This is a genomic window from Roseateles sp., from assembly GCF_019237615.1.
Lineage (GTDB): Bacteria > Pseudomonadota > Gammaproteobacteria > Burkholderiales > Burkholderiaceae_C > Pelomonas.
Genome location: NZ_JAFAGT010000014.1, coordinates 1 through 57289, shown reverse-complemented (window position 1 = coordinate 57289; position 57289 = coordinate 1). Strand labels below are relative to the sequence as shown.

General features: G+C 67.0%; 50 protein-coding genes (1 of these 50 cut by a window edge). 41 read left to right on the top strand and 9 right to left on the bottom strand.

What is annotated here, in order from left to right; translation table 11 throughout:
* The 5 genes from JOY88_RS03110 to soxA all read left to right on the top strand — a co-directional run.
* Positions 1-1289 carry the 3' portion of a xanthine dehydrogenase family protein molybdopterin-binding subunit gene (locus JOY88_RS03110; protein WP_293500309.1) on the top strand. The gene continues 865 nt to the left of window position 1, outside the view, so 1289 of the gene's 2154 nt are visible here — the last part of the coding sequence; the start codon falls outside the window, past its left edge; it ends in the stop codon at positions 1287-1289.
* Entirely contained in the window at positions 1289-1657 is a 369-nt protein-coding gene (gene soxX, locus JOY88_RS03105) for a sulfur oxidation c-type cytochrome SoxX (protein WP_293500307.1), read from the top strand. Before JOY88_RS03110 ends, soxX begins: the two co-directional genes overlap by 1 nt.
* On the top strand, positions 1654-2064 hold the full coding sequence (locus tag JOY88_RS03100) for a thiosulfate oxidation carrier protein SoxY (protein WP_293500305.1): 411 nt from the start codon (positions 1654-1656) through the stop codon (positions 2062-2064). Before soxX ends, JOY88_RS03100 begins: the two co-directional genes overlap by 4 nt.
* 148 nt (positions 2065-2212) lie before the next feature.
* Positions 2213-2536: a thiosulfate oxidation carrier complex protein SoxZ gene (locus tag JOY88_RS03095; protein WP_293500303.1), complete on the top strand. Its 324-nt coding sequence runs from the start codon at positions 2213-2215 to the stop codon at positions 2534-2536.
* Positions 2533-3264: a sulfur oxidation c-type cytochrome SoxA gene (gene soxA / locus JOY88_RS03090; protein WP_293500301.1), complete on the top strand. Its 732-nt coding sequence runs from the start codon at positions 2533-2535 to the stop codon at positions 3262-3264. The genes JOY88_RS03095 and soxA overlap by 4 nt, the downstream gene beginning before the upstream one ends.
* Here the strand turns inward: soxA and JOY88_RS03085 are convergent.
* Entirely contained in the window at positions 3261-3953 is a 693-nt protein-coding gene (locus JOY88_RS03085) for a glutathione S-transferase N-terminal domain-containing protein (RefSeq protein WP_293500299.1), read from the bottom strand. The two genes, soxA and JOY88_RS03085, sit on opposite strands and share 4 nt — an antisense overlap.
* A gap of 70 nt (positions 3954-4023) precedes the next feature.
* On the opposite strand from JOY88_RS03085, the gene JOY88_RS03080 reads away from it, so the two are divergent.
* From JOY88_RS03080 to JOY88_RS03070, 3 genes are all read left to right on the top strand, one after another.
* Complete coding sequence (locus JOY88_RS03080; RefSeq protein ID WP_293500298.1) at positions 4024-4731, top strand: hypothetical protein; 708 nt, start codon at positions 4024-4026, stop codon at positions 4729-4731.
* 226 nt (positions 4732-4957) lie between these two features.
* Positions 4958-5230 carry an antitoxin gene (locus tag JOY88_RS03075; RefSeq protein ID WP_293500297.1) on the top strand — a complete coding sequence of 91 codons (273 nt, stop codon included), beginning with the start codon at positions 4958-4960 and terminating at the stop codon, positions 5228-5230.
* Positions 5227-5625 (top strand): type II toxin-antitoxin system VapC family toxin, encoded by a 399-nt coding sequence (locus tag JOY88_RS03070; protein ID WP_293500295.1) that lies wholly within the window; start codon positions 5227-5229, stop codon positions 5623-5625. The genes JOY88_RS03075 and JOY88_RS03070 overlap by 4 nt, the downstream gene beginning before the upstream one ends.
* Positions 5626-6165: 540 nt before the next feature.
* On the opposite strand, the gene JOY88_RS03065 is transcribed toward JOY88_RS03070, so the two are convergent.
* Both JOY88_RS03065 and JOY88_RS03060 read right to left on the bottom strand, forming a co-directional pair.
* The gene (locus JOY88_RS03065) at positions 6166-7239 is read right to left on the bottom strand and encodes a phosphotransferase (protein ID WP_293500293.1); all 1074 of its coding nucleotides are present in this window, start codon (positions 7237-7239) and stop codon (positions 6166-6168) included.
* A 79-nt stretch (positions 7240-7318) separates the two neighbouring features.
* Positions 7319-8023, bottom strand: coding sequence for a Crp/Fnr family transcriptional regulator (locus JOY88_RS03060; RefSeq protein WP_293500291.1), 705 nt, complete (start codon positions 8021-8023; stop codon positions 7319-7321).
* A 177-nt stretch (positions 8024-8200) separates the two neighbouring features.
* Here JOY88_RS03060 and JOY88_RS03055 point away from each other — a divergent pair, with 177 nt between their 5' ends.
* The gene (locus tag JOY88_RS03055) at positions 8201-9835 is read left to right on the top strand and encodes a type IV pilus assembly protein FimV (RefSeq protein ID WP_293500289.1); all 1635 of its coding nucleotides are present in this window, start codon (positions 8201-8203) and stop codon (positions 9833-9835) included.
* Between the two features lie 60 nt (positions 9836-9895).
* On the opposite strand, the gene JOY88_RS03050 is transcribed toward JOY88_RS03055, so the two are convergent.
* Genes JOY88_RS03050 through lptF form a run of 4 tightly spaced genes read right to left on the bottom strand, consistent with a single transcriptional unit; the run spans position 9896 to position 13426 of the window.
* A complete protein-coding gene (locus JOY88_RS03050) occupies positions 9896-10840 on the bottom strand; it encodes a CysB family HTH-type transcriptional regulator (protein ID WP_293500287.1) in 945 nt (314 codons plus the stop codon).
* Positions 10837-11205, bottom strand: coding sequence for a sirohydrochlorin chelatase (locus JOY88_RS03045; RefSeq protein WP_293500285.1), 369 nt, complete (start codon positions 11203-11205; stop codon positions 10837-10839). The genes JOY88_RS03050 and JOY88_RS03045 overlap by 4 nt, the downstream gene beginning before the upstream one ends.
* On the bottom strand, positions 11205-12332 hold the full coding sequence (lptG, locus tag JOY88_RS03040; RefSeq protein WP_293500283.1) for an LPS export ABC transporter permease LptG: 1128 nt from the start codon (positions 12330-12332) through the stop codon (positions 11205-11207). Before lptG ends, JOY88_RS03045 begins: the two co-directional genes overlap by 1 nt.
* Positions 12329-13426, bottom strand: a complete 1098-nt coding sequence (gene lptF / locus JOY88_RS03035; protein WP_293500281.1) for an LPS export ABC transporter permease LptF — start codon at positions 13424-13426, stop codon at positions 12329-12331. The genes lptG and lptF overlap by 4 nt, the downstream gene beginning before the upstream one ends.
* Before the next feature lie 30 nt (positions 13427-13456).
* On the opposite strand from lptF, the gene JOY88_RS03030 reads away from it, so the two are divergent.
* The 10 genes from JOY88_RS03030 to JOY88_RS02985 all read left to right on the top strand — a co-directional run bounded on the left by JOY88_RS03030 (position 13457) and on the right by JOY88_RS02985 (position 28249).
* A complete protein-coding gene (locus JOY88_RS03030; protein WP_293500279.1) occupies positions 13457-14920 on the top strand; it encodes a leucyl aminopeptidase in 1464 nt (487 codons plus the stop codon).
* 3 nt (positions 14921-14923) lie between these two features.
* Positions 14924-15346, top strand: a complete 423-nt coding sequence (locus tag JOY88_RS03025; RefSeq protein ID WP_293500277.1) for a DNA polymerase III subunit chi — start codon at positions 14924-14926, stop codon at positions 15344-15346.
* A gap of 116 nt (positions 15347-15462) precedes the next feature.
* Complete coding sequence (locus JOY88_RS03020) at positions 15463-16605, top strand: branched-chain amino acid ABC transporter substrate-binding protein (RefSeq protein ID WP_293500275.1); 1143 nt, start codon at positions 15463-15465, stop codon at positions 16603-16605.
* A gap of 713 nt (positions 16606-17318) precedes the next feature.
* Positions 17319-18701 carry a TIGR03013 family XrtA/PEP-CTERM system glycosyltransferase gene (locus tag JOY88_RS03015; protein WP_293500273.1) on the top strand — a complete coding sequence of 461 codons (1383 nt, stop codon included), beginning with the start codon at positions 17319-17321 and terminating at the stop codon, positions 18699-18701.
* Between the two features lie 101 nt (positions 18702-18802).
* Positions 18803-20914 carry an XrtA/PEP-CTERM system histidine kinase PrsK gene (gene prsK, locus JOY88_RS03010; RefSeq protein ID WP_293500271.1) on the top strand — a complete coding sequence of 704 codons (2112 nt, stop codon included), beginning with the start codon at positions 18803-18805 and terminating at the stop codon, positions 20912-20914.
* Positions 20911-22272 carry a PEP-CTERM-box response regulator transcription factor gene (gene prsR / locus JOY88_RS03005; protein ID WP_293500269.1) on the top strand — a complete coding sequence of 454 codons (1362 nt, stop codon included), beginning with the start codon at positions 20911-20913 and terminating at the stop codon, positions 22270-22272. Before prsK ends, prsR begins: the two co-directional genes overlap by 4 nt.
* 248 nt (positions 22273-22520) lie before the next feature.
* Positions 22521-23315, top strand: coding sequence for a S1 family peptidase (locus tag JOY88_RS03000; protein WP_293500267.1), 795 nt, complete (start codon positions 22521-22523; stop codon positions 23313-23315).
* A gap of 62 nt (positions 23316-23377) precedes the next feature.
* Entirely contained in the window at positions 23378-24163 is a 786-nt protein-coding gene (locus JOY88_RS02995) for a PEP-CTERM/exosortase system-associated acyltransferase (protein ID WP_293500265.1), read from the top strand.
* A gap of 135 nt (positions 24164-24298) precedes the next feature.
* On the top strand, positions 24299-27037 hold the full coding sequence (gene prsT / locus JOY88_RS02990; protein ID WP_293500263.1) for an XrtA/PEP-CTERM system TPR-repeat protein PrsT: 2739 nt from the start codon (positions 24299-24301) through the stop codon (positions 27035-27037).
* Between the two features lie 156 nt (positions 27038-27193).
* Positions 27194-28249: a PEP-CTERM sorting domain-containing protein gene (locus JOY88_RS02985; RefSeq protein ID WP_293500261.1), complete on the top strand. Its 1056-nt coding sequence runs from the start codon at positions 27194-27196 to the stop codon at positions 28247-28249.
* An 88-nt stretch (positions 28250-28337) separates the two neighbouring features.
* Here the strand turns inward: JOY88_RS02985 and JOY88_RS02980 are convergent, their stop codons facing one another.
* Together JOY88_RS02980 and JOY88_RS02975 are read right to left on the bottom strand one after the other, a co-directional pair.
* Entirely contained in the window at positions 28338-29585 is a 1248-nt protein-coding gene (locus JOY88_RS02980) for a glycosyltransferase (RefSeq protein ID WP_293500259.1), read from the bottom strand.
* A complete protein-coding gene (locus JOY88_RS02975; protein ID WP_293500258.1) occupies positions 29569-30663 on the bottom strand; it encodes a nitroreductase family protein in 1095 nt (364 codons plus the stop codon). The genes JOY88_RS02980 and JOY88_RS02975 overlap by 17 nt, the downstream gene beginning before the upstream one ends.
* 121 nt (positions 30664-30784) lie before the next feature.
* On the opposite strand from JOY88_RS02975, the gene JOY88_RS02970 reads away from it, so the two are divergent.
* The 22 genes from JOY88_RS02970 to JOY88_RS02865 all read left to right on the top strand — a co-directional run.
* A complete protein-coding gene (locus JOY88_RS02970) occupies positions 30785-31666 on the top strand; it encodes a ThiF family adenylyltransferase (RefSeq protein WP_293500257.1) in 882 nt (293 codons plus the stop codon).
* 221 nt (positions 31667-31887) lie between these two features.
* The gene (locus tag JOY88_RS02965) at positions 31888-32538 is read left to right on the top strand and encodes an XrtA/PEP-CTERM system exopolysaccharide export protein (protein ID WP_524539181.1); all 651 of its coding nucleotides are present in this window, start codon (positions 31888-31890) and stop codon (positions 32536-32538) included.
* A gap of 67 nt (positions 32539-32605) precedes the next feature.
* Positions 32606-34195, top strand: a complete 1590-nt coding sequence (locus JOY88_RS02960) for an XrtA system polysaccharide chain length determinant (protein WP_293500256.1) — start codon at positions 32606-32608, stop codon at positions 34193-34195.
* Position 34196: 1 nt separating this feature from the next.
* Positions 34197-35165: an XrtA-associated tyrosine autokinase gene (locus JOY88_RS02955; RefSeq protein WP_293500255.1), complete on the top strand. Its 969-nt coding sequence runs from the start codon at positions 34197-34199 to the stop codon at positions 35163-35165.
* On the top strand, positions 35131-36690 hold the full coding sequence (locus JOY88_RS02950) for a TIGR03016 family PEP-CTERM system-associated outer membrane protein (protein WP_293500253.1): 1560 nt from the start codon (positions 35131-35133) through the stop codon (positions 36688-36690). Before JOY88_RS02955 ends, JOY88_RS02950 begins: the two co-directional genes overlap by 35 nt.
* An 83-nt stretch (positions 36691-36773) precedes the next feature.
* Positions 36774-37871, top strand: a complete 1098-nt coding sequence (locus JOY88_RS02945) for an XrtA/PEP-CTERM system-associated ATPase (RefSeq protein WP_293500252.1) — start codon at positions 36774-36776, stop codon at positions 37869-37871.
* Positions 37872-37955: 84 nt separating this feature from the next.
* Entirely contained in the window at positions 37956-38849 is an 894-nt protein-coding gene (locus JOY88_RS02940) for an XrtA system polysaccharide deacetylase (RefSeq protein ID WP_293500251.1), read from the top strand.
* Positions 38850-39899 (top strand): FemAB family XrtA/PEP-CTERM system-associated protein, encoded by a 1050-nt coding sequence (locus JOY88_RS02935; protein WP_293500250.1) that lies wholly within the window; start codon positions 38850-38852, stop codon positions 39897-39899.
* A 10-nt stretch (positions 39900-39909) separates the two neighbouring features.
* Positions 39910-41103, top strand: coding sequence for a TIGR03087 family PEP-CTERM/XrtA system glycosyltransferase (locus tag JOY88_RS02930; RefSeq protein ID WP_293500249.1), 1194 nt, complete (start codon positions 39910-39912; stop codon positions 41101-41103).
* Positions 41100-42656, top strand: a complete 1557-nt coding sequence (xrtA, locus tag JOY88_RS02925; protein WP_293500248.1) for an exosortase A — start codon at positions 41100-41102, stop codon at positions 42654-42656. The genes JOY88_RS02930 and xrtA overlap by 4 nt, the downstream gene beginning before the upstream one ends.
* A 43-nt stretch (positions 42657-42699) precedes the next feature.
* On the top strand, positions 42700-43980 hold the full coding sequence (locus JOY88_RS02920) for a nucleotide sugar dehydrogenase (RefSeq protein WP_293500247.1): 1281 nt from the start codon (positions 42700-42702) through the stop codon (positions 43978-43980).
* 8 nt (positions 43981-43988) lie between these two features.
* Positions 43989-45128, top strand: coding sequence for a TIGR03088 family PEP-CTERM/XrtA system glycosyltransferase (locus JOY88_RS02915; protein WP_293500246.1), 1140 nt, complete (start codon positions 43989-43991; stop codon positions 45126-45128).
* A gap of 188 nt (positions 45129-45316) precedes the next feature.
* Entirely contained in the window at positions 45317-47236 is a 1920-nt protein-coding gene (locus tag JOY88_RS02910; protein WP_293500245.1) for an XrtA/PEP-CTERM system amidotransferase, read from the top strand.
* An 18-nt stretch (positions 47237-47254) separates the two neighbouring features.
* Positions 47255-48571, top strand: a complete 1317-nt coding sequence (locus JOY88_RS02905; protein WP_293500244.1) for a nucleotide sugar dehydrogenase — start codon at positions 47255-47257, stop codon at positions 48569-48571.
* A complete protein-coding gene (locus tag JOY88_RS02900; RefSeq protein ID WP_293500243.1) occupies positions 48568-49770 on the top strand; it encodes a glycosyltransferase family 4 protein in 1203 nt (400 codons plus the stop codon). The genes JOY88_RS02905 and JOY88_RS02900 overlap by 4 nt, the downstream gene beginning before the upstream one ends.
* 5 nt (positions 49771-49775) lie before the next feature.
* Positions 49776-50975 carry a glycosyltransferase family 4 protein gene (locus JOY88_RS02895; RefSeq protein WP_293500339.1) on the top strand — a complete coding sequence of 400 codons (1200 nt, stop codon included), beginning with the start codon at positions 49776-49778 and terminating at the stop codon, positions 50973-50975.
* Positions 50968-52287: a putative O-glycosylation ligase, exosortase A system-associated gene (locus tag JOY88_RS02890; RefSeq protein WP_293500242.1), complete on the top strand. Its 1320-nt coding sequence runs from the start codon at positions 50968-50970 to the stop codon at positions 52285-52287. The genes JOY88_RS02895 and JOY88_RS02890 overlap by 8 nt, the downstream gene beginning before the upstream one ends.
* Entirely contained in the window at positions 52284-53279 is a 996-nt protein-coding gene (locus tag JOY88_RS02885; RefSeq protein WP_293500241.1) for a polysaccharide deacetylase family protein, read from the top strand. Before JOY88_RS02890 ends, JOY88_RS02885 begins: the two co-directional genes overlap by 4 nt.
* A gap of 14 nt (positions 53280-53293) precedes the next feature.
* On the top strand, positions 53294-54355 hold the full coding sequence (gene wecB, locus JOY88_RS02880; RefSeq protein ID WP_293500240.1) for a non-hydrolyzing UDP-N-acetylglucosamine 2-epimerase: 1062 nt from the start codon (positions 53294-53296) through the stop codon (positions 54353-54355).
* A complete protein-coding gene (locus tag JOY88_RS02875) occupies positions 54355-55620 on the top strand; it encodes a glycosyltransferase (protein ID WP_293500239.1) in 1266 nt (421 codons plus the stop codon). Before wecB ends, JOY88_RS02875 begins: the two co-directional genes overlap by 1 nt.
* Entirely contained in the window at positions 55617-57074 is a 1458-nt protein-coding gene (locus JOY88_RS02870; protein ID WP_293500237.1) for a lipopolysaccharide biosynthesis protein, read from the top strand. The genes JOY88_RS02875 and JOY88_RS02870 overlap by 4 nt, the downstream gene beginning before the upstream one ends.
* 41 nt (positions 57075-57115) lie before the next feature.
* A partial coding sequence (locus tag JOY88_RS02865; RefSeq protein ID WP_293500338.1) for a Gfo/Idh/MocA family oxidoreductase occupies positions 57116-57289 on the top strand: 174 nt, incomplete at its 3' end.

The following is a 57289-nucleotide window of genomic DNA, read 5'->3' as shown; positions in this document are numbered from 1 at the left end:
ACGTTGCCGCGATGCTGAAGGCCGGCCTCGATGCCCCCGAGGCCGCCGTCGGCAGCAGCCAGGGTGATGTCGCGGCCGCGCTGGCCGGCGCGGCGAGGAAGGTCGAGGCCGTCTACAGCACGCCGCACCAGAACCACGCGACGATGGAGGTCATGAACGCGACGGCCAAGTGGACGCCGGAGCGTTGCGAGGTCTGGACACCCACGCAGAACGGCGAGGCCGCACTGGCTGCGGCGGCCGAGGCTGCCGGCCTGCCGCCCTCGGCCTGCGAGGTCTACAAGCTGCATCTGGGGGGCGGCTTCGGCCGGCGCGGCGCCGTGCACGACTGGGTGCGCCAGGCCGTGGCCATCGCCAGGGAGCTGCCCGGCACGCCGGTCAAGCTGATCTGGAGCCGCGAGGAGGACATGACCCATGGTCGCTACCACCCGGTCACGCAGTGCAAGCTGACGGCGGGCCTGGACGCGGCCGGCAAGATGACGGCCCTGCACATGCGCATCTCGGGCCAGAGCATCGTCGCGGGCCTGTTCCCGCAGAACATCCGCGACGGCAAGGACCCGGCCGTGTTCCAGGGCCTGAACGCCGGCGGCGCGGAAGGCGCGCTGGGCTATGCGCTGCCCCATCTGCTCATCGACCACGCGATGCGCAACCCGCCGGTGCCGCCCGGTTTCTGGCGCGGCGTGAACCTGAACCAGAACGCGATCTACCTGGAGTGCTTCATCGACGAGGTGGCCCATGCCGCCAAGCGCGACCCGCTGGAGCTGCGCCGCGAGCTGCTGGCCAACTCGCCCAAGCACCTGGCCGTGCTGAACGCGGTGGCCGCCAAGGCCGGCTGGGGCAGGCCGCGCGCCCAGGGGCGTCACCTGGGGCTGGCGCAGATCATGGGCTTTGGCAGCTATGTGGCGGCCTGCGCCGAGGTGTCGGTGTCCAAGAAGGGCGAGCTGAAGATCCACCGCATCGTCGCCGCGACCGACCCCGGCCATGCCGTCAACCCTCAGCAGATCGCGGCCCAGGTTGAGGGCAGCTTCGTCTACGGCCTGTCGGCGGCGCTGTTCGGCGAGATCACGATCAAGGACGGCCGCGTGGAGCAGCGGAACTTCGACAGCTACCCCGTCGTCAGGATGGAGCACATGCCGGCCGTCGAGACCATCTGCATGCCCTCGGGCGGCTTCTGGGGCGGCGTGGGCGAGCCGACCATCGCCGTCGCCGCGCCGGCGGTGCTGAACGCGATCTTCATGGCCACCGGCAAGCGCATTCGCGACCTGCCGCTGAGCAAGCATTCGCTGGCGTGATGCGTGCGTGGCTGGCGCTCGTGCTGGCGGCCGGTGCTCAGGCCGGCGACATCGAGCGCGGCCGCGCGCTGGTGGCCGACCGCACGCAGAGCCTGTGCCTGCTGTGCCATGCGCTGACGGCAGCGGGCGATGCCAACCAGGGCAATCTCGCGCCGCCGCTGGCGGTGGCCGCGGCACGGCTGTCGTCCCGCGACTTGCGCGAGCGAATCGCCGACATGCGCCGCTTCAACCCCGCCACCGTCATGCCGCCCTTCCGCTCGACCGAGGGCCTGCGCGACGTGGCGCCGGCCTGGGCCGGCCGGGCGGCACTGACCGAGCAGCAGCTCGACGACCTCGTGGCCTACCTCGGCACGCTGGCGGCGCCATGAGGCGGCGCGAGTTCGTCATGGCGGCGTCCGCGCTCGCGTTGTTGCCCGAGGCGCGGGCGACGGACGAGGCCATGCGCGTCGCCATCCGCGCCTGGGCCGGCCGCGAGCCCGAGGCCGGCGCGCTGGATATCGCCATCGCCGAGCTGGTGGAGAACGGCAACGCGGTGCCGGTGCGCGTCGCCGCGAACGAGCCGGTCGCGGGCCTGGCCTTGTTCACGCCGCTCAATCCCGAGCCCGAGGTCGTGCACGTCGCCTTCGGCGCCGGCAGCGCCAGGCCCGAGTTCAGCACCCGCATGCGCCTGGCACGCAGCCAGCGCATCGTCGCTGTTGCCCGCGCAGCGGACGGGCGCTGCTGGCAGGCGGGCGTGGACGTCATCGTGACGCTCGCGGCCTGCGTCGAGCCCTGAAGATGACGTCCCCGCGCTCGCTTCACGCATTGCCTCGCAGGCCGTGCCAGGCCATTCGCCAGCCGCGCGGCGACCACTGTCCGCTGCGTGCGCGGGCTCGGCCCACCGCGGGGGCTCCAGCGCCGCTCGGGCGTCCTGGCAGGCGCTGATGGCCACCCGCGCCGTCATCACCCTGCCGGCCGGCGTCAAGGCCGGCGAAGCCTTCGAGGTGCGCGCCACCGTGGCCCATGCGATGGAGACCGGCTACCGCAGCAGCGATGCCGGCACCCGGCTGCAGCGCGACCTCGTGCGCCGCTTCGAGTGCCGGCTGGACGGCGAACTCGTCTTCGCCGCCGACCTGTTTGCCGCCGTCTCGGCCAACCCTTACCTGGCCTTCTGGCTGCGGGCCGCCGCCTCCGGCGAGCTGAGCTTTGCCTGGCGCGGCGACAACGGCTTCGAGCATCGCGAGACGCGTGCACTGAGCGTCGCATGAGGGCCTGGCCGCTGCTCCTGCTCGCGTTGGCCGCGAGCGCCGCCGAGCCCGATCCGCGCCGCTCCGGCCGCGACACCATGAGCCCGGCCCTGCGCACGCTGCAGGCCGACGATGCCCAGCATCCGGCCCAGCTCGCGCTGGCCCTGGGCCGCGAGCTGTGGGGCGCAGGCGCCAGGTCCTGCGCCGGCTGCCATGGCGAGCCCGAGGCGTTGCGCGGCGCGGCGACGCGCTACCCGGCCTGGGACCAGGGCCTGCTCGATCTGCCCGGTCGCATCCAGCGCTGCCGTGTGCGCCACCAGCAGCAGCCCGCCTGGGCTCCCGAGGCCGAGCCGCTGCTCGCGCTCGCGGCGCTGGTGGCGCAGCAGTCACGCGGACTGCCGCTGCAGCCGCCCCGTGGCGCCGCGCTGGACGAGGCCGCCGCCCGCGGCCGGCACCTCTACACGACGCGCATCGGCGCCCTCAACCTGTCCTGCGCGCAATGCCACGACGAGCGCGCGGGCCTGCGCCTGGGCGGCAGCCTCATCCCCCAGGGCCATGTGGACGACTACCCGGTCTACCGCCTCGAATGGCAGGACCTGGGCAGCCTGCAGCGCCGTCTGCGTGGCTGCCTGAGCGGCGTGCGAGCCGGCGTCCGGGACTGGGACAGCGCCGAGCTGCTGGCGTTGGAGGTGTATCTCTCTCGCCGCTCGGCCGGCATGGTTATGCAGCCGCCGGGCGTGCGCCCCTAGCGCTGTTCGAGCTGGCGCTGGCCGAACAGCACCTCGCGCGCCTTGTCGTCCGTCAGCGGCTTGCGCGCCCCGGCGAGCACCGCGACGCCGCGCTGCACCGCCGGACGCTTGGCGACCTCGTCGAACCAGCCCTTCAGGTGCGGATAGTCGGCCATCTCCACGCCCTGGTTCCTCCAGGAGCGCAGCCAGGGGAAGACGGCCATGTCGGCGATGGAGTAGTCGCGCCCGCCGATGTAGGTCGAGTGGGCCAGCCGCTTGTTGAGGACGCCGTAGAGCCGCCTGGCCTCGTTGGTGTAGCGCTCGACGGCATAGGGCAGGGTCTGCGGCGCGTAGATGCGGAAGTGGTGGGCCTGGCCCAGCATGGGCCCTATGCCGCCGGTCTGGAACATCAGCCACTGCAGCACCTCGTATTTGCCGCGCACGTCGGCCGGCAGGAACCGGCCCGTCTTGCCGGCCAGGTAGAGCAGGATGGCGCCGCTCTCGAACAGCGACAGGGCTTGTCCGTCCGGGCCGTCGGGATCGGTGATAGCGGGGATCTTGTTGTTGGGACTGATGGCGAGGAAGGCCGGCGCGAACTGCTCGCCGGCGCCGATGTCCACGGGATGGACCCGGTAGGCGAGGCCGCACTCCTCCAGCATGATGTGCACCTTGTGGCCGTTGGGCGTGGGCCATGAATACACTTCGATCATTCGTCGACTCCATCAGCAACCAGGCCAATTCTCACGACTCATGGTGGTAAAGCAAGTCAAGCATTGGCTCGTGACGCGCGCCAACGCCGCGCGCTGGCGTCCGATACAGGACTGGGCCGAGACGCGCAACGCCGAGTTCACTCAGGCCCGCGACGGCCTGGGCTTTCTCATCGAGGCCAGGCAGGTCGTCCCGGGCCCGCTGCGCATCGAATGGGGGCCGTCCCAGCGCAGCTACCTGCTCGGCACCGAGCTGCGCATGCGCTGCGAGGTGGGCCTGCACCCGGACCTGCAGTTCATGGTGCTGTGCCGCATGCTGATGGAGAACCTGGAGCGCGCCGTCTTCGAGGCCTACACTGACACGCTCAAGACCCGGGTCGATACCGACACGCCGGAGGAAATGCGCTGGCTGGTGATGTTCCCCAAGTTCAACAACGCCTCCTCGCAGATCCTGCGTCAGCGCTACGGCATCGTCGGCGTGACCAAGGAACTGACCAGCGCGTGGATCGAGGGCGAACTGGGCGAGGCCTTCGTACAGGCCAGCCAGGACTTGCTGCCCGAGGGCCATCCCTTCGTGCTGATGTGCATGCGGGGCAACCTCTATCTGCGCACCGAGATGAGCGAGGCCGATCTGCCCAAGCTGCAGGGTCTGGTGCGGCTGCTCGAAGTTGCGGCTCGCGCGGCGATGCGCCTGAACAGCCGGGTGGCCGACGCCGGCGCGTGGCCGACCACGACGTCCATCGCCTTCACGCCTTCGACGCGCCCGGGCGACGTCTACTAGGAAGTTCGGCCCCGCTTGATCCCGCGGGGACTGGCGGCCGTGTGTTCAGTCTGACCAAGGTCAACTTGAGCCGACGCTGGCGCGCCGCGAAGCGGTGGGCCGAAACAAGAACGGCGATTGATCTGGTCATGACGGCCGTCTGACTCGTGTTTGACCGGTGGCCAAACGCTGGCGCATTGGCACGGGCTTGGCATATACAATTCGGCATATGCCAGTGGAGGTTGCCATGCCCACCCCAACCGTCACCTCTCGTCCCCGCGAGGCCAAGCTGTTCCGAAACAACCGCAGTCAAGCGGTGCGCATTCCTGCAGAGTTCGAACTGCAGGGGGATCGCGTGCTGATTCACCGCGAAGGCGGCAGGCTCATCATTGAACCAATTGCCAAGCCCACCAACATCGTCGAATTGCTGGCCGAGTGGCGGAAGGAACCACCGCTCTCACCTGAAGACCTGTTCCCAGCCATCGACGATACGCCCGCCCAGCCGGAGGACATCTTTTGAGCGGCTACCTGCTGGACACCAACATCATCAGCGACTTGATCCGCAACCCGGATGGGGCCGCAGCGCGGCGCGTTGAGCGGGTCGGAGCCAAAGGGATTTTCACCAGCATCATCGTTGCAGGAGAACTGCGCTACGGTTGCGCGAAGAAAGGTTCTCCCAAGCTGCTCGCCAAGGTAGAAGGGGTACTGGCGACGATTCCCGTATTGCCGCTGGACGTACCGTCCGACGCTGAATATGGTGGCATTCGCGCGAAATTGGAGGCGGCCGGCCAGCCCATCGGTTCAAGCGACCTGCTGATCGCAGCGCAAGCCTGTGCGCTGGGCTTGACGCTTGTGACGGACAACACGCGGGAGTTCAGCCGCGTAAGTGGCTTGACAGTGGAAAACTGGCTTTGACGACGATGGGACTTGTTACGTCCCGCGTAGATTTCGACTCAGGACCCCAAGCTATTCGAGGGCGAACAGAGCTCGGTGTCCCATGACGAATCGGGAAGGCCGCGCGCCTTGGGGAGGCCAGGGGCGGGTGGCGCGGGCGCGAAGAACAATGCCGCCGGGGGTGAACTGGCGCTGTTTTCGTCGACGCGGCAGGTGCGTCAGAACGGTGGATCGTTGGTTGGAAGGTCGAAGTCCGACCCGATGAGGTGGTGCCGATCGAGCCCGTCGAAGTGGTGCCGGATCTGATCGTCATGGTGAGCTGACAGCCCCTCGCCCTGCCTCGCCCCGCTGAACTGGGTCAGTCCGGTCGGTTTTGCAGGCCGCGCCACGTCTTACGCCGCTGCCCTTTGACAGGCGCATGGTGCCCACTGGGCGCAATGCGCCCGACCCCAACGCCCGCGGGGACGGGGATGCCTGCCGGCTCGATCGGCAGGCACCTCGCCCAAGGCGGGCCGGCCTGGTAGCGGGCCGGCGCTCGGCCCGCAAGGCGGATGCGCCCGTTCAGGCCTTTTGCGCGAAGCGCCAGGCCAACTCGGCCAGCGGCCTGGCGCTGGCGGCCGTCTCCCGGGCCTGGGCGCTGGAGGCGGTGCCGTCCACCACGCGCTTGGCGATGCCCTGCACGATGGCCGCGATGCGGAACATGTTGTAGGCCATGTAGAAGTTCCAGTCGGCCATGACGGCGCCCGCGTCGGCGCGGCCGGTGCGCTCGCAGTAGCGCTGCACGTAGTCGCGTTCGCTCGGGATGCCCAGCTCTGCGAGGTTCTTGCCGCCCAGGCCGCGCGCGGCGCCCGAGGTCTGGATGTGCCAGCTCATGCAGTGGTAGCTGAAGTCCGCCAGCGGATGGCCCAGCGTGGACAGCTCCCAGTCCAGCACTGCGATGATGCGTGGCTCGGTGGGGTGGAAGACGACGTTGTCCATGCGGTAGTCGCCATGGACGATGCTGATCTCGCTCTCATCGCGGGCCGACGCCGGGATGTGGGCCGGCAGCCAGGCCAGCAGCGCGTCCATGGCCGGGTTGGGATCGGTGATGGAGGCCAGGTACTGCTTGCTCCATCGACCGATCTGGCGCTCGAAGTAGTTGCCCGGCTTGCCGTAGGACGCCAGGCCGCGGGCCTTGAAGTCCACCTGGTGCAGCGCCGCGATGACGCGGTTCATCTCGTCGTACAGGGCGGCGCGCTCGGCGTTGTCCATGCCGGGCAGGCTCTGGTCCCACAGCACGCGGCCGGGCATGAACTCCATGACGTAGAAGGCGCGGCCGATGACGCCCTCGTCCTCGCACAGCGCGAGCATGGCCGGCACGGGCACGTCGGTGCCGGCTAGGGCACCCATGACCTGGAACTCCCGCTCGATGGCATGGGCCGACGGCAGCAGCTTCGCCACAGGGGCGGGCTTGCTGCGCATCACATAGCGGGCGCCCGGCGTCGTCAGCAGATAGGTGGGGTTGGACTGGCCGCCCTTGAACTGCTCGAGGCTCAGCGGGCCGGCGAAGCCGTCGACATGGGCGGACAGCCAGGCCGCGAGGCGCTCGCTGTCCAGCGGTTGGGCGAGGGGACGGGTGCCGGTGAATGCTTCCATGGAGGTCGTCGTTTTGAGGGGCGCGAACTTTCCATTGTGGGAGGCGGGGGGCGGCGGGACTGTCTCCTGCGCGCCAGCCTCAGCGGGCGGCCGCCGCGAGCAGCTTGTCGCGGCTCAGCACGACCAGGCGCGTCGGCTCCACGCGCACGGCGCCCTCGCGCTCGAAGGCCTTGAGCTCCTGGTTGACGCGCTGCCGCGAAGCGCCCAGCAACTGAGCCAGGTCTTCCTGGGCGAGCTGCAGGCCGATGCGGATCTCGTCGCCCTCCAGAACCCCGTAGGAGCGCGCCAGCAGCAGCACCTGCTTGGCCAGGCGGGCCGCGAGGGGCCGGGTGTTGAGGTCCTCGATCATGTCGAACATCAGGCGCAGGCGGCGGCAGTTCAGGCGCAGCAGCGCGTCGTAGAGCTCGGAGTGGGCCTGCAGCAGCGCGCGGAAGTCGGACTTGCGCACGCACAGCAGCGTCGTGTCCCCGTGGGCGTAGGCATCATGGGTGCGGGGCAGGCCATCGAAGAGGGCGATGTCGCCGAACCAGGTGCCGGGCTCGACATAGGTCAGCGAGATCTGCTTGCCCGCCAGCGACACGGAGCTGACGCGTACCGCTCCCTTGGCGACCCCACACCATTCCTCGGCGGGCTCGCCGCGGTGGGAGAGCATGGTCTCGTCGGCCAGGCGGCGCACGAAGGCGCGCTGCAGGATGTCGTTGCGCAGCGGCTCGGACAACTTGGAGAACCAGGCGCCCTGGTCGATCTGCTGGCGTTCGGCGGGAGTGAGGCTGAGTGCGTTCATGGCTCGGGGCATTGTGCCGCCCGGGGCCCCCCTGCTAGCGGGGGCGGCGGCGTATGCCCACATGCTAGAGTGATCCGCGCTGTCTCCACCCCCTCGTTCAACCGCATCCCCAGCCGCCTGTAGTCAATGCCCACCACGGCCCCGCGCCCGACGTTGTTGGGTGCCCTCACACCCGCCTTGGCATTGCTGCTCGGCCTGCCTTCGCAGGAGGCCCCGGCCCTGGGGTTGGGTCGGCCGCAGGTCCATTCGCCGCTGGGCAAGCCGCTGGACGTCAGCGTCCCGCTGACGTTGGCGGATGGCGAGCGGCTCACCGACTCCTGCATGCGCGCGGAGGTCGTTGCAGGCGATGCGCGGGTGCCGGCGGGGCTGCTGCAACTGCGCCTGGAGGGCGAGCCGGGCCAGCAGTACCTGCGCCTGCAGAGCCAGGCCCGCATCGACGAGCCGACGCTGCGCATCACGCTGGCCCTGGGCTGCCCGCTGCGACTGACGCGCGAGTTCAACGTCTTCGTGGACCCGCCGACCCAACTCGCCGTCGCGCCGTCGCCGTCCCTGCCGCCGCCGCCGGTGCCCTTGTTCGTGCCCCCGACGGCCGTGGAAGCGGCGCCGCGTCCACAGGCCGACCTGCCTGTCGCGCCGCCCAGGCCGCGCCTGCCCGCCAGGCCGCGGCCGGCCGGCCCCCGCCTCACGCTGGACCGGCCCGAGGTGTTGGTCGCCGAAGTGCTCCGGCCTGCGAAGCCGGCCACCCGCGCGCCGGAGATGGAGCTGACGCCGGAGATCGAGGCCCAGATCAGCCAGCTCGAGCAGACCGTGGCCCAGTTGCGCACCGAGCTGCTGGCGCGTCAGCAGGCCGAGGCGCAGGCCGCCTCCGCGGCAAGCCAGGCGCAGCCCGCCGCGTCGGCTGTCGCGCCCGCGCCCGCGCCCGAGTCCGCCGCCGTCGTGCATGGCGCGCGGACCCCGCCCTACCGTGAGCCCATGACCTGGCTGCTGACGCTGGCGATGAGCCTGCTCGCGGGTTCGGCGGCCTTCTACCTGAGCCGCTGGCGCGACCAGCGCGCCCGCGGCGAACTCGCCTACTGGCGCGCACTGCATGCGGCCGAGGGGGCGGGGGGGGCTTCCACCACGCCTGTGCCCGGTGCGACGCCATCTGCCGTCGGCCTGGCCCCGGCCTTCGCGGACGAGAGCCAGCACCAGATCACGCAGCCCCAGCCACGGCCCATGCCCTGGCCGCCGGCAGCTGCCGCGCCGGACACGGGGGCCGCCCAGCCGTCGCCGATCCAGGCCGCCACCGCGCCGCTGTTGTCCAGCGAGCTGAGCATCGCCGACGAGTTGCTGGATCTGCAGCAGCAGGTCGATTTCCTGCATCTGCTGGGCCAGCACGAGGCTGCGGCCGACCTGCTTGCGGGGCGGCTGGCGCGCGGCCAGGGGGGCGCCATGCCCTATCTGCTGCTGCTGGAGCTTGGGCAGCAGCGCGGCGACGCCGAGGTGTTTGCCGAGCAGGCCAGGCAGTTCGAGCAGCGCTTCGGCAGGCCGGCGCCGCAATGGGCGCAGAGCCTGTCGCACGGCCGCAGCCTGGATGGCTGTCCGAGCGTCATCGCCCGTCTGCAGATGGCCTGGGCCGATCCCGCGGCCGCGATGAAGTTGTTGCAGGAGCTGCTGGCCCAGGGCGGCGGCCCCGGCGTGCCCCGCTTCGATCTGCCGGCCTACCGCGACCTGCTGATGCTCTACGGCGTGGCGCGCGACCTCTTCGAAGCCGGCTTGCGCAGTGACGAGGTAGACCTGATGCTGCCGATGGATGCCGCCCCCGGCGGCTGAGAGTTCACGCCCGCCGACCGCGTGTCGGCAGCATGCGCCGGGCCGGTTCCCGGCCCCAGCTCAGAGGCCGAAATCGGTCGAGTCGCCGTTCATGGCCTTCTCGATGAGCTTGCGGCTCAGCCGCTCGGACAGCAGCTCGGCGAAGCTGTACACGTAGTTGCGCAGATAGGCGCCGCGCTTGAAGGCGATGCGAGTCACGTTGCTGCCCAGCAGCGTGCCCAGCGGCCGCGCGACGAGGTCGCTGCCCGCGGGCTCCTCGCGCATTGCCATCTCGGCCACGATGCCCACGCCCATGCCCAGCCGCACATAGGTCTTGATGACGTCGGAGTCGATGGCCTCCAGCACGACGTTGGGCGTGAGGTGGCGCGCAGCGAAGGCCTTGTCGATGCGGGTGCGGCCCGTGAAGCTGGGGTGGTAGGAGACCAGCGGTTCGCCGGCCAGCTGCTCCAGGCTGATGCGTTCGGTCGTGGCCAGCGGGTGGTCGCGCGGCACCACCATCACATGCTGCCATTCGTAGCAGGGCAGGGTGACGAGCTCGGGGTATTGCGCCAGCGACTCGGTCGCGAGGCCGAGGTCGGCCGTCTCGTCCAGCAGCATCTTGACGACCTGGTCGGGGCTGCCCTGGTGCAGACTGATGCGCAACTGCGGCAGGTTCTTGCGCAGCTGCGCGACCGGTGCGGGCAGCACATAGCGCGCCTGCGTGTGGGTGGTCGCGATGGAGAAGGTGCCGCTGTCCTGGCGCGAATACTCCTCGCCGATGCGCTTCAGATTGCCGACCTCGCGCAGGATGATCTCGATGCAGGCCAGCACCTGCTGGCCCGGCTCGGTGATGCGGCGCAGCCGCTTGCCGTGGCGCGAGAAGATGTCCACGCCCAGCTCCTCCTCCAGCTCGAGGATGGCCTTGGACACGCCCGGCTGGGACGTGAACAGCGCCTTGGCCGTCTCGGTGAGGTTGAGGTTGCGGCGGGCGGCTTCCTGGACGAAGCGGAATTGGTGGAGGTTCATGTCAGTGTGAGCAGGCAGGCGTCGCACATGGCCTGGAGCACGGCCTCGTGCTCGCCAACGGGGGGGTGCAGCAGCCATTCGACGGCATCGCCATGGCGCTGGCGCAGGCTGTCGAGCAGGGGCGGCACGTCGCGGCGCACGTGGCCGCCGGTGCCGAGGAACAGCGGCAGCACATGCACGCGCGTGCAGCCGGTCGCGGCCAGCGCTTCGGCGGCCTCCTCGATGCCGGGCGACATGAACTCCAGATAGGCCAGCGCCAGCGGCGTCTGCGGCCGCGCGGTGCGCAAGCGTTCTGCGACCCGCTCGAAGGGCCCGGCCCATGCCGGGTCGCGCGCGCCGTGGGCGAAGAGCAGCAGGCCGTCCATCAGCGGTAGCGTACGAGCCAGGTGAAGGCCGCCATCGACAGGCCGAAATAGAGCAGGCTGGGCGCGGCCGCCACGATCCAGGGGGTCCAGTTCCTCAGCAGCCCGAGGTGGCCGGCCACGTTGTTCAGCAGCATGAAGCTGATGCCGAGCATGATGCCGCCGAAGACCTTGATGCTGATGCCGCCCGAGCGGCCGTGCAGGTAGGCGAAGGGCAGGGCCAGCGCCACCATGACGAAGCAGGCGAAGGGATAGAAGGCCTTGCGCCAGAACTGGATGTTGTGGGCCTGGGCCGACTGCTCCTGGGCCGACAGATGCTTGGTGTAGCGGTAGAGCTCCATTGTCGACATCGACATGGCGGGCAGCACGGCCGCGGCGATGACGCCGGCGTGCAGCGAGCTTTGCCAATCGAGTTTGTCGAGCTGCTGCTCGCTGACGACGACCTCGCCCACGGGGCTGGCGTCCGCGGCTGCGCCAGGGTTCCATACCGTGCGCTTGACCTTCTGCAGATGCCAGAGCCCGCGGGCATCGACGTCGGCGTTCTCGGCCTCGGTGCGCGACATCAGCCGGCCTTCGGCATCGAACTCGAAGATGCGCACGTCCTCCAGCGCGCCGCTGCCGCCGACGCGGCCGACCTTGACCGAGTAGCTGCGCTCCTGGCCATCCACCTTCAGGTGGTCCTTCAGCCAGGCGCCGCGCTTGTCGGGGTTGGCATCGTGGCTGAAGAGGGCGCGCATGTCGTCGCCCTTGCGCTCGAACTGCGGTGCCACGTAGTCGCCGATAACGAAGGTCAGCACCGCGAACAGCGTGGCCAGGCCGGCCAGCAGCGCCAGCGCCCGCGCAGGCCCCAGGCCGCCGGTGCGCAGGATGGTGAACTCGCTGCTCTGCGCCAGACGCGCCAGCGCGATGATGGCGCCGATCAGCACGGCGATGGGGAAGAGCTCGTAGAAATGGCCGGGCAGCTCCATCGCGGCGAGCAGCGCGGCCTTGGCCCCGCCGACGCCGATGCGGGCCATGCGGTCCAGTTCGTCGACGAAGTCGAAGAAGAAGAACAGCGCCATGAAGGCCAGCGCGACGAGCACGACCGAGCCGACGATGTCCTTGTAGAGCAGGTGCCGCACGGTCTTCATGCGGGGGCTCCCTTCAGGTGGCGACGCAGGCAGAAGCGGTTGGCGTTGTCGCGCAGCCAGATGACGGCCAGGGCCAGGAACAGCGCACTGCCATGCACGGCGATCAGCGCCCGCGGCATGGTCATGCGGCCGTTGCCGACCCAGGACTGCGACAGGTTGATGAGGTTGAAGTAGACGATGAAGGCCAGCAGCGCGAACAACAGGTTCCAGTTGCTGGCGCGGCGCGGGTTGCTGGCCGACAGGCCGATGCCCAGCAGGGTCATGTTGATGCCGCCCAGGATCATGCCCATGCGCCAGGTCAGCTCGCCCTGGTTCTTGGGCGTCGGCGCGCGCACCAGGTCCAGCGTGGGCATGGCCTTGGGCGGGAGCTGGCTGGCATTGGCCAGCACCTGGGTGTCGGTCATCACCTTGTACTGCTGGAAGCGGGCCAGGCTCTTCTCGCCGGTCTTCAGCTGGGTCTCGTTGCGCTGGCCATGGTCCAGCACGAGGAGGCGGTCGTCGCCCTCCATCTCGAGGCGGCCGCGCGCCGAGGTCGTCACCGATTCGCGCTCATGCTGGTTGGACAGGATGAAGACGTTGCGGCCGGTCGCCGCATCGTCGCCCTCGCGCTCGATGAAGAAGACGCGGCTGCCGTCGCGCGAGGTCTGGAACTGGCCGGGCGTGACGCGCGACAGGTTACCACGCTTCTGGTAGTGGTCGCGCAGCTCGGCGCTGTTCCGGTTGCTCCAGGGCCAGACGAGCAACTCCAGCACGATGACCGCCAGCAGCACGGGCCAGGCCATGCGCAGCACCGGTCGCATGAAGCGCGACAGAGGGATGCCGCTGGCGAACCAGATCGTCATCTCGGACTCGCGGTAGACGCGACCCAGCGTGATGACGATGGCGATGAACAGCGACAGGATGAGCATGGTCGCCAGATGCGCGATGGTGGCGTAGCCCATCAGCAGCACGACATCCTGCGGCGCGACGTTGCCGCCCGCGGCCTGGCCCAGTGTGCGGATCAGCGTCGTCGTGAGCACGATGGTCAGGATGACCACCAGCGTGACGCCGAAGCTCCTGGCCAGTTCGGATCGCGTTGATGAATCGAATAACATCAAAAACACTTCTATCTACTTCTAGTCATTATGGACTTCAAGATTCAAACCGCTGAGCTGGATTCGCTCGCGGGAGTCGGCGCCGACGCGCTGATCGTCGTGCTCGGTGGTGAGGCCTTGCCCAAGGGGCTGGATGCCGCCGTTGCCAAGCAGGTGCAGGCAGCGATCAAGCTCGGTGATTTCGCGCTCAAGGGCGGCCAGGCGCTGACGCTGACGCAGGCCGAGGGCATCAAGGCACCGCGCCTGGTGCTGGCGGCCAGCGGCAAGACCACGCTGGCGGCCGCTCGGGCGGCGCTGGCCGCCGGTTTGGCCCAGATCAAGTCGCGCGGCGCCGTCAGCGCGGCCGTGGCCTTCGCCGGCTTCGAGGCCGGTGCCGCCGAGTCGCTGGCCGAGCAGACCGCGCTGGCCGGCTCGGATGCCGTCTACCTCTACCGCCACACCAAGCCCAGCGCGCCGGCCGCGCCCAAGCTGGCCAAGCTGGCCCTGCTGGTGGGCAAGGCGGAGCTGAAGGCCGCAAAGGCGGGTCTCGCGCGCGGCGAGGCCATCGCCGCCGGCATCGAGCTGGCCCGCGAATGCGCCAACCGCCCCGCCAACCATGCGACGCCGACCCATCTGGGCCAGGTCGTCCAGGGTCTGGGCAAGACGCACGGCCTCAAGGTCGAAGTGCTGGACCGCAAGGCCGTCGAGAAGCTCGGCATGGGCAGCTTCCTGGCCGTGGCCCAGGGCTCGGACGAGCCGCTGCGCTTCATCGTCGCCCGCTACGAAGGCGCGGCCAGGACGGTGGCGCCGGTGGTGCTGGTCGGCAAGGGCATCACCTTCGACACCGGCGGCATCTCGCTGAAGCCGGGTGCCGAGATGGACGAGATGAAGTTCGACATGGGCGGCGCGGCCAGCGTCATCGGCACGCTGCGCGCGGTGGCTGAGCTCCGCCCCAAGCTCAACCTCGTCATGATCGTCGCCGCCTGCGAGAACATGCCCAGTGGCCGCGCGGTCAAGCCGGGCGACGTGGTCACGTCCATGTCGGGCCAGACCATCGAGATCCTGAACACCGACGCCGAGGGGCGCCTCATCCTGTGCGACGCGCTGACCTACGCCGAGCGCTTCAAGCCCGCCGTCGTCGTCGACGTGGCGACGCTGACCGGCGCCTGCGTCATCGCGCTGGGCGGCGTGCGCAGCGGCATGTATGCCAGCGACGACGAACTCGCCGCCTCGCTGACCGCGGCCGGCGATGCGGCGCTGGACCCCTGCTGGCGCATGCCGCTGGACGACGACTACGCCGAAGGCCTGAAGAGCAACTTCGCCGACGTCGCCAACATCGCCGGCCGCGCGGGCGGCTCCATCACGGCGGCCAAGTTCCTGCAGCGCTTTGCCAGCAAGTACCGCTGGGGCCACCTCGACATCGCCGGCACGGCCTGGAAGGGTGGCGCGGCGAAGGGCGCGACCGGCCGGCCTGTGGGCCTGCTGACGCATTTCGTGCTCAGCCACGCCAAGTAAGCCGTGGCCGTCCAGGTCAGCTTCTACAGCGACGCGGCGGACCCGCTGCATTACGCCTGCCGGCTGGTCCGTCGCGCCCTCGCGTCGGGCAAGCCGGTGGGGGTCTGCGTGCCCGCAGCGAGTGCGGCGCGCCTGGACGCATTGCTCTGGAGCTTCGAGGCGACCGAGTTCATCCCGCATCGGCGTTGGGACGGCGCGACGCCGCCCGTGCCGGGCGAGGTGCTGCTGGTCGACGACGCGGCGCGGCTGCCGCACCGCGGCCTGCTGTTGAACCTGTGTGACGAGATGCCCGGCGACGCGCTGGGCTTCGAGCGCGTACTGGAAGTCATCGGCCAGGAGCCCGAGCGCGTTCAAGCTGGGCGTGCGCGCTACCGCTTCTACCAGCAGTCAGGAGCCAGGCTGGACCATTTTTCAGCGGCAGGTTGAGAACGTTGCGTCCACGCTTTCCCGAATGAGTACACCCCGGATTTGGGGTATGTTTATTTGGTTGAAAACTCAACGTTCTCCGTGTGTTCCTCTCTTTTCCAGACTGGAGTTGATCCATGCAAATCAAGCTGAATATCGTGGTGGGTGCCGTGGCCGCACTGGTCAGCGGCGCCGCCATGTCGCAGGACCTGATCGTCAAGATCGGCCACGTCGCTCCGACCAGCGGCGCGATCGCGCACCTCGGCAAGGACAATGAGCTGGGCGCGCGCCTCGCCATCGAGGAACTGAACGCCAAGGGCGTCATGATCGGTGGCAAGAAGGCCAAGTTCGAGCTGCTGGCCGAAGACGATGCCGGCGACCCGAAGCAGGGCACGGCGGCGGCCCAGAAACTGGTCGACTCCAAGGTCAACGGCGTCGTGGGGCACCTGAACTCCGGCACGTCCATCCCGGCCGCCAAGGTCTACAGCGACGCCGGTATCCCGCAGATCTCGCCGTCGGCCACCAATCCCAAGTACACCCGCAGCGGCTACAAGACCACCTTCCGCGTCGTCGCTGACGACGTGCATCTGGGCGGTACGCTGGGCAAGTACTCCGTCCGGCAGCTGAAGGGCAAGTCCATTGCCGTGATCGACGACCGCACGGCCTACGGCCAGGGTGTCGCCGACGAGTTCGAGAAGGGCGTCAAGGGTGCGGGCGGCAAGGTCATCGGCCGCGAGTTCACGAACGACAAGGCCACGGACTTCACCGCCATCCTGACCTCCCTGAAGAGCAAGAAGCCCGACGTGGTGTTCTTCGGCGGCATGGACGCCGTGGCCGGCCCGATGCTGCGCCAGATGAAGCAGCTGGGCATCGACGCCAAGTTCATGGGCGGCGACGGCATCTGCACGGGTGAGCTGCCCAAGCTGGCTGCCGGCACCATGGGTGACGGGCAGGTTGTCTGCGCCGAGGCCGGTGGCGTCGAAGGCGAGGCCAAGAAGTCCATGGACGACTTCAAGGCCAAGTTCAAGGCCAAGTTCAACGTCGACGTGCAGATCTACGCGCCGTATGTGTATGACGCCGTCAATGTGATGGTCGACGCCATGAAGCGCGCCAACTCCGCCGATCCTGCCAAGTACCTGCCTGCACTGGCCAAGACGACCGGCTACAGGGGTGTGACCGGCATCATCTCCTTCGACGAGAAGGGTGACATCAAGAACGGTGCCCTGACCCTGTACACCTACAAGGGTGGCAATCGCGAGCAGATCGAGGTCGTGCGCTGATCTCGGCTCACCGATCCGGAGCGCCCGCTTAGGCGGGCGTTTTTTATAGACAAAGGCCTGCCACGTGCAGGCCTTTGTCTATGGCGCGCGGATGCAATCGGAGCTCGCCTCATATAGGCGGCAAACCCATGCGCCGAGCACCGGTGCCGGCGCTTGAATCGTGAATACTACCCAGCCGGCACGGGAGGCTTCAGTATCTGAGGCGCCGAATAACCCCGGCGCGCCGGGCGTGAGAAATCCTCCATAAACCCGGTTTTCTAGGGTTCCAAAGGAATGCTTGTGCGTTTCACACGCTTTGCGGGGCTCGCTGCCGGGCCGGCATGGCGCCGGCGTCCGCTTTCGGTTCTACTGCCGCACGTTGTGAAAAAGACCGTTCTTGCAGGGGCGCGCAAGCACTGCATCACGACGCGGATTCAAGGGGCAAGCACCCTCTAAACGGGGGGCTTTCAAGCCTGGGGGGCGGAGGCATGATGCCGACGCGATCAGGGGTTGGTCGGGCATGTCCGTCGCGACGTCAAGTCAGGGACTTCCATAGCCAACCGGGCGATCTCCAAGGTGCTCTGCGACCGCTGGCTGCCGCAAGGTGCGTGATGCGACGGGCGGCCTCCGTGCGAAGTGAAATGGAATATCGATACGAGCTCGAATTTCGCTAATCGGATGCTAATCGGATTGCAGATGCGGAGAACGCGGGCAGTAATGATCGGGGGACGTCAATGATTCGAATATTCAACCATTACCTGCACAAGCAGACCTTGCTCCAGGTCTTCTTTGATCTCGGCCTGATCGTGTTCGCCGTCATTGCCTTCGTCCTCAGCCAGGGTGAAGCTGCGCAGACGGTGCTGCCTTTTGCGGCCTCACACGGCCTGTCCCTGGCCGGCTGCATGTTCGTGATCAATTCGGCCACGGGCTTCTATCAGCATGTGCATAACCGCTCCATCACCGAGTCCTGCGCGCGTGCGCTGTTCGGCCTGCTGTTCGGCCTGCCGCTCGCCTATGTCATCTTCAGCCTGGTGCCGTCGAACACCAGCCATCGCGATCTGCTGACCCTGGTGGCCATGGCTGCGGTCGCCGCCGTGATGGTGCACCGCGTCTACGCCGCACATTCCGGCGGCCAGGCGCGCCTGCGCAGCCGCATCCTGATCTTCGGCACCGGCGTTGCCGCCCGGACGGTGGGCAACACGCTGCGGGCCTCCGACCCGCATGCGCTGATCGTCGGCTTCTACGCCGGACCGAACGAGGAGCAGCACGAGGTGCCGCGCGACGAGATCATCAACGACGGGGCCAATCTGACGGAGGCTGCGCTGAAGCACAACGTCGACGAGATCGTCGTTGCGCTGACCGAGCGCCGCGGCGGCAGCATGCCGCTGCGCCAGTTGCTGGACTGCAAGCTGTCCGGCGTGCGCGTCGTCGACATCGCCACGCACTTCGAGAAGACGCTGGCCCAGATCAACATCAAGCATGTGAACGCCGGCTGGCTGGTGTTCGGCGATGGCTTCAGCCAGGGCATGCTGCGCGCGGCCATCAAGCGTGTCTGCGACGTCATCTTCGCGACGCTGATCCTGGCGCTGACCTGGCCCATCATGCTGCTCACGGCTCTGGCCATCCGCTTCGAGTCGCGCGGCCCGGTGCTCTATCGCCAGGAACGGGTGGGCTTGAACGGCGTGCCCTTCAACGTCGTCAAGTTCCGCAGCATGCGCACCGATGCCGAGAAGGATGGCAAGCCGCGCTGGGCGACCAAGAACGACGACCGCGTGACCCGCATCGGCCGCTTCATCCGCAAGGTGCGCATCGACGAGCTGCCCCAGCTGTTCAACGTGCTGGTCGGCGAGATGAGCATGGTCGGTCCGCGCCCGGAGCGGCAGTTCTTCGTCGACGAACTGGTCAGCAAGATTCCCTACTACGCGGTGCGCCACAGCGTGAAGCCGGGCGTCACCGGCTGGGCCCAGGTGCGCTACGAGTACGGCTCGACGATCGAGGATTCGGTCGAGAAGCTGCAGTACGACCTCTACTACGTCAAGAACCACTCGCTCTTCCTTGATCTGCTGATCATGCTGGAGACGGTGGCCGTCGTGCTGACGGGCAAGGGCGCGCGCTGAGCCCTGGATGCTTCGGCGTCGGTGCCGGTGTCCAAGGCCGATGAGGCATGCTTGAATCCCGCATGTCTGCTGCTGCCCCATTGGACTCCACCTCGGACGCCATGATTGACGGGCTCACGCCGTTGCTCTCGCTGAGCAACCTCGGCGATCTGATCTGCGCGCTGGCCTATGGGCTGTTCGCGCTCCATTTCGCGCAGCAGCTGCGGCGCGGCGGCTTGCCGGTGTCCTCACTCGCCCTTGTTTTCCTTGCCGCCCTGGCCGCCAGCTCGATCTGGGCCGGTGTCGCCTTGGCGGATGGCCTGCGTCACTGGTCCGACCACTTGCCGACCTGGATCACCCCCACGCTGGACCTGCTTCGGTTCGGCCTCTGGTTTGCCTTCATGCTGCTGCTGCTGCCGCCGCGGCGTGGTGGTGGCCTGGGCTGGTTGCGTCCCCTGGCCGGCTTCACGGTCCTGGTCCAGCTGTGGCTGATCTGGTCGGCCGAGAACCAGCCTGCGGACACGCTTGTCCGCTCGCAGGCGCTTGCGGCGCTGGGCATCTCGGTGCTGGGCCTGGTGCTTGTCGAGCAGATGCTGCGCAATACGGCTGGCGATGCACGCTGGAACGCCAAGCCGGTCTGCCTGGGCCTGGGGGCCATCTTCCTGTTCGACCTCTTCATCAGCTCCCAGGCAGCGTTGTTCCAGCACTTCGACGACGCCGCCATCAGCGTGCGTTCTCTCGTGCATGCGGCGGCGGTTCCGCTGCTCTATGTGGCGTCGCGCCGGCAGGCGGACTGGCTGGACAAGCTGCATGTGTCGCGTGCGGCGGTCTTCCATTCGGCGACGCTGCTGCTCGTCGGTGGCTACCTGCTGATGGTGGCCGGCGTCGGCTACTACGTGCGTTACACCGGCGGGCATTGGGGCAGGGCTCTGTCCGTGGCGCTGGTCTTCGTCGCGTTGCTGGCGCTGGCCCTGCTGGTCGCATCGGGCTCGATGCGTTCCCGGCTGCGCGTCTACATCAGCAAGAACTTCTTCAGCTATCGCTACGACTACCGCGAAGAGTGGCTGCGCTTCACGCAGCTGTTGTCCGGCAGCGCCGAGCCACAACATACGGCGGAGACCGTCGTGCAAGCCCTGGCCAATCTGGTCGAGAGCCCGAGCGGCATGCTGTGGATGCAGCGCGCCGCGGGTGGCGATTTCCTGCAGGCCGCACGCTGGAATCTGCCGGCGCAGGCGGGCAGCGAAGCCCGCGATGGGGCGTTGGCCCGCTTCTGGCAGGAACGGGCCTGGATCGTCGATCTGGACGAGTGGCGCGCAAGGCGCGATGCCTACCCGGGACTCGAACTGCCCGCCTGGCTGATCGACGAGCCTCGGTGCTGGCTGCTGGTGCCGCTGCTTGTGCGCGATTCGCTGACCGGCTTCGTCGTGCTGGGCCGGCCGCGCGCCGTCGTCGAGCTGAACTGGGAGGTGCGCGACCTGTTGCGCACCGCGGCCAGCCAGGCCTCGGGCTATCTGGATCAGGTCCAGGCGACGGAGGCGCTGCTGGAGGCGCGCAAGTTCGATGCGTTCAACCGCATGTCGGCTTTCGTCGTGCACGACTTGAAGAACATAGTGACGCAGCTGTCGTTGATGATGAAGAACGCCAAGCGCCTGCGCGACAACCCCGAGTTCCAGCAGGACATGCTGGATACCGTCGAGAACTCGCTCGAGAAGATGCGCCAGCTGATGCTGCAGCTGCGGGAGGGGGAGAAGCCCCATGGCGTGACCAGCGGCGTCGACCTGGAGCAGATCGCCCGGCGGCTCGCGGCCGCGGCCGCCAGCAAGGGCAGGGTGCTGGAGCTGGAGCTGCAGGCCGGTGTCAGCACGCGAGGGCATGCCGAGCGTGTGGAGCGCGTGCTGGGCCATGTGGTGCAGAACGCGTTCGATGCGACGCCCGCCAACGGTCAGGTCCGGCTGACGCTGGATGCCGAAGGCAGCCAGGCCCGCGTTCGCGTGGAGGACAACGGCTGTGGCATGAGCGAGGATTTCATACAGAATCGACTCTTCAAGCCGTTCCAGACCACCAAGGCCAGCGGCATGGGCATTGGCGCCCACGAAAGCTACCAATACGTGCATGAACTGGGAGGCAAGATCAGCGTGCAGAGCGAATTGAACCGAGGGACCATCGTGACCCTGCTGCTGCCCCTGTTCCATGCACAGGCCGATGCACCGTTGGCCGCGCTCGACGTCCAATGAGCGCGCCTCGCCACGCGCCTTTGCTGATCGTCGAAGACGATCTCGCGCTGCAAAAACAGCTCAAGTGGTCGCTGGACCGCTTCGAATCGGTGACGGCCGACGACGTCGCCAGTGCCGTGCTGCAGTTCCGCCGCAGCAGCCCGGCCGTCGTCACGATGGACCTCGGCCTGCCGCCGGACCGGGATTCGGTCTCCGAGGGTTTCAAGTGCCTCGAGAAGCTGCTGGAGCTCGATCCCGCGGCCAAGATCATCGTGCTCACCGGTCAGAACGACCAGGAGAACGCGCTGCGGGCCATCCGCATGGGAGCCTACGACTTCCTCGCCAAGCCCGTTGACCCCGACGTGCTGGCCCTCACCGTCGAGCGCGCCTACAGGCTGTACGAGCTGCAGCAGGAGAACCGGCGGCTGCAGATGCAGCAGAGCAGCGACGTGTTCTCGGGCCTCGTCACGCGCGACCCCGGCATGCAGCGCGTGTGCCGCATGATCGAGAAGGTCGCGCCCAGCGACGCCACCGTGCTGCTGCTGGGCGAAAGCGGTACCGGCAAGGAAGTGCTGGCCCAGGGGCTGCACGATGCCTCCAAGCGCAAGGGCCGCTTCGTCGCCATCAACTGCGCGGCCATTCCCGAGACGCTGCTGGAGAGCGAGCTCTTCGGCTACGAGAAAGGCGCCTTCACGGGGGCGACCAAGTCCACCATCGGCAAGATCGAGACCGCCAACGGCGGCACCCTGATGCTGGACGAGATCGGCGACCTGCCCATGCCCTTGCAGGCCAAGCTGCTGCGCTTCCTGCAGGAGCGCGTCATCGAGCGCGTGGGCGGCCGCCAGGAGATTCCGATGGACGTGCGCGTCGTCGGCGCAACCCACCAGGACCTGAAGGCGCGCATTGCCGACGGGCGCTTCCGCGAAGACCTGTACTACCGCCTGGCCGAGATCGTCGTCGAGATCCCGCCACTGCGTGAGCGCGTGGGCGACCCCGTGCTGCTGTCGCACGCCTTCGCGCGCCGCTTCGCGACCGAGATGCACCGGCCCGTGCCGACGCTGACCGACGATGCCGTGCGCGCGCTGGAGGCGCACCCCTGGCCGGGCAATGTGCGGGAGTTGCAGAACATGCTCAAGCGCGCCGTCATCATGTGTGAGGATGACCGCATCGCCGCACCCGATCTGGGCTTGCGTGCGACGTCCGTGCCGGCCGAGGGCAACTCGATGCTGGATTTGCGCACCGTGCGCGAGAGCGCCGAGCGCCAGGCGGTCATCACGGCGCTGGCGCGCACCGACGGCAACATCGTCCGGGCCGCCGAGTTGCTCGGCGTCAGCCGCCCAACGCTCTACGACCTGATGAGCCGGTTGCAGATCAAATGAAGGCCGAGCGCTTGATGCCCGCGCGCCTGGTCGATGCCTTGCCAGGGGTTTTCGCCTCGGCGGCCTCGCCTTAGGGTAGGGTCCACGCAACAAGGCGTCAGCCCCATGCAGATTCAGCAATCAGGTCTTCGCGAGAGCGGGCGTCGGGGCATGCGCAGGGTGCAGCCCTGGCTCGGCTGCGTGCCGGTCGGCTGGAAGTGCACCCGAAGAAGCCCAACATGTGGCAAGGAAGCCGAGAGGGAATGCTCATGAGCCTTTGGAAGGCTGTAGTACAAGCGGCCGTGGTGGCTTTGGGCATCCTCGGCCTCCCGCCGGCCTGGGGTGACGCCAACCTGCCCGGCCTGATCGCCCGGGCGAAGCCGGCGGTCGTCCTGGTGGGCAGCTACGGGTTGCTGGACGCGCCGCGCTTCGGATTTCGCGGCACCGGCTTTGCGGTCGGTGATGGCATGCAGATCGTCACCAACGCCCATGTGCTGCCGCCGCTGGAGCAGGGACGCATCGATCGCAGCGTGGCGATACAGGCGTGGACGCCCGAAAGCGGCTGGCTGTTGCGCGGCGCGCGCATTGCGAAGGTGGATGCATCCCAGGACCTGGCATTGCTGCGCATAGACGACGGCAAGCCGCTCCCGACCTTGCCGCTGGCCGAGCAGGAGGCGGTCGAGGGCGAGATGATCGCGTTGATCGGTTTCCCGATTGGGGGGGCGCTGGGCTTTTCCCATGTGACGCATCGAGGCATCGTGTCGGCGCGTACCGCCATCGTGCCACCGGCATCCGGCCCGCAAGGCTTGAGCGAGCGGGCGGTGAGGCAGCTGCGCCAAGGCAGCTTCGAGGTGCTGCAGCTGGATGCGACCGCCTACCCCGGCAACAGCGGCGGGCCGGTCATCAACATTGCCACGGGCGCGGTGGTCGGCGTTGTCAGCATGGTGGCGGTCAAGGCGGCGCACGAGTCGGCCTTGACGGCGCCCAGCGGCATCAGCTATGCCATCCCGGTGGGCAGCGTGCGCAGCTTCCTGTCCGACGCGGCAGGCGGCGCGGGCCGATAACAGCGAGTCCCTAGGGGCTAAATCAACACCTTGATACGATCCATGCACTTCGAGGTAATTCTGTGAACCCATCGACTTCAAGCGGGAACCTGGGGCATCGATTCGAGGAACTGTTCGAGTTCTCGCTGGCCTTGGATGCTCCCAGTGTCGAGATGGTGTATCGGATCCGGCACGATGTGTATTGCCGTGAGCTTGGCTGGGAGGCGGTCCGCAAGGACGGCCTGGAGATGGACGACTATGACCGCCATTCGGTCCACTGCCTCCTCCGCAAACGTGACACCGGTGACCTGGTGGGTTGCTCGCGCCTCGTGCTGGCCCGGCCGGAGCAGCCCTCGTTCCCGCTGCCGTTCGAGCTCAGCTGCCGCGAGGTGATCCGGCGCGACCAACTGGATCCCGCGCGGCTGCCGCGGGATGACGTCGGCGAAGTCTCACGGTTGGCGGTCATGAGTGAGTTTCGCCAGCGCCAGGGTGAAGCCGACAAGCCTGTCTCCGTCGGCGAGCAAGACTTCGAAGCCAGGGGCGGCCAGCCGCGCTTCCCGTTCATTCCGATGAGCCTGTATCTCGGCGCTGCGGCGGCCGCGCGGCGGCTCAGCGTCGAGAACGTGTTCGTGCTGACGGAACCACGCCTGGCGAGTCATTTCCTGCGCCTGGGTTTTGACATCCATCCGATCGGCGGCGAGATCGAGCACCGCGGCATTCGCGTGCCTTCCGTGCTCAGCTCCAGCAAGGTCGTCGGCAATCTGCGTCCGCTGATCCAGCCGCTGTATGCAGTGATCGACCGGTTGGTGAACCTTTCATTCGAGGCTCACCCGGATGCGCTGGGAAGGCTCCGCCCCAACTCGCACTGAGATTGCCTCCACCTGGCCATTTCTCTGCGGCGCGAGCCATTCGGATGCCTGGCGAGATCGCCTCGCCATTGATGCTTATAGGGGACTATCTTGGGTGCAGTGATGCAGGCTAAACATCGTTCATTCTTCTTGCCCATGGTGCTTGCCGTGGCGGTCCTGGCCGCCTGCGGCCAGATGGGGGCCGATGAGTTGCTGGACTCGGCGAATTCCTACCTGCGCAAGGGGGATCCCAAGTCGGCCGTGATTCAGCTGAAGCAGGCGCTGAGCCAGGATCCGGGTCACGTGAAGGCCCGACTCCTGTTGGGCAAGGTCTTGCTTGAGACCGGCGACCCGGCCTCCGCGATCCTCGAGTTGAGAAAGATTCCGCAGCAGGGGCAGGCGATCGATGAGGTGCAGCCGCTGCTGGCGCGAGCATTGCTCGCCGTCAAGCAATACCAGACCATCGTTGATGAGTTGGGCACATCGGACCTGAAGGATGCTGCGGCCTTTGCTGACCTGAAGACCACGGTGGCCGTGGCCTATGCATCCTTGAACAAGGCTGCCGCTGCGCGTCGTGAAATTCAGGCGGCGCTGGCAAAGGTTCCCGACTTCCCCCCCGCGCTGCTGCTCGAAGCGCGCATGGCGGGCTTCGAGCACCGGGACGACGACGCCATGGCCATGGTGGACAAGGTGCTGGCCCTGACTCCCAAGGATCCGCAGGCCTGGTTTCAGAAGGGGGAGTTGCTGATCCTGCTCCGGAGGAACATACCGGACGCGATGCAGGCATTCCGCACGGCGCTGACGATCCAGCCATCCCATGCGGGCGCGCGCGCGGCCCTGATCGAAATCCTGATCGCACAGCAGGATTTCAAGGCGGCATCGGAGCAGCTCGCGGAGCTGCGCAAGGACTCGCGGAATAACCTGCTGGTCAAATATTTCGACGCCCAGCTGGCATTTGCCAACGGCGACATGACCAAGGCCGTAGCATCGATCGAGTTGGCACAGAAGGCCGCCCCCGACGAGGTCAAGGTCCTGCAGCTTGCAGGAACCATCCAGCTGGTCAATGGGGCGCTCCTGCAGGCTGAGCGCTCATTGAGCAAGGCGTTGTCCATCAGGCCGGACAATGTTGCTGTGCGCAGGCTGCTGGCTCAGACGCAGTTGCGCATGGGGCAGCCCGCCAAGGCCTTGATGACCTTGCAGCCGCTGATCGCGGGCGGTGAGACCAACGCGCAGACCTATTCGCTCGCGGGCGAGGCTCAATTGGCGATGGGTAACCTTGATCAATCGCGAGCCAGCTTCGAAACCGCGGTCAAGCTTGATCCATCGAACAGCGCGAATCTGGTCAAGCTGGCACTCGCAAAGCAGAACGCCTCCGGGTATCAGGCGACGGTCGCCTCACTTCAGAAGATCGCCGCGGCGGACAAGGGGACGAACGCCGACCTTGCGCTGATCAGCGTGTTGCTGCAGAACAAGGACCTGGATGGCGCGCTCAAGTCAGTTGATGCGGTTGAAGCCAAATTGCCCAAGAACCCCTTGCCGCATAACCTGCGCGCCAAGATCTATTTGATGCGCAATGATGCGCACGCGGCGCGCGCCAGCTTTGAAAAAGCCTTGGCGATCGATCCTGTATTCGTGCCGGCCGTCGCGGGACTGGCAGCTCTGGATCTGCTTGACAAAAATATCGATGCTGCGAAGAAGCGTTTTGAGGCGGTACTGAAAGTCGATTCAAGAAACTTGGATGCCCTGCTGTCGATGGTCAAGTTGCGAGCCGCGGAGGGCGCGCCCAAGTCCGAGATTGCCGAGATGCTGTCGCAGGCGATTCGCCTCAACCCAGCCGAGCCTGCGCCACGACTGCAGCTGATCGATTTGCAGCTGGCTGAAGGAAACTACAGGGCCGCTCAGGCGGCGGCACGAGACGCCAATAGTGCGCTGCCGGATCAAGCCGACTTGATCGATGCATTGGGCCGAGCCGAGATGGCGTCGGGTGAAACCGAGCTGGCCATTGCTGCATTCAACAAGCTGGCGACTCTGGAGTCGAAATCGACTCGCCCATTCATCCGGCTGGCGGCCGTGCAACTGCGGGCGGGCAAGTCGGTAGCTGCCGAGCAGAGCCTGCATCGCGCGCTTGCCCTTGTGCCCAACTATTTGCCGGCCCAGCAGGCGCTGGTCAAGATTGCGCTGGCTGGCAAACGGCCCGACGCTGCGATCGCTATCGCCCGGACCGTGCAGGCGCAGCGCCCGAATGAAACCACCGGGCAGGACATGGAAGCAGAAATTCAGCTGTCGCGCGGCAATGCCGAAGCTGCCGTGGAGGTCTACCGCCGGGCACTCAAGAATTATCCTGTGACCATCATGGCGGTGAAACTGCACACGGCCTTGCGTGGCGCCAGGAAAACTGCCGATGCGGAGAGCATGGCCGGCGAATGGATGGCTGCACATCCCAAGGACGCTGGTTTTCCTGCATACCTGGGTGACCTGGCCTTGGTGCAAGGGCAGTTCGACATGGCGGAAAAGCAGTTCCGCAGGGTTGTTGCCCTGCAGCCCAATAATGCGGGCGCACTGAACAACATTGCGTTTTCCATGCTCAAGCAGAACAAGCCGGGAGCGGCGGCCTATGCTGAACAGGCGCTGAAGCTCAGCCCCGATTCGCCGGGTGTGCTGGATACCCTGGCGTCAACGCTGGCGGCGGAAAGCCAACTGCCCAAGGCCTTGGAGTTGCAGCGACGGGCCCTGGCCTTGGATCCCGAGAATCTGGTGCTGCGCCTGAACCTTGCGAGGCTCTACATCCAGGCAGGCGACAAGCCCGCGGCCCAGGCGGAACTGAAGACCTTGGAGAAGGCCGGAGAACGCTTTCCGGCACAGGCAGAGGTGACGCGCCTGCTGAAGTCCTTGTAAGGCAGTGTCGGATTTCTTGCCACTCATCGCTTGGTCTGCCCTTCGTTTCCCAGGTTTTCTTTCTAAATCAATGTCTTGCGTGAGTTGGCACGCTGTGTGCTTTATTGATGATGTGCCTGGGGCGAGTCCGCCTCGGCTTAGCCAAGGATCACGACCATGACCAAGCTTTCCAAGTTCAAGGCGGTGGCCGCAGCCGCTGGCGCATGTGCTGCGCTGTTTGCCGCCGTGCCCGCCAACGCCTATGTGTATTCGGTGTCGCAGCTGCAGATCCAGGGCCTGGACATCAACGTCTTTGCGCACGGAACGACCAATGACGTGGGCGCTGCCTCGAACTATTCTTTCAACCTGAAGAATCTGGCCGACTACACCCCGACCGGTGGCGCGACGGTGAACAGCGCGGGTTCGGGCGCTTGCAACGGCAATGTCAATCCTGCTGCGGGGCCCGTCTACACCACTTGCGGCAACCCGGTGACCCTGAATGCCAACGTGGCCAATGCACCCGGTTTGCTGTCTGCGCGGGCTGACAACAATTTCGCCATCATCGGTGCCAACGCCACCCAGAGCTTCAGCAACGCGGATTCGCAAATCACCTCGGCGAAGCTCGTGCAGGGTGGTACCACCAACACGATTCAGATTGCTGAGTCGCTGCTGAATGTCAATGGTCAAGCCAGCGCCAATACCGAGGTCAAGTCGACCACGACGCTGCTGACTTCGTTCGTCACGGGGACGACCACTGACTTCGTCCTGAGCTTCCAAGCGCTGCTGAAGCTCAGCGGTGCGATCTCGGATGTGCTTGGTGGCCTGTATACCTCTTCGGCGGGCTCGAACGTCTCCATCAGCCTGTCCAAGAATGGCACGAACCAAAGCTGGACCTGGAGCCCGGACGGTACCGGCAGCGCCCAGCCTTGCCAGTTCACCGGTGGCGGCATCGCGGGCAGCGTCTGCTCGGTGACCAAGAACGAGGGAAACCTGAATGTCACCGACTCGCGGTCGGGCAATCCGGATTCCTACAACGACTCGTTCCTCGATTTCAAGAACTTCGGTTTGATGATTTCCGATCTGGCTGCGGGTACGTACTCCCTGTCGCTGCAGGCGACGACCACGACGAATGTCGACCGCCTCCACATCCCTGAGCCTGCTTCGCTGGCTCTGGTGGGTCTGGCCTTGGCTGGCCTGGGCGTCGCAGGCAAGCGTCGCAGCCGCAAGCAGTAATACTGCACTGCACTAGGAAAATGGGCCCCTCGGGGCCCATTTTTTATATTCGGCGCAATTGCTGCCAGCCGACAAGGTTTGCGTTCAATCAGTGGCTGTTTGATCGGCTGTCCTGCAGCAATTGCTTGGCGATGGCGTGGAAGGTCTCGCGGGTCCCGGCCTCTGGCTTCGGCAGCAACTGTCGAAGTTGCCGTGCAGCTGTCGTGGCGACGGCTGACTGCAGCAGCGTGATGGCGGCCTGGCGGATTCTTTCGGGGCTCAGCCGATCGGTCCGCAAGCAGATGCCGGCGTTGTGCCGCTCGATCGGCGCCATATTCAGGAACTGGTCCATGTTGCTGGCCAGGCCGAGTATGGGAATGCCTGCGGCAATGGCTTGCTGGGTGCTCAGGCTGCCACCGTTGCAGATCATCAGTTTCGCGCGCTCGGCAGCAGCGTCGCCGGGCAGATAGCTGGCCAGCCGTGCATTGGCCGGTACGCTTGAGGGGGCCTGGGCGCCGGCGGTGGAGGCGAACACCTTCACGGGGAGGTCGGCCAGCGCCTGCAGGACCAGCGCAAGTGTGGCTCCTGGGCCTGAGCTGCCAAGCGTGACGTAAACGATCGCCTGCTCGGTGGGGTCGGGCTCCTCCCACCAGGCGGGTGGTGGTGTGGAGGGGGCCCACATGAGCGGCCCGATGTAGCTGCTGCCGTGTGAGCCTGACGCCACCGGGTAGAGGTCGGGGATGTCGGGCATCAGTATGTGGTCCGCGTCCGTGTAGACGCGTCGCAAGTTGTTGCCAAGCGAGGGAAGGTTGTGCTGCCGGCGCAGGCGGTTCATCGGCTGGCAATGGGGAATGAAAGCCAGCGGCCTGAAGGTGTGGAACAGCGTTGCCGCGAGCGGGATGGGCAGTACTCTGCTCAACGGAATCACCGGCAGCGCGTAGCCGCCCAGATAGCCAGGTGACCAGTAGGCGTTGGCGATCGCCATGTAGGGCACGCGCGCCAGCCTTGCGCTGACGGAGAGTGACAGCCGGAAGTCGCCAATCACCAGGTCGGGCTTGAACGACTCGATCAATTTCAGATCGTCGTTCACATAGCTGCTCAAGGTCTCATGGCTGTAGACCGGTTTGCCCTTGGCCAGGGCCTCGTTGAACTCGGCGCTGGGGATGCTGCGCAATGGCTGGGACTGCCAGGGGCCATCGGCGGCAAAGCTGGAATACCGCGGATCACAGGCCAGCAGCAGTTGGTGTCCTGCCGGGGCGATGGCGCGCGCAAGCGCGATAGGCCTGGCGACATGAGCCAGCGTCACGGCCTCGGCAAAGAGGGCAATCCGCAGTGGGCGCTCAAGCCTTGTCATCATGCTGCTCCGTGATCAGCAGGCTCTCCAGCGGCCGCCGCAGCGAGCGCGAGACCGGCTGCTGGCCGCGGCCGACGCGCCCCATGAAAACTGCATGGGCCGCCGCATGCTCGCCGACCGTGCCGACGAAACGTTCGCCGAGCCGTCGTGCCATCTCTTGCGCGCCGGGCTTGCTTGAGAAGTCGATGCCTTCGCGGGCATAGCGGGTGAAGACCAGCGGCGTGACCTCGGGCTGCAGCAGCAGGCCTTGCTGCGCGGCTGTCAGCCAGAAGCGCTGCGTCGCGCGGCCGGCCGCGACGTAGTCATCAATCGTGCGTGCAGGGGCCTTGGCAAGCAGCAGGAAATGGGCCGCGCAGGCCAGACCGGGCACGAAGTCCAGCTGGATGCGTGGCGCCCAGGTGCCTGCGAAGAAGCGATTGAACATCTCCACCCGGCCCCAGTTCTGCATCACGAAGCGCATCAGTCGGGTCGTCATCGGGTCGGTGCCGAGTGCTTGATCCGGCACGCGCTCTTCGCTGAACCGTGCCTGCCATTCGATGATGTCCTTGTGGACGCGGTAGGCCTCGGGCGTGACCAGCCGGATCTTGGCCGAATGGAACAGCATCTTGGCGACCTTCAGCCGCTCGCCGCCGCTCTCCAGCCATAGTGCCGTGTAGTCGGGGCCGATGGCGGCTGCAAAGGCCTGCTTCTGCTGGGTGGTCAGCGGCTGCGTCTTCAGCGGCCGGCGCTGCACGCTGCGGACCTTGACGCTGGCCAGAAGAGGGTCGGCGATGACGCTGGGGTCGGCAACGAATTCGAGATCGAACACCGGGCGGGTTTCCGGCGAGGCCACCCGCCGCCTTGCCACGGTGCGAAGCTGGTGGTGGCTGGCGGCGATGGCGGCGGTTTCAATCAAGGCGCCGATGGAAATCTGGCTCGGGTGGCCGTCCAGGTCATAGACGCAATGCTCGCGCGTGTCGAACCCATGGACGGCCACATGGTTGGGGCCGATGATCTCGAATCGCCAGGGCTGGGTGTTGTCCCCGCTGGGGGCCCATCGTGCAAAATCGAGGATCTGCAGGACGGTGGCTTGCGAATCCATGGTTTGCGACCTTTCTTGTATTGAAGATTGCCGCGCGGCGGCAACCTGATGGCAGGTGCTGGGTGTCTCGGGCTTCGGCTTGCCCTTGACGACGACTCCGCCCGGCCGCAAAGGGGTGAACTTGAACCAGGCTTCGACTTTTGACTATGGGCGGGCATTTTCCAGGAACATCGGCTGGGTGACCGAGGCTGAGCAGGAAAAACTTCGCTCGGCACGCGTGGCGATCGCCGGGCTCGGCGGTGTCGGCGGGGCCCACCTGCTGACGCTGGGGCGGCTGGGGATGAGCCGTTTCAATATCGCCGACTTCGATGAATTCGGTGTGCACAACATGAATCGGCAGGTCGGCGCCTTCATGTCGACGCTTGATCGCCCGAAGGCGCAGGTGCTGGCCGAAATGGTGCGCGACATCAATCCGGAGGCCGATGTCCGGATATTCCCCGAAGGGGTCACCGAGGCGAATGTCGATGAGTTCCTGCGCGACGTCGACGTGTATGTCGATGGGATCGATTTCTTTGCGTTGCCGGCGCGGCGCATGCTGTTCCGGGCTTGTTATGAGAAGGGCATTCCGGCGCTGACGGCGGCGCCGCTCGGCATGGGCGTTTCTTTCATGTATTTCAAGCCCGGCGCCATGAGTTTCGAGGAGTATTTCCGGGTGGAGGGGCGCAGCGAGAACGAGCAATATGCCCGCTTCATCGCGGGCTTGTCTCCCGCAATGCTGCAGCGCGACTACCTCGTGGCGCCGCATGCGGTGAACTTCCAGGAGAGGCGCGGCCCGTCGACCATGATGTCCTGCGACCTGTGTGCCGGCGTCATGGGTGTTTCGGTGCTGAAGGTGTTGCTGGGGCGCGGCGATCTGCGAGCGGCGCCCTGGGCCATGCAGTTCGATGCCTACCACCAGAAAATCAAGTTCACCTGGCGTCCGTTCGGCAACGCCAATCCGATTCAGCAACTGATGTTGATGTTGATCCGGCCATTGCTGGAAGGGCGTGCCAAGCCGCGCTGAGTGCGCTTGTCGGCAAATGGGCGGCGGGTGTGAAATTGCACGCCATTGGCGGTGCCTACCCCCCGATTTGGCTACCAGGGCGCGGGTGCGCCTATGGCATCATGCAACGCTCCCTATCGGGCGTGCTTCCAGCCCGCGCCTCGGTCTCTTTTTACGACCAGACCCACAGAGGATTTGCCTTGGACACCATTCATGCTTCGAATCGCAGCGATGTGCAACTGATGTCGGCCGGTGATGTCCAGGTGCGGCGAGGTTTGCGGGCCTGGGCTTCGGGGGCGCTGGCCTTGTTGGCAGCATCGACGTTGGCCGGGTTGACGGGTTGCGCGTCGGTCCAGCATCCGGCCGCCCCGGCCCAGGTGACGAGCGACGACTACAGCTACATCATCGGTGCCGGTGACAACCTGAACATCCAGGTCTGGCGCAACCCGGAGCTGTCCATGTCCGTGCCCGTGCGGCCGGACGGCAAGATCGCCGCGCCGCTGGTGGATGAGATGGTGGTCCAGGGCAAGACCTCGGTGCAGGTGGCGCGCGATGTCGAGCAGCAGCTGGGCAAGTACGTTAGGGATCCGGTCGTGACGGTGATCGTGACGAACTTCGTCGGCCCCTACAGCGAACAGATCCGCGTCGTTGGCGAAGCGGCCAAGCCGCAGTTCCTGCCCTACAAGCAGAAGATGACGCTGCTGGACGTGATGATCGCCGTGGGTGGGTTGACCGACTTCGCCTCCGGCAACAGTGCCACCATCCTTCGCACGGCCGAGGGCAACAAGCAGTATTCGGTGCGCTTGAAGGATCTGATCAAGCGCGGTGACGTGTCGGCCAACGTGGAGATGCGCCCCGGCGACATCCTGATCATTCCGCAGAGCCTGTTCTGAAATGTCGGCGGGAGCGCGTTTCGAACGCTCGCCCGCCACTCGATTGCTCTAACCGAGACTGTTTCCGATGGAATTGCTGATGGGTCAGCTGCTGATCGTCGTTCGGCGGATGTGGAAGTACCGCTGGATCGGCCTGGTCGTGGCTTGGGTGACCGGCGTGGTGGGCTCTGTCGTGGTCTTCGCGCTGCCGGATCGTTATGAGGCCAGCGCCCGCATCTACGTGGACACGCAGTCCATCCTGAAACCGCTGATGTCGGGTCTGGCCGTCCAGCCCAACGTCGAGCAGCAGGTGACGATGCTCAGCCGCACGCTGATCAGCCGGCCCAATGTCGAGAAGCTCGTCCGCATGGCCGACCTGGACCTGAAGAACCAGTCCAAGGCCCAGCAGGAAGCCACCATCGAGACGGTGACGAGCAACCTGTCCATCCAGAGTAGCGGTCGCGACAACCTCTACATCCTCGGCTATCGCGACAGCGATCCGGAGACCGCCAAGCGCGTGGTGCAGGCGCTGGTGTCGATCTTCGTCGAGTCCAGCCTGGGCCAGACGCGGCAGGGCACGTCGACGGCGACGACCTTCATCAACGAGCAGATCAAGGCCTACGAGGCCAAGCTGGAAGAGGCCGAGGCGCGACTGAAGGAATTCCGCCTGAAGAACCTGTCCAACGCGGCGAACGACGGCAAGGATTCCGCGGCACGTCTCGCTGAGCTCGGCACCCAGTTGGAGCGGGCGCGGCTGGAGTATCGCGAGGCCGTCAACGCCCGTGATGCGGCCAAGGCCCAGCTGGAGGCCGAAAGGACGCGGGGCGGTGCGCAGACCACGACCCAGAGTCTGATGCAGGAGTCCAACGCCAATGTCAGCACGCCCGAGCTGGATGCGCGACTGGCCGAATATCGCCGCAACCTCGACGCGCTGCTGCAGCGCTACACCGACCAGCATCCCGACATCATTGCCACGCGCAAGCTCATCAAGGATCTGGAGGAGCAGAGGAAGAAGGAGCTCGCCGAATTGCGCAAGGCCGCAATGAACGTGCCGACGGCCTCCGTGGGCCAGGCCGGCGGCAGCATCGCGATGCAGGAGATGGTGCGCATCCTTGCGACGACCGAGGTTCAGGTGGCGTCGCTGCGTGCGCGGGTCGATGAATACTCCGGCCGCTATTCGCAGGCGCTCGCGGCCATGAAGACGGCCCCGCAGGTCGAGGCCGAGGCAGCCCAGCTGAATCGGGACTATGCGATCCACAAGCGGAACTACGAAGACCTCGTTCAGCGTCGCGAGCAGGCCTCGATCTCCGGCGAGCTCGACGTGGCTTCGGGCGTGGCGGACTTCCGCGTCATCGATCCGCCCCGCGCCAACCCCAAGCCCGTGGCTCCCAACCGGCTGCTGCTGCTGGCCGGCGCGATGGCGGCGGCCCTGGGCGTCGGCCTGTTCACGACCTTTGCGGCCAGCCAGCTGCGCCCGGTCTTCCACGACGCGAACGACTTGCGTGCGCGGGTGGAACTGCCCATCCTGGGTGTCGTGACCCGGTTGGTGACGGACGCGGACCGCGCGCGTCAGCGCGTCGAGCTGATCCGGTTTTCTGCAGGAGCCGGCGGGCTGCTGGTGATGTTCGCCGTCGCCTTGACGGTCTTGGCTGTGCAACTGAGCCGGCAGGTGGTTTGACATGACGAGCCTGATTGAACAAGCCGCCCAGCGGCTCGAGCAACTGCGCCAGGCCGGCGTCGTGCTGCCTGGAGACGAGCAGGTGCAGCCCGTGGTCGAGCCGGCTGTGGCCACGCCCGCCGCGGCCGCGCCGGTCGCCGACACGCGGCGCGGTTCCGTGGGCATTTCGGTCCAGGATGACGGGCTCCACGTCTCGTCCAAGCGCGTCGAGCTGGACGTCGTCGCCTTGGCGGCCCAGGGCTTCCTGATGCCGCACACGCCGCGCTCGCAGACCGGCGACCAGTACCGCGTCATCAAGCGCCCGCTGATCAAGAACGCGATGGGCAAGGGGGCGGCGACGATCAACCACGCCAATCTGCTGATGGTGACCAGCGCCCTGGCCGGCGAGGGCAAGAGCTTCACGTCCATCAACCTGGCGCTGAGCATCGCGGCCGAACTAGACAACACCGTCATGCTGGTCGATGCCGACGTGGCACGGCCTTCCGTGCTGCGCATGCTGGGGCTGCCCCAGGGGCCCGGCCTGCTCGACGTGCTGGAGGATCGCGTCGAGATGTCAGATGTGCTGCTGCGCACCAACGTCGAGAAGCTGACCATCCTGCCCAGCGGCACGCCGCATCCGCGCGCCACCGAGTTGCTGGCCAGCGATGCGATGAGCCACCTGCTCGACACCATGGCCAAGCGCTATCCGGACCGCATCATCATCTTCGACTCGCCGCCGCTGCTGCTGACGACGGAGTCCCGCGTGCTGGCTTCGCACATGGGGCAGATCATCGTCGTCGTCCATGCCGAGAAGACGGCGCAGAGCGCCGTCCAGCAAGCCCTCGCCGCGATCGAGACCTGCCCGGTCAAGATGATGCTGCTCAACCAGGCCAGCCCCAGTGCCGCCGGTGGCTATGGCTACGGGTATGGCTACGGGTATGGCTACGGATACGGGTATGGCTATAGCAGCAATGACTCGGCGCCGACCTGAGTCGCGGCGCCGCCTGCCCCTGGCACTCGCCGTCTTCGCGATGGCGGCCCAGGCTCAGCAGGGCGAGGGCGCGGCTCCGAGCGGCGGCTCCATCCGGCCACGCATCGCCATCTCGCAGGGCTGGACCGACAACCTTCGCCTCAGCGAGACCAACAGGGATGCGGCACTGATCACGACGGTGTCGCCGGGTATCAGCATCGTGCGCAACACCGGCGCGTTGCGTGGCAGCCTGGACTACTCGCTCAACGGCATCGCCTACCTGAAGACGAACTACGGCTCGCAGCTGCAGAACTCGCTGACCGCGAACGGTCAGGCCGAGATCATTCCTCGCACCTTCTTCGTCGAAGCCCAGGCCAGCATCGGACAGCAGAACGCCTCGGCCTTCGGCTTGCAGGCGGCGCCCACGCTGGGTTCGCAGGGGTCGGTGGCCGCGCTGGACAACCCGAACCGGCGCGAGACCGGCACGCTGACGGTGTCGCCGCTGCTGCACGGCCAACTGGGCGGCCTGGCGAGCATGGACCTGCGCGGCAATTTCTCGATCACGGAAGTGCGCGGCAGCAGCCTGGGGGACAGCAGGGGGCGCGGCGGCTCACTTCGCATTGCCCAGCTCAATGCCGGTGTGCTGGGTTGGTATCTCCTGGCGAGCACGCAGCAGGTGAGCTCCGTGGGTGCGGCCTCCAACCGCAACAGCTCCGCGGTGGCGGGCCTGAACTACCGACCCAATCTCGACTGGGTGTTCAGCGCCAATGGGGGCCAGGAGCGCAACGACTACCTCAGCGGCGGCGGCAGCGCGCAAAGCGGCTTCACGGGCGGCGTGACGGCCGAGTGGACGCCCACGCCGCGCACGCGGGTGAACGGCAACTGGCAAAGCCACAACTATGGCAACAGCTACGGCCTGAGTTTCGAGCACCGCATGCGGAATTCGGTCTGGCGGGTCTCGGACTCGCGCAGCGTCATGCTGGGCAATACCGGTGCGACCGGCGGCGTGCGGACCAACTACGACCTGTTTTTCCAGCTGTACGCGTCGCTGGAGCCGGACCCGGTCAAGCGCGACGCCCTGGTGCGCGCCGACCTGCAGGCGCTGGGCCTGTCGCCGGACGCACCGGCCGCGACGGGCTTCCTGTCCACGGGGCCGAGCCAGCTGCGCACCCAGATGCTCAGCTTCACGCTGCAGGGCGTGCGCAGCAACGTGACGGCCACCGTCAGCCGCTCCATCACGAGCCGCCTCGGCGACAACCTGAACCAGGGCGACCTGGCCAACAACGCCAGCATCGAGCAGCGCTCCTATGCGCTGACGGGCAGCTACCAGCTCACGCCCGTGACCGGGCTGTCGCTGACGGCCTCGCGCCAGGAGAGCGTGGGCGACGCCAGTCGACGCGCGCAGCTCACCAGCTTGATCTGCAGCTTGAACAGCCGCCTCGGTTCGCGCCTCAGCCTGCTGCTCGGCGCCCGCCACAGCCGCTTCGTAGGCGTCACGCCGTATTCCGAGAATGCGGCCTATGCCACCCTGACCCAACAGTTCTGACATGAAACGACCGCCTTGCCCACGCAGCACGTGCGCCGCCGAGGCGCCGCGGGCGTGGCATGGGGCGGACGGGCGCCACTGATATGTACGAAGCCTTCTACGGCCTGAGCAGCAAGCCCTTCCAGCTCAGCCCGGACCCGAACTTCTACTACGGCAGCAAGCAGCACCGCCGGGCCAAGGCCTATCTGGACTACGGCGTGCTGCGCAACGACGGCTTCATCGTCATCACCGGCGAGATCGGTGCGGGCAAGACCACGCTGCTGCGCGGCCTGCTGGACAGCCTGAACCGCAGCAACGTCATCATCGGCAACGTCGTCACGACCCAGCTAGACGCCGAGGACACGCTGCGCATGGTTGGAGCCGCCTTCGGCGTGCGCGTGAAGGACGCGCCCAAGTCCGAGCTGCTGATGACGCTGGAGGCCTTCTTCGTCAACCAGGTCACCCAGGGCAAGCGCTGCCTGCTCATCGTCGACGAGGCGCAGAACCTCACCGCCCGCGCGGTCGAGGAGTTGCGCATGCTGTCCAACTTCCAGTTCAGCAACCAGTCGCTGCTGCAGACCTTCCTGGTCGGCCAGCCCGAGTTCCGCGGCATCCTGCAGAAGCCCGAGATGGAGCAGTTCCGCCAGCGTGTCGCGGCGACCTGCCACATCGGCCCGCTGGACGAGGACGAGACCCAGCGTTACATGGAGCACCGCCTGAAATGCGCGGGCTCCACCGGCAAGCCCACCTTCGACCACGACGCCTTCCCCGCCATCCACAAGGCCAGCAACGGCATCCCGCGCCGCATCAACCGCCTGTGCGACCGCCTGCTGCTGCTGGGCTTCATGCAGGGCCGCACGCACCTGACGCTGGCCGACGTGAAGGAGGTGCTGCGCGACATCGCCCAGGAGAGCGAGTCGCCGCGGCATGGCGACGCCAGCTCGCTGGACAGCATGCCCGCCAGGCTGCCCGACAGCCGCCCCGGCGCGCTGGACAGCGTGCCAGGCGCCCTGGACGTGACCAAGCTCAAGATGAGCGTCGCCGAGGTCGAGGGGCTGTCCTCCGAGATCGCGGCGCTGAATGCCGATCACCACACCGATCGACTGCAGCGCCTGGAGCGCAGCATGATGCGCCTGGAGCGCATCAACCTGCAGACGCTGGCGCTGCTGCAGAAGCTGGTGGACGCCGTCAAGCAGCACTAAGGTACGGATGATGCCCCCACGCGCACTTCGTTCACTGTCCCCCGAGGGGGCTGCAGCGCCTTCGGGCGGCCGGGCGGCGCGGCCATGCTGATGCCGACCAAGACCCCGGCCCTGCGCAATGCGATGAGCATTGACGTGGAAGACTACTTCCAGGTCTCCGCCTTCGCGCCCTACATCCGCCGCGAGGACTGGAACGGGATGGAATGCCGCGTCGAGCGCAACATGGCGCGCATCCTTGCGCTGCTGGCCGAGAGGCAGGTCAAGGCCACCTTCTTCACGCTGGGGTGGATCGCCGAGCGCTATCCGCAGGTCGTCAAGGCCATCGTGGCCGGCGGCCATGAGCTGGCCAGCCACGGCTATGGCCATGAACGCGCCAGCGACCTCAGCCCTGCGGCCTTCCTGGACGACGTCACGCGCGCCAAGGCCTTGCTGGAGGATCTGGGCGGCGTGCCCGTCGTCGGCTATCGCGCCCCCAGCTTCTCCATCGGCAAGGACAACCTCTGGGCCTTCGACGTGCTGCGCGACGCCGGCTACCGCTACTCCAGCAGCGTCTACCCCATCGCCCATGACCACTACGGCATGCCCGATTCGCCACGCTTCGCCTACCCGGTGCGCGAGGGCTTGCTGGAGGTCCCGGTGACCACCGTGCGCATGGGGGCGCGCAACCTGCCCAGCAGCGGCGGGGGCTACTTCCGCCTGCTGCCCTATGCGCTGTCGCGCTGGCTGATCCGCCGCGTCAACGAGACCGACGGCGAGCCCGCGGTCTTCTACTTCCACCCCTGGGAGATCGATGCCGAGCAGCCCCGCGTGCCGGGCATCGACGCGAAGACGCGCTTCCGCCACTACGTCAACATCCCCCGCACCCACGGCCGTATCGGGCGGCTGCTGGAAGACTTCCGCTGGGGGCGAATGGACGAGATCTTCCTCGGCCGCGAGGCCAGCCCGCGCGCTCCGGCGCCCACGCTGAGCCCCGCCTGAATGACATCCCCCCTCCGCATTGCGCGCCTGGCCGCGCAAGACAAGCCCTTGTCCGCGCGCTGGGACGAGTTCGTCCTTGCGCACCCGCAGGCCACCTTCTTCCATCGCAGCGGCTGGCTGCGCGTCATCGAGTCGGTGTTCGGCCACCAGTGCTTCTTCCTCTATGCCGAGCGTGACGGCGCCATCGAGGGGGTGCTGCCGCTGGCCGAGGTCAAGAGCCGCCTTTTCGGCCATGCGGTCGCCAGCCTGCCGTTCGCCGTCTACGGCGGTGTCGCGGCGCTGAACGACGAGGCCGCGGCGGCGCTGGAGGCCGAGGCCGAGAGGATCGCGCGCGCGCAGGGCGCCGAGCACCTGGAGTACCGCTACCTGGGCCCCACCCGCCACGCCGACTGGCCGCGGCAAGACCTCTACGTGACCTTTCGCAAGGCCATCCTCCCCGACGAGGAGGCCAACATGCTGGCCATCCCGCGCAAGCAGAGGGCCATGGTGCGCAAGGGCATCAAGAACGAGCTGCGCGCCGAGATCGACGCCAACGTCGACCGCTTCTTCGACCTCTACGCCGACAACGTGCACCGCCACGGCACGCCGGCCATGCCCAGGGCTTACTTCCAGGCGCTGCTGGACGAATTCGGCGCGGATGCCGAGGTGCTGACCGTCACCGCGCCGGACGGCAAGCCGCTGTCCAGCGTGCTGAGCTTCTACTTCCGCGACGAGGTGCTGCCCTACTACGCGGGCGACGACGAGGCGGCGCGCGACCTCGCCGCCAACGACTTCAAGTACTGGGAGCTGATGCGCCGCGCCTGCGCCCGCGGCCTCAAGCTCTTCGACTACGGCCGCAGCAAGCAGGGCACCGGCCCCTACGCCTTCAAGAAGAACTGGGGTTTCGAGCCGCAGCCGCTGTCCTACGAGTACCGGCTGTTCAAGCGCGACGCCATCCCCCAGAACAACCCGAACAACCCCAAGTACCAGCTGATGATCAAGGCCTGGCGCAAGCTGCCCATCGGCGTGGCGAATTGGCTGGGGCCGTTCATCGTGAAGAACCTGGGTTGAGGCTGATCGCGTGAAGGTCCTCTACCTCGTCCACCGCCTGCCTTACCCGCCCAACAAGGGCGACAAGGTGCGCTCCTACCATCTGCTCAAGCATCTGGCGGCACGGCACGAAGTCCACCTCGGCAGCTTCCTCGACGACCCGGACGACGAGCAGCACCTGCCGCGCGTGCGCGCGCTGTGCAAGAGCCTGCATGTCGCGCGGCTGAACCCGCGCGCGGCCAAGCTGCTGAGCCTGCGCGGCCTGCTGAGCGGCGAGGCGCTGAGCCTGCCCTACTACCGCGACGCCGGCCTGCAGGCTTGGGTGGACGAGACGGCCGCCCGCGAGGGCTTCGACGCGGTCGTCGTCTTCAGCGGCGTGATGGCCCAGTACACCCGAGGCCTGAAGGGCGTGAAGACGCTGGTGGACTTCGTCGACGTCGACTCCGCCAAGTGGCGCGACTACGCGCCCGAGCATGCCTGGCCCATGTCCTGGCTGTATCGGCGCGAGTTCGCCAAGCTGCTGGGCTTCGAGCAGCGCGTGGCCGCCGAGGCCGCCTGCAGCTTCTTCGTCACCGACAACGAGGTCGCGCTGTTCCGAGAGCTGAGCCCCGGTCGCGAGCTGCGCCTGGCGGCCCTGGGCAACGGCGTCGACGCCGACTTCTTCACGCCGGACGCGTCTCGCACAAGCCCCTTCGCGGCGGACGAGCTGCCGTTGGTGTTCACGGGTGCCATGGACTACTGGCCCAACGTCGACGCGGTGACCTGGTTCGCGGGCAGCATCCTGCCCGCACTGCGCGAGCGCTTCCCGGCGCTGCGCTTTCACATCGTCGGCCGCAGCCCGGCGCCGGCCGTGCAGGCGCTGGCGGGCGATGCCGTCAACGTGACGGGCACGGTGCCTGACGTGCGTCCCTTCCTGCAGCACGCGGCGGCCGTCGTCGCGCCGCTGCGGCTGGCGCGCGGCATCCAGAACAAGGTGCTGGAGGCCATGGCCATGGCGCGGCCCGTCGTCGCGGCTGCCAGCTGTGTGCGCGCGATCACGGGCGCTGCGCAGCCGGGCTTGCAGCCCGCCGATACCGAGAGCGACTACGTCGAGCGCGTGAGTGCCTTGCTGGCCGACCCGGAAGCCGCCCGGGGCGCCGGCCGCGGCGCGCGCGACTTCGTGCTGGGCGCCTATAGCTGGGAGGCTCACCTGGCCGACCTGGATCGACATCTGGAGGCTGCATGATCCATCTGCCCAAGCCCTGGCGGCTGCCCCTGCTCGGCCTGGCCCTGGCCTGGGGCCTGCTGGCGGCCCTCTATTTCGCGACCGGCGCGGCCATGGTCGAGATCTGGAACCGCTCCGAGACCTTCGCCCATGCCTGGGTGGTGCCGCCCATCTCGGCCTGGCTGGTCTGGCGCATGCGGGCGGACCTCGCCTCGATGACGCCGCGGCCCGCGCCGTGGTGGCTGCTGACCCTGCTGCCGCTGGGTATGCTGTGGCTGGCCGGCGACTTGGCGGCCGCCAATTCCGCGACCCAGTTCGCGCTGATGGGCATGGGTGTCGCGCTGGTGCCGGCGCTGCTGGGCACGGCCGTTGCCAGCCGCATGGCCTTCCCGCTGGGCTTCCTGTTCTTCGCTGTGCCCTTCGGCGACTTCCTGACGCCCTGGCTGATGGATCGCACGGCCGACTTCACCGTCGTCGCGCTGCGCGCCACTGGCATCCCGGTGTTCCGCGAGGCCTTGCAGTTCGTCATCCCGTCGGGCTCCTGGTCCGTCGTGCAGGCCTGCAGCGGCATCCGCTACCTGATGGCCTCGGTCATGGTGGGCACGCTGTTCGCCTACCTGAACTACCGCAGCAATCGCAAGCGCTGGGCCTTCGTCGGCGTGGCCATCGTCACGCCGCTGGTTGCCAACTGGCTGCGGGCCTACATGATCGTCATGCTGGGCCATCTGTCCGGCAACAAGCTGGCCGTCGGCGTCGACCACATCATCTACGGCTGGGTCTTCTTCGGCCTCATCATGCTGGCGATGTTCATGATCGGCGCGCGCTGGGCTGACCCGGATCCCGAGCCTGTGCCGGCGGCGGACGGTGAGGGCAGGGGGGTGACGCCCGGGCACCTGGCAACGACGCTGGCCCTGGCCTGGCTGCTCCTGGCGCTGCCCATCGCCATGCGCGCCCAGGCCGAGCGCGCCGGCGCCCATGGCGAGCCACAGCTCGCGGCCCCCGCGCTGCCGGGCTGGACCTGGGCGGCCGAGCCCCTGAGCACCTGGCAGCCCCATTTCATGCATCCGGCCGCGTCCCTGCACGGCCGCATGGAGCCCGCAGCGGGCGGTGCGCCGGTGGGCGTCTATATCGGCTACTACCGTGACCAGCGCTATGGCCGCCAGTTGGTCACGTCCGTGAACGCCCTCGTCAGTGATGAGGATGCCAAGGAATGGTCGCGCTCGGCCTCGGGCCTTGACTCGGTGGGCGCGCAAGCCTGGCGTACCGCCGAATTGCGCGGCCAGGCCTTGCACCAGATCGTCGGCGCGGGCGAACAAGCCCCGCGGCTGCGCGCATGGCAGATCTACTGGATCAACGGCCGTCCCTTCATCAGCGACTGGCAGGCCAAGCTCTATGGTGCCTGGCAGAGCCTGCTGGGCCATGGCGACGACGCGGCCGTGGTCGTCGTCTACGCGGACAAGTCCGCCGCGGGACCCGACGATGCGCTGTTGCGTGAATTCCTGCACCAGCATTGGGCCCGGCTGGACACTGCTTTGCGGGACGTCCGCGACCGCGATCTGGCGCGCCAGCGGTGACAATCTGCGCTCTCCGAGAATTCACAGTCACGAGAAACGATCCATGAACACGCTCGCAGTCATCGGCCTGGGTTATGTGGGCCTCCCCTTGGTCGTGGAGTTCGGCAAGCAGATCCGCACCATCGGCTTCGACATTGCCAAGAACAAGGTCGAGGCGTGCCAGCGCGGCACCGACCCGAGCCGCGAGCTGACGGACGAGGAGGTCCAAGCGGCCAAGCATGCCGTCTATACCGACGACCCCCGGATGCTGGCTGAAGCCGACGTCATCATCGTGGCCGTGCCGACTCCCGTGGACGAGGCCCATATCCCCGACTTCCGCCCGCTGATCGGTTCCAGCACCAGCGTCGGCCGGCACATGAAGAAGGGCGCCATCGTCGTCTACGAGAGCACCGTCTACCCCGGTGCCACCGAGGAGGTCTGCATTCCCGTGCTGGAGCGTGAATCCGGCCTGAAGTGGAAGCAGGACTTCTTCGTCGGCTACAGCCCCGAGCGCATCAACCCGGGCGACAAGGAACACACGCTGACCAAGATCCTGAAGATCGTCTCCGGCGACACGCCCGAGACGCTGGAGAAGGTCGCTCAGGTCTACGAGAAGATCATCGTCCCCGGCGTGCACCGCGCGTCGAGCATCAAGACGGCCGAGGCCGCCAAGGTCATCGAGAACACGCAGCGCGACCTCAACATCGCGCTGATGAACGAGCTGTCCATCATCTTCGACAAGCTGAGCATCGACACCTCCGAGGTGCTGGAGGCCGCCGGCACGAAGTGGAACTTCCTGAAGTTCAAGCCGGGCCTGGTGGGCGGCCACTGCATCGGAGTTGACCCCTACTACCTGACGCACAAGGCCGACATGCTGGGCTACCACCCGCAGGTCATCCTGGCCGGCCGCCGCATCAACGACGGCATGGGCAAGTTCATCGCCGAGCAGACCATCAAGCAGATGATCGCCTGCGGCAGCCACATCAAGGGCGCGCGCGTGAACGTGCTGGGCCTGACCTTCAAGGAGAACTGCGGCGACCTGCGCAACTCCAAGGTCATCGACATCATCAATGAGCTCAAGACCTACGGCGTCGAGATCTTCGTGACGGACGCGCAGGCCGAGGCCGAAGAGGCCATGCACGAGTACGGCGTGCGCCTGATGCCCTTCGGCGACCTGCCGCAGGCGGACGCCATCGTCGCCGCCGTCTCGCACCGCGAGTACGCCGGCCTCAGCCCCGCAGACATCGGCAAGAAGCTTGTCAAGGGTGGCGCCTTCATCGACGTGAAGGCGGCCTTCGACGCCAAGGCGCTGGAAGGCGCGGGCTTCCGACTCTGGCGCCTGTGATTCCTGCGGTGAGTGCCGGTGCGCGGCCGCTGGTCGTGCATCTGGTGCATCGCTTCGATACCGGCGGGCTGGAGAATGGCGTCGTCAGCCTCATCAACCACCTGCCGGACTTCCGCCATGCGGTGGTTGCGGTGACCGAGATCACCGCCTTCAAGGAACGGGTGACGGCGCCCGGCACCCAGTTCATCGCGCTGAACAAACCGCCGGGACAGGGGTTCTGGCTCTACCCGCGCGTCTACCGCCTGCTGCGCGAACTGCGCCCGGCCGTTGTGCACACGCGCAATCTCGGTGCGATGGAGTTCCAGCTGCCGGCCTGGGCTGCGCGCGTGCCGCTGCGCGTGCACAGCGAGCATGGCTGGGATGTCAACGATCTCGGGGGCGTCAGCCGCACCAACCAGCGCCTGCGTCGGATCTACGGCGTCGGAACGCATCGCTTCGTGGCCTTGTCCATGGCCATCGAGAGCTATCTGACCGGCCCGGTCGGATTCTCTCGGGATCGTGTGCTGCGCATCTGCAATGGCGTGGATACGCAGCGCTTCGCGCCGGACACCCAGGTCCCCGAAGTCTGGCCCTACCGCCGCACCGAGCATCTCGTCATCGGTGCGGTGGGGCGCATGCAGGCGGTGAAGGATCCGCTCAGTCTCGTTGATGCCTTCCTGCGCTTGCGCGAGCTTTGCCCGGCCGACTGGCCGAGATTGCGCCTGGCCATGCTGGGCGGCGGTCCGTTGCTGGCCGCTGCGCGGGAGCGACTTCACTACGCCGGTGCGGCGGGTCAGGCCTGGCTGCCTGGTGATCGCAGCGACGTCGCGGCGCTGCTGCCGCATTTCGACCTCTTTGCGTTGCCCTCCCAGGCCGAGGGCATCAGCAACACGCTGCTGGAAGCCATGGCCTGCGGCTGCGCCCCGGTGGCGACCAACGTGGGCGGCAACCCCGAGCTGGTGGAGAACGATACGAACGGCTTGCTCGTGCCGGCCCAGGATAGCGCCGCGCTGGCTGCCGCGCTGGCCCGACTCGTCAACGAGCCGGCGCTGCGCCGGCGCTTTGCCATGGCTTCCCTGGCTCGGGCTCGAGCCCAGTTCAGCCTAGACGGCATGGTCGCTGCCTATGGCGCCCTGTATGCGTCGGCGCCACGAGGGCAGGGCCGTTAGGCGCGAGCAGGCTGCTGTTTGTGGGCCGGGCATCCCTCGGACAGGGGGTAACCCGTGGCCGACATCACGCCCGGCGAGGCGAATGGCGATCGGCGTCGCCAAGCTCGGTAAGAATCCGTCTTTCCCCGTGTCATTCGGCTTCGGCAGGCGCGGTAGTCCCCAATGATTGGCTGAACCAGGTCCAACCCATGTGCGGCATCACCGGTCTGTTCGACACCCGCGGCCAGCGCCTTCCCGAGCGCGAGCGCCTGCACCGCATGAACGAGTCCCAGCATCATCGCGGGCCGGACGAGGGTGACCTGCACATCGAGCCCGGTGTCGGTTTCGGCCACCGCCGCCTGTCGGTCATCGACATCGCGACCGGCCAGCAGCCCATCTTCAATGACGACAAGTCGGTGGCCCTGGTCTTCAACGGCGAGGTCTACAACTACCTGGAGCTGATGGACGAGCTGCGCGGCCACGGCTATGTGTTCCGCACCAAGAGCGATTCAGAGGCCATCGTGCGGGCCTGGGAGCATTGGGGCGAGGACTGCGTGCACCACCTGCGCGGCATGTTCGCCTTCATGATCCACGACCGCCGCCGCGACTGCCTCTTCATGGCGCGCGACCGCCTGGGCGTGAAACCGCTGCACTACGCGCTGACCGAGGACGGCTGGCTGCTGTTCGGCTCCGAGCTGAAGAGCCTGATGGCCCATGGCGGCCTGCGCCAGCAGATCGACCCGCGCGCCGTCGAGGCTTATTTCGCGCTGGGCTATGTGCCCGACCCCTGGACCATCTACCGCCACGCGCAGAAGCTGGCGCCCGGCCACCGCCTGCTCGTCAAGCGTGGCCAGCCTCTGGGCGAGCCGCAGCGTTACTGGGATGTTCGCTTCACACTGGACGCGAAGATCGGCGAGCAAGAGGCCGCCGAGGAATTGCGCCGCCGCCTGTCCGAGTCCGTCAAGCTGCGCTTGAAGGCGGAGGTGCCGCTGGGCGCCTTCCTGTCGGGTGGCGTGGACTCCAGCGCCGTTGTCGCAGCGATGGCGCAACTGGACGACCAGCCCGTCAACACCTGCTCCATCGGCTTCGACGACCCCAAGTTCAACGAGACAGAGTTCGCACAGATGGTGGCGGACCGGTACCGCACCAACCATCGCGTCGAGACCGTCAACAGCGACGACTTCGGCCTCGTGGACCTGCTGGCCCACCTCTACGACGAGCCCTATGCCGACTCGTCCGCCATCCCCACGTATCGCGTCTGCGAGCTGGCCCGCAAGCATGTGACCGTGGCGCTGTCCGGCGACGGCGGCGACGAGAGCCTGGGTGGCTACCGCCGCTACAAGATGCACATGATGGAGGAGCGCATGCGCAGCGCCTTCCCGCTGGCCCTGCGCCGAGGCGTCTTCGGCCCGCTGGCCCGGCTCTACCCGAAGGCCGACTGGGCGCCGCGCGTCTTCCGCGCCAAGACCACCTTCCAGGCCATCGCCCGCACCTCGGTCGACGCCTACTTCAACACCATGGGCCTGGTGCGCGATCCGCTGCGCCAGCAGCTGTTCAGCGATGGCTTCAAGCGCGAGCTGCAGGGCTGGCATGCCAGTGAGGTCTTCCATCACCACGCTCGCCGTGCCGAGACGGACGACCCGCTGGCGCTGGTCCAGTATCTCGACATCCACACCTATCTGCCGGGCGACATCAACACCAAGGTCGACCGTGCCAGCATGGCCCACAGCCTCGAAGTGCGCGAGCCGCTGATGGATCACCCGCTGGTGGAGTGGATCGCCACCTTGCCCTCGCATCTGAAGCTGCGCGGCCAGGAGGGCAAGTACCTCTTCAAGAAGGCGCTGGAACCCATGCTGCCGCACGACGTGCTGTACCGGCCAAAGATGGGCTTCGCCGTGCCGCTGGCGCGCTGGCTGCGCGGTCCGCTGCGCGAGCAGACGCGCCGGGCCTTGCAGCAAGGCGCGCTGGCGCAGACGGGCTGGTTCAATCCGGCGACCATTGCCCGGCTGCTTGACCAGCATGAGCGCGGCGTGCTGGACCATGCCCAGCCCCTGTGGGCGCTGCTGATGTTTGATGCCTTCCTGCGCAACGCGGGCCTGGGCACCGCCACGGCACGCGCCGCGGCCTGATTGCAAAGGACTACAAGGATGAAGGTTTCCGTTTTCGGTCTTGGCTATGTCGGCGCGGTGTCCTGTGCCTGCCTGCCCGAGCTTGGCCACGACGTGGTGGGCGTGGACATCAACCCGCTCAAGGTCGAGCTAATCGCCTCCGGCCAGTCGCCCGTGGTCGAGGAGGGCATCGAGGAATTGATCTCCGCCGCCGTCAAGGCCGGCAAGCTCACCGCCACGCGTGACGTCGGTGCCGCGGTGCGGGACACCGAGGTGTCGCTGATCTCGGTGGCCACGCCCTCACTGCCCAACTACATGCCCGACCTGACCGCGCTGGACGCGGTCGTGGGCCAGATCGGTGCCGAGATTGCGAAGAAGGACGGCCCCCACACGCTGGTCATCCGCAGCACCGTGGCGCCCGGCACCACGCGCGCGCGCATTGCGCCGCTGCTGGAAAAGGCTGCCGGCCGCAAGATCGGCGACCGGCTGTCGCTGGTCTTCAATCCCGAGTTTCTGCGCGAAGGCTCCTCGGTGGCGGACTTCCACAACCCGCCACAAACCATCGTCGGCAGCCTGGACGAGTCCGGCGTCGACGTCATGCGTCGCCTCTACAGCGGTGTGCCGGGCAGCTTCGTCGCCGCCGACGTGGGTGTGGCCGAGTCGGTCAAGTACCTGTGCAACGTCTTCCACGCGTTGAAGATCGTCTTCGCCAACGAGGCCGGCGCCGTGCTGAAGGAGTCCGGCCTGGACTCGCGCGACGTGCTGGCGCTGTTCTGCGAGGACAAGCAGCTCAATATCTCCAAGGCCTATCTGCGCCCTGGCTTCGCCTTCGGCGGCTCCTGCCTGCCCAAGGAGGTCAAGGGCTTCCTGACCATCGCCCGCGAGCGTGGCGTTGACATCCCCGTGCTGGGCTCGCTGCTGGACAGCAACGACGCCCATATCGGCCGGGCCTACGAGATGATCGCCGCTAACGGTCGCAAGCCCGTGGCGCTGTTCGGCCTGGCCTTCAAGCCCGGCACCGACGACCTGCGCGACTCCCCGCTGGTGGTGTTGGCCGAGCGCCTGCTGGGCAAGGGCTTCGATCTCGCGATCTACGACAAGTTCGTCAAGATCGCGCGCCTGCTGGGCAAGAACAAGGAGTACATCGACCGCGAGATCCCCCACCTCGACAAGCTGCTGCACGAGACGCCCGACGCCGTGCTGGCGCGTGCCGAGATCGTCGTCGTGGGACATGCGGACGCCGAGACCCGCCGGCGCATCATCGCGCTGGGCAAGGGCGCCCGCGTGGTGGACCTGAACGGCTACGCCGATCTGCGCGACGCCGGGTTTGCTCAGTACGAGGGCATCTGCTGGTGAGCCGACTGAAGGTCGCGTTCGTTTCGCCGGTCTTCCTATTCCCGGCCGATGCCGGCGGCAAGATCCGCACCGGCAATATCCTGCGCGGGCTCAAGGAGAGCGGCCGCTTCGACATCACGCTGCTGTCACCGGCCACGCCCGAGCAGCAGCACGAATGGCAGGGTGAACTGGGCCGACTGTGCGAGCGCTTCATCGGCTGGCCGCCCGGCGCGCCGCGCGCCCGTTGGCAGCGGGCTCCGGACTTGCTGTCCCGGCTGCCCATCAATGTCGTCGCCGATCGGACGGAGGCCGCCGCGGCCGCCGTCGAGAAGGCGCTGGCAGCCGACCGCTTCGACGTCGTCGTCTTCGACTTCGTCCACGCTGCCGTGCTGCGTCCTGACGCGCTGAACGGCGCGACGGTCTGCTTCACGCACAACGTCGAGGCCGAGATCTTCGAGCGCCATGCCAAGAACGCGGCGAGCGCGCCGCTGCGCTGGCTGTGGGCGTCGCAGGCTGGCAAGATGCGTCGCTTCGAGCGCGAGGCGCTGTCCCGTTTCACGCGCGTCGTGGCCGTGTCCGAGCGCGACGCGAAGCAGTTTGCGGCCGGGGGCTTGGCGACGGCCCGCGCGATCCCGACCGGCGTCGATCTCGACTTCTTCTCCTGGCAGGCGCCTGCCAGCGGCAGCCCGACCGTCGTCTTCACGGGCTCCATGGACTGGGAGGCCAATGTCGACGGCATTCGCTTCTACATCGACGAGGTGTGGCCGCGCGTGCGCGCCAAGGTGCCCCATGCGCAACTGCGCGTCGTCGGCCGGCACCCGCCCGCTTCCCTGACCCAGCGCCATGTGCCGGGCGTGAGCTTCACCGGCTTCGTCGACGACGTGCGTGACCATGTGCGCGACGCCCAGGCCTTCGTCATCCCGCTGCGCGTGGGCGGCGGCACCCGCATCAAGGCCTTCGAGGCCATGGCCATGGGTCTGCCGGTCGTGTCGACCACCATAGGCATCGAGGGCCTGGACGTCGATCATGGCACCCACTTCCTGCGGGCGGACGGTGCCGAGGCGCTCGCCGACGCGACTCTCAAGCTCATTGCCGACGACGCACTGCGCCTCAAGCTGTCGCGTGCCGCGCGCGCGCTCATGGAGGACCGCTTCGGCCACCGCGTGGCGGCCGAGGTGTTCGGTGGCATCCTGGTGGAAGCCGTGGAGGCCGCAGCGTGAGGAAGCTGAAGGTGCTGACCTTCTCGACGCTGTTTCCGAGCAGCGTCAGGCCTGGTCATGGCATCTTTGTCGAGACACGACTGCGTGAGTTGATGAAGAGCGGCGAGGTCGAGTCGCGGGTGATTGCGCCCGTGCCCTGGTTTCCGTCGACGAACCCGCGCTGGGGCGACTACGCCAGGTTCGCCGCCACGCCCACGCGCGAGCAGCGCAACGGGCTGGACGTGCTGCACCCGCGCTATCTGCTGCTGCCCAAGGTCGGCATGACGAGCGCGCCGCTGACGCTGGCCCTGGGGGCTCGCACCGCCATGCAACAGCTCCTCGACGAGGGCTTCGACTGCGACGTCATCGACGCACACTACTACTACCCGGACGGTGTTGCCGCAGCGCTGCTGGCGCGCTGGTTCGGCAAACCGCTGGTGGTCACGGCGCGGGGTAGCGACGTCAACCTGATCGGGCGCCATGCGCTGCCGCGGCGTTTCATGCGCTGGGCGTCGCGCGTCGCGAGTGCGTCCATCGGTGTCAGCCAGTCGTTGGTCGAGCGCATGCGCGAACTGGGCCTGAGCAGCCCGCTGCAGGTCGCGCTGCGCAACGGCGTGGATCTGGCGCGCTTCCATGCCGACGCCGACTCCACGGCGCTGCGTGCCCGGTTGGGCGTCGACGGCAACCCGCTGCTGCTGTCGGTGGGCAACCTGGTGCCGCTCAAGGGCCATGACCTCGTCCTGGAAGCGCTGTACCTGTTGCGCCGGCAGGGGCTGGACGCCCGGCTGTGCATCATCGGCGCCGGGCCGCTGCGGGCCGAACTGGAGGCACTGGCCGAACGCTTGGGCCTGGCCGGTCAGGTTCGTTTCCTCGGGGCCATGCCGCAGGACGAGCTAGCCTCCTGGTACGGCGCGGCCGACATGCTGGTGCTGGCCTCCGAGCGCGAGGGCTGGCCCAACGTGCTGCTGGAGAGCATGGCCTGCGGCACGCCCGTCGTCGCGACGGCGGTGGGCGGCATCCCGGAGATCGTCGAGCCGCCGCTCACGGGGCGCATCGTGCCGCAGCGCACGGCGCAGGACCTGGCCGCCGCGGCCCATGACCTCTGGCGGGCTCTGCCGCCGCGCGAGGCGGTGTGCAGCCATGCCCGTCGCTTCGGCTGGCAGGAGACCACGCAAGGCCAGCTGAACCTTTTTCAGACCATTGTGAGCCCCTGCAGCCATGCGTGACATCACCCTCCTGGTCATCATTGGCTGGTGCTTCCTGCAATCCTTCAGGCGCCCCTGGATAGGCATCATGTGTTGGACTTGGCTCAGCATCATGAACCCGCACCAGCTGTCCTGGATGCTTCGCGACATGCCCTTCGCGGCGGCCATCGCAGGCTCGACGCTGCTGGGCCTGCTGATCACGAAGGACCGGCGCGACTACTCGCTCAACCGCGAGAACATCACGCTGATGATCTTCATGGCGTGGATCTGCATCACGCTGCCGTTCTCGATGATCTGGGACGACAGCTTCGAACTCTACAAGCGGGTCATGAAGATCGACCTGATGGTGCTTGTGACATTGGTGCTGCTGCATTCGAAGCGGCACCTGATGCTCTTTGTCTGGGTCAATGTCATATCTATCGGTTTCTTCGGCGTGAAGGGTGGCATCTTCACGGTGTTGACCGGCGGCAGCTACCGGGTCTGGGGGCCGGAGAACACCTACATCGAGGGCAACAACGAGATCGCCCTGGCCGTCGTCATGGTCATCCCGCTGATGCGTTTCCTGCAGATGCAGATGCAGGCCAAGTGGGCCAAGACGACGATGACCTTCTGCATGGTCATGATGGCCGCCTCGGCGCTGGGTAGCCATTCGCGCGGCGCGCTGCTGGCCTTTGCCGCGATGGCCCTGGTGCTGTGGTGGCGCGGCAAGAACAAGTTCCTGGGCGCCATCGGCATGCTCGTCGTCGGCGCGGCCCTGCTTTCGCTGATGCCCGCCGAGTGGTGGGACCGCATGAACACCATCAAGACCTACCAGCAGGACGAGTCGGCCATGGGCCGCATCAATGCCTGGTGGATGGCCTGGAACCTGGCCAAGGCGAATTTCTTCGGCGGCGGCTTCTACATCTGGACCGGCAGCATCTTCGCCATCTATGGCCCCGATCCCAACGATGTCCACGCGGCCCACAGCATCTACTTCATGGTGCTGGGAGAGCAGGGCTTCGTGGGTTTGCTCATCTTCCTGACCCTGTTCATGTTCGCCTGGGGTTCGGCCAGCCACCTGCGCACTCAGGGGCGGCACCAGCCCGAGACGCAATGGCTGTCCGATCTCGGCAGCATGCTGCAGGTGGGCTTCGTCGGCTACGCGGTCGGAGGGGCCTTCCTTAGCCTGTCCTACTGGGACCTGCCCTACAACATGATGATCATGGCTGTCATCGGCCGACGCTGGCTGGCGCGCAAGGAATGGCTGAAGGAAAAGCCTGAGCCGCTGGTCGTGCTGCCGGCCTTCATGGCGAACTGGTTCAAGAAGAAACCCAGGCCGATATCTCTGCCATGAAGCCGCTGCTCCATCTGCTGTCTCCGGCCGGCATACATGCGCGCCTGAACGTGCTGATCTTCCACCGCGTGCTGCCGCAGCCCGACCCGCTGTTCCCGGACGAGGTGGACGCGGCGCGCTTCGACGAGCTGCTGGGCTGGGTCAAGTCCTGGTTCAACGTGCTGCCGCTGGACGAGGCGGCTCGGCGCTTGCAGGACGGTAGCCTGCCGGCGCGCGCGGCGGCGCTGAGCTTCGACGACGGCTATGCCGACAACCACGACGTCGCCTTGCCGCTGCTGCAAAGGCACGGCCTGCCGTGCAGCTTCTTCGTCGCCACCGGCTTCCTGGACGGCGGGCGCATGTGGAACGACACGCTAATCGAGGCGGTGAGGCGCTCTGCGCTGCCCCTGCTGGACCTGCGTGGCCTGCAGGGCGGCAGCGGCGAGGACCTGGGCCGACACCCGCTGGGCGACACCGCCAGCCGCCGCGCGGTCCTGGGCCAGCTCATAGCGCGCGTCAAGTACCTGCCCCCCGAGCCGCGGCTGGCCTGCGTCGATGCCATCGCCGCGCGCGCCGAGGTGATCCCGCCCGACGACCTGATGATGAGCACCGAGCAGGTACGCCGTCTGCGCCGCGCCGGTATGCAGATCGGCGCCCACACGGTCAGTCACCCCATCCTGGCCAGCCTGGATGCGAACCAGGCCGCCGACGAGATGCGCCGCAGCCGGGACGCATTGCAAGCCCTGTTGGGCGAGACGGTGGGCCTGTTTGCCTATCCCAACGGCAAGCCGGGCACTGACTACCTGCCCAATGTCCATCCCGCCATCGCCCGCGAGCTGGGCTTCGAGGCGGCCGTGTCCACGCGCTGGGCTGCAGCGCGCCGTGGCGAAGACATCTTCCAGATTCCGCGCTTCACGCCCTGGGACCGGGGCCGCCTGAAGTTCTGTCTGCGCCTAGTCAACAATCTGATCCGTGGCGATGCGCGCAACGCAACGATCCGCGCGAGTTACTGAGGGAGTCATTCAACATGCCAAAGCGCATCGTTTCCGTGGTCGGCGCCCGCCCGCAGTTCGTGAAGGCGGCGGTTGTCAGTGCTGCGCTGCAGGATGTCGGCCACGAGGAAGTGATGGTCCATACGGGCCAGCACTACGACTACAACATGTCCGAGGTCTTCTTCGAGGCGCTGAACATTCCCAAGCCCCGGCATAGCCTGGGCATAGGAGGCGGCAACCACGGCGAGATGACCGGCCGGCAGCTAATGGCAATCGAGCAATGCTTGCTCACGGAGAAGCCTGATTTGGTGCTGGTCTACGGTGACACCAACAGCACGCTGGCCGGTGCGCTGGCTGCGGTGAAGCTGCACATTCCGGTAGCGCACGTGGAGGCTGGGCTACGCTCCTTCAACATGCGCATGCCCGAGGAGGTGAACCGCATCTTGACGGACCGCATCTCCCAATGGCTGTTCACGCCATCGTCTGTCGCCAGTGGGCACCTGCGCGCGGAGGGTATTGCCGGCGAACGCATCATCGAGGTGGGTGACGTCATGCACGATGCCGTGCTTCGGTTCAGCCGGAGCAATGTAGAACTGCCAGTGGCCCCGCCGAAGCGCTTTGGTCTCGTCACCATCCACCGCGCGGAAAACACGGACGACGATGCTCGCCTCGGGGCAATCGTTGAAGGCCTTTGCCAAGTGGCCGGTAGCTTGCCGCTGATCATGCCCATTCACCCGCGCACCCGTCAGCGGCTTGAGCGGCTGGGTTGGCTGGAGCGGTTGACGCAAGCGGTCCAGATGCTGGAACCGGTGGGCTATATGGAAATGCTTGCTCTGCAAAAAAGTGCACAAGCCGTTATTACGGACTCCGGCGGCATCCAGAAGGAAGCCTTCTTCCTGCAAGTGCCTTGCATCACGCTGCGGGACGAGACGGAGTGGGTGGAGACGGTCGAGCTCGGTTGGAATCGGCTGGTATCCGACTTGTCGGTCTCGTCCATCGAGGCGGCGGTCCTCGGTGCGAGCCGGCCTGCGAAATCTCAGGCGCAACCCTATGGCGATGGCCGCGCGGCTGCGCGCATCGCGGCGATGCTCGGCTGATGCGCTCCCTGCTGTTCATCGCTTACATGTACCCGCCGTTCGCGAACTCGGGGACGCGGCGCTCGCTCGAATTCGTCAACCATCTGCCGGATTACGGTTGGCAGCCCACGGTGCTGACGCTCGCGGAGCCCAAGCCCAGAGACAGGGACGACCGGCTGCTGGACGAAGTGCGCACGGGCACGCGCGTACTGAGAGCTTCGCATGCGAGCGAGCGCTGGGCCAGGCGGCTGAGCCAGTTCGCCCCGGCCAAGCATCGTGAGCGCGTCACTCAAGGTCTCGCTTGGCGTCTGGACCGCCTGTGGGCCGTACCCGACAACGCGGCATTGTGGCGCGGCGAGGCCGTGGCCGCCGCGTTACAGGCGCACGCCGAGACGCGGTTCGATGCCATCCTGGCGACGGGATCGCCCTGGACGTCACTGCTGGTCGCCCGCGATGTCGCTGAGCGCACCGGCCTGCCGTACGTCCTCGACTACCGTGACCAATGGCGGCCGAGCGGGACCGTAGCGTGGGACACGGAAAGCCGTCTGCAGCGCTGGTTCAACCCACGCCTGGAGAAGCGTGCCGCTGCAAAGGCGGCGGCAGTTGTCACTGTGACTCCCACGTTGGCGAAGGCGCTCGCCAAAGACACTGGCCGGAATGACATCGAATGCGTCACCAATGGCTTCGAGCCTAGGGACTTTGAGGGTCTGCCGCTCGCGCCGCAGGACGGGCTAGTGCGAGTTAGCTATGCCGGTGTCTGGCGGCCGGGCTATGGTCCAGATCTGCTCTACCGTGCCGTGCAACGATTGAAGGAGGCCGGTGTTCCCGGGCTGGATCGGCTCAGGATAGACACGGCCGGATTCGAGCCCGGCCCCGCTGCGAAATTCGGCGTGCAGGACCTGATACGTGAGCATGGCCGCGTCTCGCATTCGACAGCGCTGCGCCTGATGACCGATTCCGACATGGTTTTCCTACCGGTGTCCGATGGCTTCTATGCGCTGGCAGCGCTACCGGGCAAGCTGTTCGAGTACCTCGGCAGCGGCCGTCCTATCCTGGCGGCTACGTTGCCGAACAGTGAGGTGGCGCGGGTGCTCGCCGACGCGGGCGGTGGCCGGCAGATCATGCCGGATGATGTCGAGTCGGCGACGGTCATTCTGGCCGATCTCTGCGCGGGGCGAGGTCTGACGGGCTTTTCGGCGCAGCGCTCGGAGCGCTTAGCGACGTACACCCGAACCGCGACGGCCAAGCAACTGGCCGGCATCCTGGATAGGGCAGCGTCGCGGTGAGCGAAGGCGAAAACGGCGTCCGTCGGGCTCTGGCGTTCTCGTTCATAGAGCGCTGGCTCGGTATCGTCATCGCGCTGAGCAGCAATGTGATTCTGGCACGGCTGCTTTCGCCGGCGCAGGTGGGCGTCTTTTCGGTTAGCCTGGCTGTGATTGGTGTCGCGCAAGTACTGCGCGACTTTGGCGTCGTGAGCTTCCTGATACAGGAGAGGGAGCTGCAGGAAGACACCGTGCGCACCGCCTTTGGCCTGTCGCTGCTGCTCGGTGGCACCCTTTTCCTGCTTGTGGCGGTCTCGGCCCCTTGGGTGGCCGACTTCTACAAGGAGCGCCTTGTCCGCGACACGCTGTTGGTCTGCTCGCTTAACTTCCTGTTGCTACCGTTCGCTACTGTGACGATGGCGTTGCTGCGCCGGGAGATGTCCTTTAGTGCTCTCGCTGTCATCGGGTTGGTCGGCGCAGCGCTGGGCGCCGTGGCCAGCATCGTCATGGCCTGGGCGGGCATGGGAGTGATGTCCCTAGCCGTGGGATCTGTCGTGACCAATGCGGCCAACTGCGTCGGCGCGATGATCGCCCACCCCGCCAGCGCCAAACTAAGACCGAATCTCAAGGCTTGGCGCCGCCTGCTTAGCTTTGGTGCCCAGAGCTCCGTGACGGGCGTTGTCACCTCGATCTCCATGGACGTAAATGACTTGGCGGTCGGCAAGCTGATGGGGTTCGAACCCGTAGCCATCATCAGCAAGGCGCAGGGCCTGATGCAGCTGTTCCACCGCGATGTAATGACGGCCATCCGGAACGTCGCCTTTCCCGCCTACGCGAAGACGGTTCGGGAGGACCTGGACCTAGAGGCGAGCTACCTAGTGAGCGTGACCCACGTAACCGCGGTCGCATGGCCGTTCTATGGCTTTGTCAGCCTTTATGCGCTTGAAGTTCTGCGCCTGCTCTTCGGTAGCCAGTGGGATGCCGCGGCGTCGCTGGTGCCGTGGTATTGCCTATGCGGCGCAGTGGCGGCCACGGCCAATCTCATCGGCCCCTTGACGCTGGCTGCCGGTCGCATTGACCTGCTGACCAAGGTCGAACTGCTCTGGCAGCCCCTGCGCGCCGTGATGATCGTGTTGGCGGCGTTGTGGTTCAGGTCCATGCTTGCCTGTGCTATCGCGCTGTTGCTGGCATTGCTGCTGCAGGTGCCGCTGCTGTATGCGGTCAAGGCGCGGTACATGCAGAACAATTGGCGGGCATGGTGCCTCAACCTGGGGCACAGTGTGGCGGCAGCTGCTTTTAGCCTCGTGGCGCCAGCCGGGATTGCCTGGCACTACGGCCTCGACCGAAGCACACCCATGCCGGCAGCCGCGTTCGTGGCGGCCGTTGTCCTGTGTATGGTGACCTGGATTCTCGGCCTGCTGATCGTGAGGCATCCGATGACGCAGGACCCGGTGTTCAAGAGGCTATGGGGACGGTGACCCGTCCGCTTCGGTCCTGATTTTTTGATTGGAGATTCGTGATGAATTTGCTGTGCCCGTCCGTCACCGGCCGCCAGGTCCGCTTCGCACTCATCGGCTGCGGCCGCATCGCGCAGAACCACATCCAGGCCGTGGAGCGGCACGCCGATCGGGCCATGCTGGCGGCGGTGTGCGACACCGAGCCGGCGGCGCTGGCGGCGGCCGTCGCCAGGACC

Excerpts from the sequence above, each read along its gene's own strand:
- soxX (WP_293500307.1), top strand. The coding sequence starts at position 1,289 with ATGCGTGCGTGGCTGGCGCTCGTGCTGGCGGCCGGTGCTCAGGCCGGC.
- JOY88_RS03100 (WP_293500305.1), top strand. The coding sequence starts at position 1,654 with ATGAGGCGGCGCGAGTTCGTCATGGCGGCGTCCGCGCTCGCGTTGTTG.
- JOY88_RS03095 (WP_293500303.1), top strand. The coding sequence starts at position 2,213 with ATGGCCACCCGCGCCGTCATCACCCTGCCGGCCGGCGTCAAGGCCGGC.
- soxA (WP_293500301.1), top strand. The coding sequence starts at position 2,533 with ATGAGGGCCTGGCCGCTGCTCCTGCTCGCGTTGGCCGCGAGCGCCGCC.
- JOY88_RS03085 (WP_293500299.1), bottom strand. The coding sequence starts at position 3,953 with ATGATCGAAGTGTATTCATGGCCCACGCCCAACGGCCACAAGGTGCAC.
- JOY88_RS03075 (WP_293500297.1), top strand. The coding sequence starts at position 4,958 with ATGCCCACCCCAACCGTCACCTCTCGTCCCCGCGAGGCCAAGCTGTTC.
- JOY88_RS03065 (WP_293500293.1), bottom strand. The coding sequence starts at position 7,239 with ATGGAAGCATTCACCGGCACCCGTCCCCTCGCCCAACCGCTGGACAGC.
- JOY88_RS03060 (WP_293500291.1), bottom strand. The coding sequence starts at position 8,023 with ATGAACGCACTCAGCCTCACTCCCGCCGAACGCCAGCAGATCGACCAG.
- JOY88_RS03050 (WP_293500287.1), bottom strand. The coding sequence starts at position 10,840 with ATGAACCTCCACCAATTCCGCTTCGTCCAGGAAGCCGCCCGCCGCAAC.
- JOY88_RS03045 (WP_293500285.1), bottom strand. The coding sequence starts at position 11,205 with ATGGACGGCCTGCTGCTCTTCGCCCACGGCGCGCGCGACCCGGCATGG.
- lptG (WP_293500283.1), bottom strand. The coding sequence starts at position 12,332 with ATGAAGACCGTGCGGCACCTGCTCTACAAGGACATCGTCGGCTCGGTC.
- lptF (WP_293500281.1), bottom strand. The coding sequence starts at position 13,426 with ATGTTATTCGATTCATCAACGCGATCCGAACTGGCCAGGAGCTTCGGC.
- JOY88_RS03030 (WP_293500279.1), top strand. The coding sequence starts at position 13,457 with ATGGACTTCAAGATTCAAACCGCTGAGCTGGATTCGCTCGCGGGAGTC.
- JOY88_RS03020 (WP_293500275.1), top strand. The coding sequence starts at position 15,463 with ATGCAAATCAAGCTGAATATCGTGGTGGGTGCCGTGGCCGCACTGGTC.
- JOY88_RS03015 (WP_293500273.1), top strand. The coding sequence starts at position 17,319 with ATGATTCGAATATTCAACCATTACCTGCACAAGCAGACCTTGCTCCAG.
- prsK (WP_293500271.1), top strand. The coding sequence starts at position 18,803 with ATGATTGACGGGCTCACGCCGTTGCTCTCGCTGAGCAACCTCGGCGAT.
- prsR (WP_293500269.1), top strand. The coding sequence starts at position 20,911 with ATGAGCGCGCCTCGCCACGCGCCTTTGCTGATCGTCGAAGACGATCTC.
- JOY88_RS03000 (WP_293500267.1), top strand. The coding sequence starts at position 22,521 with ATGAGCCTTTGGAAGGCTGTAGTACAAGCGGCCGTGGTGGCTTTGGGC.
- prsT (WP_293500263.1), top strand. The coding sequence starts at position 24,299 with ATGGTGCTTGCCGTGGCGGTCCTGGCCGCCTGCGGCCAGATGGGGGCC.
- JOY88_RS02985 (WP_293500261.1), top strand. The coding sequence starts at position 27,194 with ATGACCAAGCTTTCCAAGTTCAAGGCGGTGGCCGCAGCCGCTGGCGCA.
- JOY88_RS02980 (WP_293500259.1), bottom strand. The coding sequence starts at position 29,585 with ATGATGACAAGGCTTGAGCGCCCACTGCGGATTGCCCTCTTTGCCGAG.
- JOY88_RS02975 (WP_293500258.1), bottom strand. The coding sequence starts at position 30,663 with ATGGATTCGCAAGCCACCGTCCTGCAGATCCTCGATTTTGCACGATGG.
- JOY88_RS02965 (WP_524539181.1), top strand. The coding sequence starts at position 31,888 with ATGTCGGCCGGTGATGTCCAGGTGCGGCGAGGTTTGCGGGCCTGGGCT.
- JOY88_RS02960 (WP_293500256.1), top strand. The coding sequence starts at position 32,606 with ATGGAATTGCTGATGGGTCAGCTGCTGATCGTCGTTCGGCGGATGTGG.
- JOY88_RS02955 (WP_293500255.1), top strand. The coding sequence starts at position 34,197 with ATGACGAGCCTGATTGAACAAGCCGCCCAGCGGCTCGAGCAACTGCGC.
- JOY88_RS02950 (WP_293500253.1), top strand. The coding sequence starts at position 35,131 with ATGGCTATAGCAGCAATGACTCGGCGCCGACCTGAGTCGCGGCGCCGC.
- JOY88_RS02945 (WP_293500252.1), top strand. The coding sequence starts at position 36,774 with ATGTACGAAGCCTTCTACGGCCTGAGCAGCAAGCCCTTCCAGCTCAGC.
- JOY88_RS02940 (WP_293500251.1), top strand. The coding sequence starts at position 37,956 with ATGCTGATGCCGACCAAGACCCCGGCCCTGCGCAATGCGATGAGCATT.
- JOY88_RS02935 (WP_293500250.1), top strand. The coding sequence starts at position 38,850 with ATGACATCCCCCCTCCGCATTGCGCGCCTGGCCGCGCAAGACAAGCCC.
- xrtA (WP_293500248.1), top strand. The coding sequence starts at position 41,100 with ATGATCCATCTGCCCAAGCCCTGGCGGCTGCCCCTGCTCGGCCTGGCC.
- JOY88_RS02920 (WP_293500247.1), top strand. The coding sequence starts at position 42,700 with ATGAACACGCTCGCAGTCATCGGCCTGGGTTATGTGGGCCTCCCCTTG.
- JOY88_RS02910 (WP_293500245.1), top strand. The coding sequence starts at position 45,317 with ATGTGCGGCATCACCGGTCTGTTCGACACCCGCGGCCAGCGCCTTCCC.
- JOY88_RS02905 (WP_293500244.1), top strand. The coding sequence starts at position 47,255 with ATGAAGGTTTCCGTTTTCGGTCTTGGCTATGTCGGCGCGGTGTCCTGT.
- JOY88_RS02890 (WP_293500242.1), top strand. The coding sequence starts at position 50,968 with ATGCGTGACATCACCCTCCTGGTCATCATTGGCTGGTGCTTCCTGCAA.
- JOY88_RS02885 (WP_293500241.1), top strand. The coding sequence starts at position 52,284 with ATGAAGCCGCTGCTCCATCTGCTGTCTCCGGCCGGCATACATGCGCGC.
- wecB (WP_293500240.1), top strand. The coding sequence starts at position 53,294 with ATGCCAAAGCGCATCGTTTCCGTGGTCGGCGCCCGCCCGCAGTTCGTG.
- JOY88_RS02875 (WP_293500239.1), top strand. The coding sequence starts at position 54,355 with ATGCGCTCCCTGCTGTTCATCGCTTACATGTACCCGCCGTTCGCGAAC.